General features: G+C 68.3%; 51 protein-coding genes and 1 pseudogene (2 of these 52 running past the window's edge). 36 read left to right on the plus strand and 16 right to left on the minus strand.

Annotation, left to right across the window (positions count from 1 at the left end):
- Window positions 1-717 carry the 5' portion of a cystathionine beta-lyase gene (metC, locus tag CAL29_RS00525; protein WP_094851070.1) on the minus strand. 432 nt of this gene lie to the left of the window's left edge, so only the first 717 of its 1,149 coding nucleotides appear in the window; the start codon lies at window positions 715-717; its stop codon lies off the left edge, out of view.
- Between the two features lie 109 nt (window positions 718-826).
- Here metC and CAL29_RS00530 point away from each other — a divergent pair, with 109 nt between their 5' ends.
- From CAL29_RS00530 to CAL29_RS00565, 8 genes are all read left to right on the plus strand, one after another.
- On the plus strand, window positions 827-1,750 hold the full coding sequence (locus CAL29_RS00530; protein WP_094851071.1) for a LysR substrate-binding domain-containing protein: 924 nt from the start codon (window positions 827-829) through the stop codon (window positions 1,748-1,750).
- Window positions 1,751-1,795: 45 nt separating this feature from the next.
- A complete protein-coding gene (locus tag CAL29_RS31500; RefSeq protein ID WP_094851072.1) occupies window positions 1,796-2,011 on the plus strand; it encodes a hypothetical protein in 216 nt (71 codons plus the stop codon).
- 58 nt (window positions 2,012-2,069) lie between these two features.
- A complete protein-coding gene (locus CAL29_RS31150) occupies window positions 2,070-2,540 on the plus strand; it encodes a BON domain-containing protein (protein ID WP_179283857.1) in 471 nt (156 codons plus the stop codon).
- Between the two features lie 155 nt (window positions 2,541-2,695).
- Window positions 2,696-3,880, plus strand: coding sequence for a TauD/TfdA family dioxygenase (locus CAL29_RS00545; protein WP_094852620.1), 1,185 nt, complete (start codon window positions 2,696-2,698; stop codon window positions 3,878-3,880).
- A gap of 19 nt (window positions 3,881-3,899) precedes the next feature.
- On the plus strand, window positions 3,900-4,820 hold the full coding sequence (locus CAL29_RS00550) for an isocitrate lyase/PEP mutase family protein (protein ID WP_094851074.1): 921 nt from the start codon (window positions 3,900-3,902) through the stop codon (window positions 4,818-4,820).
- Window positions 4,821-5,024: 204 nt separating this feature from the next.
- Window positions 5,025-7,151 carry a hydantoinase/oxoprolinase family protein gene (locus CAL29_RS00555; RefSeq protein ID WP_094851075.1) on the plus strand — a complete coding sequence of 709 codons (2,127 nt, stop codon included), beginning with the start codon at window positions 5,025-5,027 and terminating at the stop codon, window positions 7,149-7,151.
- On the plus strand, window positions 7,148-8,779 hold the full coding sequence (locus CAL29_RS00560; protein WP_094851076.1) for a hydantoinase B/oxoprolinase family protein: 1,632 nt from the start codon (window positions 7,148-7,150) through the stop codon (window positions 8,777-8,779). The genes CAL29_RS00555 and CAL29_RS00560 overlap by 4 nt, the downstream gene beginning before the upstream one ends.
- Before the next feature lie 127 nt (window positions 8,780-8,906).
- Complete coding sequence (locus CAL29_RS00565) at window positions 8,907-9,890, plus strand: Bug family tripartite tricarboxylate transporter substrate binding protein (RefSeq protein ID WP_094851077.1); 984 nt, start codon at window positions 8,907-8,909, stop codon at window positions 9,888-9,890.
- Here CAL29_RS00565 and CAL29_RS00570 read toward each other — a convergent pair.
- Window positions 9,877-10,839 carry a LysR family transcriptional regulator gene (locus CAL29_RS00570; RefSeq protein WP_094851078.1) on the minus strand — a complete coding sequence of 321 codons (963 nt, stop codon included), beginning with the start codon at window positions 10,837-10,839 and terminating at the stop codon, window positions 9,877-9,879. The two genes, CAL29_RS00565 and CAL29_RS00570, sit on opposite strands and share 14 nt — an antisense overlap.
- Before the next feature lie 125 nt (window positions 10,840-10,964).
- Between CAL29_RS00570 and CAL29_RS00575 the strand changes: the two genes are divergently transcribed.
- The 6 genes from CAL29_RS00575 (at window position 10,965) to CAL29_RS00600 (ending at window position 17,692) form a co-directional block, all read left to right on the plus strand.
- Window positions 10,965-12,170, plus strand: a complete 1,206-nt coding sequence (locus CAL29_RS00575; protein WP_094851079.1) for an aminotransferase class I/II-fold pyridoxal phosphate-dependent enzyme — start codon at window positions 10,965-10,967, stop codon at window positions 12,168-12,170.
- A gap of 125 nt (window positions 12,171-12,295) precedes the next feature.
- Window positions 12,296-12,733, plus strand: coding sequence for a MaoC family dehydratase (locus CAL29_RS00580; protein ID WP_094851080.1), 438 nt, complete (start codon window positions 12,296-12,298; stop codon window positions 12,731-12,733).
- Window positions 12,734-12,741: 8 nt separating this feature from the next.
- Complete coding sequence (locus tag CAL29_RS00585; protein ID WP_094851081.1) at window positions 12,742-13,131, plus strand: MaoC/PaaZ C-terminal domain-containing protein; 390 nt, start codon at window positions 12,742-12,744, stop codon at window positions 13,129-13,131.
- Between the two features lie 140 nt (window positions 13,132-13,271).
- Window positions 13,272-14,249, plus strand: coding sequence for a Bug family tripartite tricarboxylate transporter substrate binding protein (locus tag CAL29_RS00590; protein ID WP_179283858.1), 978 nt, complete (start codon window positions 13,272-13,274; stop codon window positions 14,247-14,249).
- Window positions 14,250-14,287: 38 nt separating this feature from the next.
- Window positions 14,288-16,366: a 3-hydroxyacyl-CoA dehydrogenase NAD-binding domain-containing protein gene (locus tag CAL29_RS00595; RefSeq protein ID WP_094851083.1), complete on the plus strand. Its 2,079-nt coding sequence runs from the start codon at window positions 14,288-14,290 to the stop codon at window positions 16,364-16,366.
- Between the two features lie 18 nt (window positions 16,367-16,384).
- Window positions 16,385-17,692: a CaiB/BaiF CoA transferase family protein gene (locus CAL29_RS00600; RefSeq protein ID WP_094851084.1), complete on the plus strand. Its 1,308-nt coding sequence runs from the start codon at window positions 16,385-16,387 to the stop codon at window positions 17,690-17,692.
- Window positions 17,693-17,757: 65 nt separating this feature from the next.
- On the opposite strand, the gene CAL29_RS00605 is transcribed toward CAL29_RS00600, so the two are convergent.
- From CAL29_RS00605 to CAL29_RS00620, 4 genes are all read right to left on the minus strand, one after another.
- Entirely contained in the window at window positions 17,758-18,621 is an 864-nt protein-coding gene (locus CAL29_RS00605) for a LysR family transcriptional regulator (RefSeq protein ID WP_179283859.1), read from the minus strand.
- An 84-nt stretch (window positions 18,622-18,705) separates the two neighbouring features.
- Window positions 18,706-19,836 carry an L-dopachrome tautomerase-related protein gene (locus CAL29_RS00610; protein ID WP_094851086.1) on the minus strand — a complete coding sequence of 377 codons (1,131 nt, stop codon included), beginning with the start codon at window positions 19,834-19,836 and terminating at the stop codon, window positions 18,706-18,708.
- Between the two features lie 177 nt (window positions 19,837-20,013).
- On the minus strand, window positions 20,014-20,775 hold the full coding sequence (locus CAL29_RS00615) for a 3-oxoacyl-ACP reductase (RefSeq protein WP_094851087.1): 762 nt from the start codon (window positions 20,773-20,775) through the stop codon (window positions 20,014-20,016).
- 98 nt (window positions 20,776-20,873) lie between these two features.
- Window positions 20,874-21,590, minus strand: coding sequence for a GntR family transcriptional regulator (locus CAL29_RS00620; RefSeq protein WP_094851088.1), 717 nt, complete (start codon window positions 21,588-21,590; stop codon window positions 20,874-20,876).
- Between the two features lie 172 nt (window positions 21,591-21,762).
- Here CAL29_RS00620 and CAL29_RS00625 point away from each other — a divergent pair, with 172 nt between their 5' ends.
- Together CAL29_RS00625 and CAL29_RS00630 are read left to right on the plus strand one after the other, a co-directional pair.
- Complete coding sequence (locus CAL29_RS00625) at window positions 21,763-23,028, plus strand: glucarate dehydratase family protein (RefSeq protein WP_094851089.1); 1,266 nt, start codon at window positions 21,763-21,765, stop codon at window positions 23,026-23,028.
- Window positions 23,029-23,165: 137 nt separating this feature from the next.
- Entirely contained in the window at window positions 23,166-24,218 is a 1,053-nt protein-coding gene (locus tag CAL29_RS00630) for a Bug family tripartite tricarboxylate transporter substrate binding protein (protein ID WP_179283860.1), read from the plus strand.
- Between the two features lie 79 nt (window positions 24,219-24,297).
- Here the strand turns inward: CAL29_RS00630 and CAL29_RS00635 are convergent, their stop codons facing one another.
- From CAL29_RS00635 to CAL29_RS00650, 4 genes are all read right to left on the minus strand, one after another.
- Complete coding sequence (locus tag CAL29_RS00635; RefSeq protein WP_094851091.1) at window positions 24,298-25,305, minus strand: D-2-hydroxyacid dehydrogenase family protein; 1,008 nt, start codon at window positions 25,303-25,305, stop codon at window positions 24,298-24,300.
- Between the two features lie 70 nt (window positions 25,306-25,375).
- Window positions 25,376-26,755: an MmgE/PrpD family protein gene (locus CAL29_RS00640; protein WP_094851092.1), complete on the minus strand. Its 1,380-nt coding sequence runs from the start codon at window positions 26,753-26,755 to the stop codon at window positions 25,376-25,378.
- 47 nt (window positions 26,756-26,802) lie between these two features.
- Window positions 26,803-27,783, minus strand: a complete 981-nt coding sequence (locus CAL29_RS00645) for a Bug family tripartite tricarboxylate transporter substrate binding protein (RefSeq protein ID WP_094851093.1) — start codon at window positions 27,781-27,783, stop codon at window positions 26,803-26,805.
- Window positions 27,784-27,912: 129 nt separating this feature from the next.
- Entirely contained in the window at window positions 27,913-28,611 is a 699-nt protein-coding gene (locus CAL29_RS00650) for a GntR family transcriptional regulator (RefSeq protein WP_094851094.1), read from the minus strand.
- 316 nt (window positions 28,612-28,927) lie between these two features.
- On the opposite strand from CAL29_RS00650, the gene CAL29_RS00655 reads away from it, so the two are divergent.
- The 10 genes from CAL29_RS00655 (at window position 28,928) to cydX (ending at window position 37,841) form a co-directional block, all read left to right on the plus strand.
- A complete protein-coding gene (locus tag CAL29_RS00655) occupies window positions 28,928-29,848 on the plus strand; it encodes an IclR family transcriptional regulator (RefSeq protein WP_094852621.1) in 921 nt (306 codons plus the stop codon).
- A gap of 76 nt (window positions 29,849-29,924) precedes the next feature.
- Window positions 29,925-30,866, plus strand: coding sequence for a dihydrodipicolinate synthase family protein (locus CAL29_RS00660; RefSeq protein ID WP_094851095.1), 942 nt, complete (start codon window positions 29,925-29,927; stop codon window positions 30,864-30,866).
- A 47-nt stretch (window positions 30,867-30,913) separates the two neighbouring features.
- Window positions 30,914-31,735 (plus strand): ABC transporter ATP-binding protein, encoded by an 822-nt coding sequence (locus tag CAL29_RS00665; RefSeq protein WP_094851096.1) that lies wholly within the window; start codon window positions 30,914-30,916, stop codon window positions 31,733-31,735.
- Window positions 31,732-32,622, plus strand: a complete 891-nt coding sequence (locus tag CAL29_RS00670) for an ABC transporter permease (protein WP_218831788.1) — start codon at window positions 31,732-31,734, stop codon at window positions 32,620-32,622. Before CAL29_RS00665 ends, CAL29_RS00670 begins: the two co-directional genes overlap by 4 nt.
- 17 nt (window positions 32,623-32,639) lie before the next feature.
- Entirely contained in the window at window positions 32,640-33,704 is a 1,065-nt protein-coding gene (locus CAL29_RS00675; RefSeq protein WP_094852623.1) for an ABC transporter substrate-binding protein, read from the plus strand.
- On the plus strand, window positions 33,704-34,477 hold the full coding sequence (locus CAL29_RS00680; RefSeq protein ID WP_094851097.1) for an SDR family NAD(P)-dependent oxidoreductase: 774 nt from the start codon (window positions 33,704-33,706) through the stop codon (window positions 34,475-34,477). The genes CAL29_RS00675 and CAL29_RS00680 overlap by 1 nt, the downstream gene beginning before the upstream one ends.
- Window positions 34,478-34,802: 325 nt before the next feature.
- The gene (gene cydP, locus CAL29_RS00685; RefSeq protein WP_094851098.1) at window positions 34,803-35,036 is read left to right on the plus strand and encodes a cytochrome oxidase putative small subunit CydP; all 234 of its coding nucleotides are present in this window, start codon (window positions 34,803-34,805) and stop codon (window positions 35,034-35,036) included.
- Window positions 35,026-36,603 carry a cytochrome ubiquinol oxidase subunit I gene (locus tag CAL29_RS00690; RefSeq protein WP_094851099.1) on the plus strand — a complete coding sequence of 526 codons (1,578 nt, stop codon included), beginning with the start codon at window positions 35,026-35,028 and terminating at the stop codon, window positions 36,601-36,603. Before cydP ends, CAL29_RS00690 begins: the two co-directional genes overlap by 11 nt.
- 13 nt (window positions 36,604-36,616) lie before the next feature.
- Window positions 36,617-37,720 (plus strand): cytochrome d ubiquinol oxidase subunit II, encoded by a 1,104-nt coding sequence (gene cydB, locus CAL29_RS00695; RefSeq protein WP_094852624.1) that lies wholly within the window; start codon window positions 36,617-36,619, stop codon window positions 37,718-37,720.
- A 22-nt stretch (window positions 37,721-37,742) separates the two neighbouring features.
- A complete protein-coding gene (cydX, locus tag CAL29_RS00700; protein WP_094851100.1) occupies window positions 37,743-37,841 on the plus strand; it encodes a cytochrome bd-I oxidase subunit CydX in 99 nt (32 codons plus the stop codon).
- A 49-nt stretch (window positions 37,842-37,890) separates the two neighbouring features.
- On the opposite strand, the gene CAL29_RS00705 is transcribed toward cydX, so the two are convergent.
- Window positions 37,891-38,823 carry a LysR family transcriptional regulator gene (locus CAL29_RS00705; RefSeq protein ID WP_094852625.1) on the minus strand — a complete coding sequence of 311 codons (933 nt, stop codon included), beginning with the start codon at window positions 38,821-38,823 and terminating at the stop codon, window positions 37,891-37,893.
- A 118-nt stretch (window positions 38,824-38,941) separates the two neighbouring features.
- On the opposite strand from CAL29_RS00705, the gene CAL29_RS00710 reads away from it, so the two are divergent.
- Window positions 38,942-40,132: a serine hydrolase domain-containing protein gene (locus tag CAL29_RS00710; protein ID WP_094851101.1), complete on the plus strand. Its 1,191-nt coding sequence runs from the start codon at window positions 38,942-38,944 to the stop codon at window positions 40,130-40,132.
- Window positions 40,129-41,352 carry an MFS transporter gene (locus tag CAL29_RS00715; RefSeq protein WP_094851102.1) on the plus strand — a complete coding sequence of 408 codons (1,224 nt, stop codon included), beginning with the start codon at window positions 40,129-40,131 and terminating at the stop codon, window positions 41,350-41,352. Before CAL29_RS00710 ends, CAL29_RS00715 begins: the two co-directional genes overlap by 4 nt.
- Here the strand turns inward: CAL29_RS00715 and CAL29_RS00720 are convergent.
- Together CAL29_RS00720 and hemF are read right to left on the minus strand one after the other, a co-directional pair.
- Window positions 41,325-42,830 (minus strand): DASS family sodium-coupled anion symporter, encoded by a 1,506-nt coding sequence (locus CAL29_RS00720; RefSeq protein ID WP_094851103.1) that lies wholly within the window; start codon window positions 42,828-42,830, stop codon window positions 41,325-41,327. The genes CAL29_RS00715 and CAL29_RS00720 overlap by 28 nt on opposite strands.
- 180 nt (window positions 42,831-43,010) lie before the next feature.
- Window positions 43,011-43,922: pseudogene (gene hemF, locus CAL29_RS00725) on the minus strand (oxygen-dependent coproporphyrinogen oxidase); the annotation flags it as partial.
- Window positions 43,923-44,224: 302 nt separating this feature from the next.
- Between hemF and CAL29_RS00730 the strand changes: the two are divergent.
- A complete protein-coding gene (locus CAL29_RS00730; RefSeq protein WP_094852626.1) occupies window positions 44,225-45,862 on the plus strand; it encodes a glucan biosynthesis protein in 1,638 nt (545 codons plus the stop codon).
- Window positions 45,863-45,882: 20 nt separating this feature from the next.
- Here the strand turns inward: CAL29_RS00730 and CAL29_RS00735 are convergent, their stop codons facing one another.
- Both CAL29_RS00735 and CAL29_RS00740 read right to left on the minus strand, forming a co-directional pair.
- On the minus strand, window positions 45,883-47,439 hold the full coding sequence (locus CAL29_RS00735; protein ID WP_094851105.1) for an ATP-binding cassette domain-containing protein: 1,557 nt from the start codon (window positions 47,437-47,439) through the stop codon (window positions 45,883-45,885).
- The gene (locus CAL29_RS00740; RefSeq protein ID WP_094851106.1) at window positions 47,436-49,349 is read right to left on the minus strand and encodes an ABC transporter permease; all 1,914 of its coding nucleotides are present in this window, start codon (window positions 49,347-49,349) and stop codon (window positions 47,436-47,438) included. The genes CAL29_RS00735 and CAL29_RS00740 overlap by 4 nt, the downstream gene beginning before the upstream one ends.
- Window positions 49,350-49,541: 192 nt before the next feature.
- On the opposite strand from CAL29_RS00740, the gene CAL29_RS00745 reads away from it, so the two are divergent.
- The gene (locus CAL29_RS00745) at window positions 49,542-50,018 is read left to right on the plus strand and encodes a hypothetical protein (protein WP_094851107.1); all 477 of its coding nucleotides are present in this window, start codon (window positions 49,542-49,544) and stop codon (window positions 50,016-50,018) included.
- Window positions 50,019-50,131: 113 nt separating this feature from the next.
- A complete protein-coding gene (locus CAL29_RS00750; RefSeq protein WP_094851108.1) occupies window positions 50,132-50,743 on the plus strand; it encodes a superoxide dismutase in 612 nt (203 codons plus the stop codon).
- A 10-nt stretch (window positions 50,744-50,753) separates the two neighbouring features.
- On the opposite strand, the gene CAL29_RS00755 is transcribed toward CAL29_RS00750, so the two are convergent.
- The gene (locus CAL29_RS00755) at window positions 50,754-51,317 is read right to left on the minus strand and encodes a hypothetical protein (RefSeq protein ID WP_094851109.1); all 564 of its coding nucleotides are present in this window, start codon (window positions 51,315-51,317) and stop codon (window positions 50,754-50,756) included.
- Window positions 51,318-51,495: 178 nt separating this feature from the next.
- On the opposite strand from CAL29_RS00755, the gene CAL29_RS00760 reads away from it, so the two are divergent.
- The 5 genes from CAL29_RS00760 to CAL29_RS00780 all read left to right on the plus strand — a co-directional run.
- On the plus strand, window positions 51,496-52,323 hold the full coding sequence (locus tag CAL29_RS00760) for a metallophosphoesterase (RefSeq protein WP_094851110.1): 828 nt from the start codon (window positions 51,496-51,498) through the stop codon (window positions 52,321-52,323).
- A 194-nt stretch (window positions 52,324-52,517) separates the two neighbouring features.
- On the plus strand, window positions 52,518-53,492 hold the full coding sequence (locus CAL29_RS00765; RefSeq protein WP_094851111.1) for a Bug family tripartite tricarboxylate transporter substrate binding protein: 975 nt from the start codon (window positions 52,518-52,520) through the stop codon (window positions 53,490-53,492).
- A gap of 21 nt (window positions 53,493-53,513) precedes the next feature.
- Entirely contained in the window at window positions 53,514-54,770 is a 1,257-nt protein-coding gene (locus tag CAL29_RS00770; protein ID WP_094851112.1) for an alpha-hydroxy acid oxidase, read from the plus strand.
- Window positions 54,771-54,987: 217 nt separating this feature from the next.
- Entirely contained in the window at window positions 54,988-56,610 is a 1,623-nt protein-coding gene (locus CAL29_RS00775) for a methyl-accepting chemotaxis protein (protein WP_094851113.1), read from the plus strand.
- A gap of 125 nt (window positions 56,611-56,735) precedes the next feature.
- A protein-coding gene (locus CAL29_RS00780) for a Bug family tripartite tricarboxylate transporter substrate binding protein (RefSeq protein WP_094851114.1) crosses the window boundary here: on the plus strand, window positions 56,736-56,745 show its 5' end (the start). 986 nt of this gene lie beyond the right edge of the window; 10 of the gene's 996 nt are visible here — the first part of the coding sequence; it begins with the start codon at window positions 56,736-56,738; its stop codon lies beyond the right edge, outside the window.

Consider the following 56,745-nt stretch of genomic DNA (forward strand, 5'->3'; position numbering starts at 1 on the left):
CAGGAATGCGTCGTCGGGGCTGACCTGCAGGCCCATGATGCTCTGGGTCTCGCGCAGCACTTCGTAGTGGCCGCGGTCGTTCATGCTGATCGCCCCGACCAGCAGGTCGGAATGGCCGCCGAGGAACTTCGTGGCCGCTTCCACGCAGAAGTCCACGCCGTGCTCCAGCGGGCGGAAGCCCAGCGGGCTGGCCCAGGTGTTGTCCACCATGGTCAGCACGCCGCGCCGGCGGGCGACGGCGGCGATGGCCGGCACGTCCAGCATTTCCATCGTCACCGTGCCCGGCGATTCCATGCAGATCATGCGGGTGTTGGGCTTGATCAGGGACTCGATGTCCGCGCCGATGTCGGGCTTGTAGAACTCGACCTCCACGCCCATGCGCGCCAGGTAGTTCTGCGCATAGGTCTTCAGGGCACCGTAGCACGCCGCCGAAATCAGCAGATGGTCGCCGCCGCGCACGAAGCCCATCACGCAGCCCATCAGCGCCGCCTGGCCGCTGGGCGTCACCACGCAGTGCTTGCCGTGCTCCAGCGCGGCGATGCGGCGTTCCAGTTCGCGCGCGGTGGGCGTGCCGGTGATGCCGTAGCTGAAGCCGTCCGGCTGGCGGGCCTTGCGGTTGGCGAAGTCCTGGAAGTTGTCGAACACCACCGTGGAGCCGCGCATGACGGGAGGCGACAGGCTACGATAGGGCTCATTGGCTGTAGTTATGGATTTCATGGTTTCTATTGGCGAAGGCTGCGGTTGACGCGACCGGACAAGTTTCAGTCATTTCTCCCTATTCGCTCAATATGGCGGTTCGTTTAGGTCAATAAGCGGGGCTTATAGATTGGATATGCGCGAAATCCAGGTGTTCCGGGCGGTCATGCGCGCCGGCACGACCAGCAAGGCCGCCCACCTGCTGGGCATCTCGCAGCCCGCCGTTAGCCAGGCCATTCGCCGGCTGGAGACGGCCGCCGAGCTGCGCCTGTTCGAACGGGTGCGGGGCCGGCTGGTGCCCACGCAGGAGGCCAGCGCGCTGATCGAGGAGGTGGACCGCTGCTTCTCCGGCTTCGAGATGATCGAACACCGCATCCGCAGCCTGAAGTCGTTCGGCCTGGGCCGGCTGGCCGTGGGCGCGCTCCCGGCGCTGGGCACCGGCTTCATGCCGCGCGCCATCGCGCACTTCGAGCTGGCGACCCGGCGGGTCCAGTTGTCGTTCCAGATCCTAAGTTCGCGCGAGGTCTACCAGCGCGTGCTGGCGGGACAACTGGACTTCGGCTTGATGGCCGACGAACTGGACGTCTCGGGGCTGGAGCACTCGGAATTCCTGCGCGTGCCCGGCGTCGTGGCGATGGCGGCCTCGCATCCGCTGGCGCGCAAGCCCGTGATCGAACCGGCCGATCTCGGCGCCCATCCCTTCATCGCCCTCAATCCGGAGGACGCCAGCCGCCGCCGCCTGGAGGCGATGCTGCACGAGCGGGGGCACGAGATCAATCCCATCCTGGAGACCCCCTATTCCAACACCATCTGCGAGCTGGCGATGCGCGGCCTCGGCGTGGGTCTGGTGCATCCCGTGATGGCATTGGACTACCTGCAACGGGGCGTGGCGCTGCGGCCCTTCGCGCTGGAGGTTTCCTTCTGCACCCTGCTGGTCTTCCGCCCCGGCAATCCGCTGTCGGAAAACGCCAAGGCCTTCCTGCGCAGCATGCGCATCCAGTTGAACGCCGACCTGGCGCAACTGGCGCCCGTGCTGGGGAATGCGCCTTGCTGAAGGGGGGGAGTAGTCGCCCCGACCCCCTTTTGCAAGGAGACCATCATGACCGAAGAGAATCGACCTTCCTCCACGCCCGAGAACCTGCCTGACGCCGGCGCCGGCGCCCATGAGAAGGCGCCCGATGAAAAAATCCGCAGCCGCAGCGCCGACCCCGGACAAAGCAGCTACGGCGGCTTCAGCGGCGAGGATCCGCGCCGGCAGTCGCAGGACCTGCGGAAGACGGATAATGCGGACAAGGGAGGCCAGGGCCGCGAGTGAGGGACGCCTCCCGAACGGCGGCTTGGCTATTGGAGCGACCCAACGGCGAGAGGCAGAGATGAAAGATCTCATCACTTGCGTCAAGGCGATGGCGGTGGGCGCCATCGCGATGTATTACCTGGACCCGGATTCGGGAAGACGGCGGCGGGCCCAGTTGCGCGACAGCATGCGCGCCGCCTGCGATGGCCTCGGCCAGCGCGTGCGCGCCGAAGGCCGGCATGCCGCCCACCAGATGCGCGGCCTGAGAGCGGAAATCGACTCCAGCGTCACGGCCAGCGTGGTGGACGACGTCACGCTGGTGGAGCGGGTCCGCGCGGCGCTGGGGCGGCTCGTCGGCAGCCCGGGGGCGATCGACGTGTCGGTCATCGAAGGCATCGTTTCCCTCGCGGGGCACGTGCTGACCGCCGAGCATGAACCGCTCATCAACGCGGTGAGCGCGATGCCGGGCGTGCGCTCCGTCGCGGACCATCTGGCGGTCTACGACGAGCCGGGCAACATTCCCGAATTGCAGGGCGGATCGCCTTCCTGACGCTGCTCCCCGCATTGCCTTTCCCCGTGGCCGGACCCTCGCCGCGGCTCGGCGGCTGACATCAAATTTCCTGACGTCAGCCGTCAAATAGCGTCGATATACAGCGCGGCGCCGCGTATCTAGACTGCCTCGAAATCTTCACCATGGAGTTCGAGATGGATACGCACGTGCAAGCCCCGCCCGCCACGCCCGCCGCCGCTGGCCGCTACCCCGACCGCGGCCAGCCGCAGGCGTGGACCGCCCGGCAGGCCGATGAGGACCGTTCCTGGGTGCTGCGCCTGGCCCCCGCGCACGTGGAAGCGCTGCACAAGGCGCTGGCCCATGCGAAGACGGTGGGCAAGCCGCTGCTGCAATGGGGGCAGGCCGATTTCCCGCTGGACGAGGCCACGCAGGCCATCCTGCGCGAGGCCATCGCCACCACGCAGGGCCGCTGGGGCATGTGCCTGCTCAAGGGCTTTCCGGTCGACGTCTGGAGCGAGGAGGACACCCGCCTGGCCTATTGGGGGATCGGCCTCTACATGGGCGTGGGCCGGCCGCAGAATCGCGCCAGCGACGTCATGACCGACGTGCGCGACGCCGGCGGTTCCTACAAGACCAAGGGTGGCCGCGGCTACAACACCAACGCCGAACTGGATTTCCACATGGACTCCTGCGACGTGGTGGCGCTGATGTGCCGCCGCACCGCGAAATTGGGCGGCAGCAGCAAGGTCGTCAGCTCCATCGCGCTGCGCGACGAGGTCGCGCGCCTGCGGCCGGACCTGCTGGAGGTGCTGCACCAGCCTTACTACCACAGCTACCAGGGCGCGCAGGATCCCAGCCAGCCGCCCTACTATCCGCTCTCCATTTTCGGCAACCACCCGGCGCAATTCGCGGCGCGCACAAATCGCAAGAACCTGGTGGCGGCGCAACGCGATTTCCCCGAGGTCCCACGCTGGACGCCGGCGCAGGCCGAGGCGCTGGACCTGCTCGACGAATTGATGGCCGGCGAGAAGCTCTGCTACAACATGGAGCTGGAGCGCGGCGACCTGCAATTGCTCAACAGCTACGTGACGCTGCACTCGCGCACCGCCTTCGAGGACTACGAGGAACCCGACCTCAAGCGCCATCTGCTGCGCCTGTGGCTGGCGGTGCCGATTTCCCAGGAACTGCCGGCGGACTGGGACGTGTACTACATCGACGTGCGCGGCGGTTCGGTGCGCGGCGGCATGCGGGGATCGGGCATCTCGCCCGAATTCCTCGAATACGAACAGCGCCACGCGAAGGCGCTGGGCATGCTGTTCGAGCCCTGGGCGCCGAAGGTGCGCAAGGAAGACGGCATCCTGCCGGGCGGCCAGGCTTGAGGCGGAGGACCGGCAGACCATGACCACGAATTCCACCTCCACGCTTTCCACCTCCATCCCTTCCACGGCGCCGTCCGCGCCCGTTTCCCTGAAGGCGCGCCTGCGCGAAAACCGGCCCGTGCTGGCGCCGGGCGTCTACGATCCCTTGAGCGCGTTGCTGGCCGAGCAGGCGGGCTTCGAAGCGCTGTACCTGTCCGGCGGCGCCGTTGCCTATACGCAATTGGGGCGCTCCGACGTGGGCCTGACCACGGCCAAGGAGGCGGTCGACGTCCTGGCGCGCATCGCCGATCGCGTCGCCACGCCCATCATCGTCGATGGCGATACCGGCTTCGGCAACGCGCTGAACACGCAGCGCGCGGTGCGCGATTTCGAGCGCGCCGGCGCGGCCATGATCCAGCTCGAGGACCAGACCTTTCCCAAGCGCTGTGGTCACCTGGAAAACAAAACGCTGGTGTCCACGGCGGAAATGTGCGGCAAGCTGCGCGCGGCCCTGGACGCCCGCAAAAGCGAGAACACGCTGATCATGGCCCGCACCGACGCCGTGGCGGTGGAGGGACTGGACGCGGCCCTGGAGCGCGCGCAGGCCTATCTGGACTGCGGCGTGGACGCGCTTTTCGTCGAGGCCCTGCGCACCGGCGAGGACATGGACCGGGCCTGCGGACGTTTCGCGGACAAGGTGCCGATGCTGGCCAACATGGTCGAGGGCGGCAAGACGCCGGTGCAGGGCGTCGATGCGCTGGCCCGGCGGGGTTACCGCCTGGTCATCTTCCCCGGCGGCACGGTGCGCTTTCTCGCGCGCCAGTTGCAGCAGTATTTCAACAGCCTGAACGCCACCGGCTCGACGGCGGCGTTCAAGGAGCAGATGCTGGATTTCGACGGCCTGAACGCCGTCATCGGCACGCCGGAGCTGCTGGCGCTGGGGCGCCGCTACGAAGGCTGAGTGCGCGGGGAATGACGCTGAAAGCGCCTTTACAGGCGCTTTTTTTATTTGTCGCAGAGGCCGGCGCACCCGTGCAAACCCCCATCGGGTAATCCAGTATTTTTATCGAAACGCGAATAATCCCGCGATAATTTTCGTTGGATTGCCTAAAACCCATTCCCTATCATCTGCGTCATATCCCTTACGGAATCAAGGAGCAGCGCGGTGTCGGCTTGGGCGATCGGTATCGATATCGGGGGCACGTTCACGGACGTGGTGGCCCTGAACTACGAGGGCGGCGGACTGCGCACGCTCAAGGTGTTGACCACGCACGGCGATCCCGCGCAGGGCGTGGCCGACGGCGTGAAGACGTTGGTCGGGCAGTGCGGCATCGCGGCGGCCGACGTGCGCCGCATCGTGCATGCGACGACCCTGTTCACCAACGCGCTGATCGAACGGCGCGGCGAACCGACGGGCCTGCTGACCACGCGCGGCTTCCGCGACGTGCTGGAGATCGGCAACGAGCGCAAATACGATCTGTACGACCTGCACATCGAGGCGGCGCCGGCGCTGGTGCAGCGGCGCTGGCGCGCGGAGATCGGCGCGCGCATGGATGCCGGCGGCCAGGAGCTGGCGCCGGTCGAGGCGGACGACGTATGCGGCGCCGTGCAGCCGCTGGTCGACGAGGGCGTCGGGTCGCTGGCGGTGTGCCTGCTGCACGCCTATGTCGATCCGCGCCATGAGGCCGCGGTGCGCGACATCCTCGCGCGGCATTTCCCGGCGCTGGAGGTCACGCTGTCCAGCGACGTCGCGCCGGTGATCCGCGAATTCGAACGGATGTCCACCACCTGCGCCAATGCCTACATCAAGCCGCTGGCCAACCGCTACCTGACCTCGCTGCAGGACAGGCTGGGCAAGCTGGGCCTGCCGACGGACGTGCTGATGATGCTGTCCAACGGCGGCCTCTGCCACGTCGACGAAGCGCGCCGCACGCCCATCGAATTGCTGGAGTCCGGCCCCGCCGCCGGCGCCATCTCCGCGTCGCACTACAGCCTGCGCGATTCCCTGTCCAACCTGCTCGCGTTCGACATGGGCGGCACCACCGCCAAGCTGTGCCTGGTGGAAAACGGCAATCCGTCGATCGCGTACGGTTTCGAGGCGGCCCGCCAGAAGCGTTTCGCCGAGGGCAGCGGCCTGCCCATCCGCATCACCACGGTCGACCTGATCGAGATCGGCGCGGGCGGCGGCAGCATCGCCCACCGCGACGCGCTGGGCCTGCTGAAGGTCGGCCCGCAGAGCGCCGGTTCCGAACCCGGCCCGGCCTGCTACGGCCGCGGCGGCGAGGATGCCACGGTGACGGACGCCAACCTGGTGCTGGGCTACCTGAATCCGGACTATTTCGCCGGCGGCACCATGGCCATCGACCTGGAACGGGCGCGGCACGAACTGGCGCGGGTGGGCGACTCGGTCGGCCGCGACGTGGTCGGCGCGGCCTGGGGCATCCACGACATCGTCGCCGAGAACATGGCCGGCGCCGCCCGCGTGCACGTGGCCGAGCGCGGCCGCGATCCGCGCGACTTCGTGCTGCTGTGCACGGGCGGCGGCGGCCCCCTGCACGGCTACTACGTCGCCCAGAAGATAGGCGTGCGCACCCTCGTCTGCCCGCCTGCGGCCGGCGTGGCCTCGGCCTACGGCCTGCTGGTGGCGCCCGCGCGCGCTGACCGTTCGCGCACCGTCAGCATGCGGCCGGGCAGCGATTCCCTGCGGGTGCTGGAAAACGCCTATACCGAACTGGAAGGCCAGGTGCTGCAATCGCTGCAGGCCCTGGAGGCGACTTTCGGACCGGTTCGCCTGTCGCGCTATGCCGACGGCCGTTTCGTCGGACAGGGTTTCACCCTGACGGTGCCCTTGCCGCCCGGCCCCTATTGCGAGGGCGGGGACGCTGACGGCAGCGCCGGGGAGGACGATGCGCAGGACACCCGCAAGGCCCTGCTGGCCGCCTTCGAGGACGCCTACCGCGAGAAGTTCGGCCGCACGCCGCCCGATGTGCCCATCGAACTCCTCAACCTGCGCGTCTCCGGCGAGGCGCCGCCGCGCGAGACGCCGCGCGACGAAGGCGTCGCCGCCGGCGCCGTTGCCGCGCCCAAGGCGCGCCGCCTCGTCTACTTCCGTGAACGCGGCGACTACGTCGACACGCCGATCTTCGACCGCGCCAGCCTGCGCGCCGGCTTCCGGGCCGACGGCCCCCTGCTGGTCGAGGACGAAGGCTCCACCCTGGTGGTGGGACCGCGCGGCCGCGTCACCCAATCCGCCACCGGCAACCTGATCGTCGAAATCCTGGAGCAGGCATGAAGCAGCCCACCCGACCGGCCGACTTGGCCGAGGATCCCATCTTCCTGGAAGTGTTCTGGGCGCGCATACGCTCCATCGTCAACGAAGCCGCGAAGATGATCGTGCGCACCTCGTTCTCGACGCTGTCGACCGAGGCCAACGACTTCGCCCTGGTGCTGACGGACTCGCGAGGCCGTTCGCTGTCGGAGAACAGCGGCAGCATCCCGTCCTTCATCGGCACCCTGCCCCGCACCGCGCAGGCCGCCATCGCGCGCTTCGGCACGGAGAACATGCGGCCGGGCGACGTGTTCATCACCAACAATCCGTGGATAGGCACCGGCCACCTGAACGACGTGACGATGATCAAGCCCCTGTTCCACCAGGGCCGCATCGTGGCGTTCGCCGCGTCCACCGCGCACGTGCCCGACATCGGCGGCAAGATACGCTCGGTCGACACGCGCGAACTGTTCGAGGAAGGCTTCCACATGCCCTTGATGCATTTCCTGCGCGAGGGCAAGGACGATCCGACCCTGCTGCAATTGCTGCGCACCAACGTGCGCACGCCGGAGCAGACCGTGGGCGACATCTGGGCCCAGGTCGGCGCGCTCGAATTGATCGGCCGGCGCCTGGAGGCCTTGCTGAGCGAATACGGCATGGACGGCATCGACCCGCTGGCGCACGCCCTGTTCGAGCGCAGCGAGGCCGCGATGCGCGCCGCCATCCAGGCCTTGCCCGACGGCAAGTACCGCTACGAAATGCAGACCGACGGCTTCGAGGAGCCGTTCCGCTACGCCATCGAGCTGCGCATCGAAGGCGACGCCATCACCTGCGACTACGCGGGCACGTCGCCGCAGCAGCCGCGCGGCATCAATTGCGTGCTGGCCTATACGATGGCCATGTCGGCCTACGCCATCAAGGCGCTGCTGCTGCCGGACCTGCCGAACAACGATGGCCTGTTCCGTCCCATCACGGTCATCGCGCCGGAGGGCTCCTTGCTGAATCCGCGCGAGCCCGCGCCGGTCGGCGGCCGTTCCTGCACAGGCCATTACGTGCCCACGGTGGTGTTCGGCGCCATGGCCCAGGTCCTGCCCGAGGCGGTCATCGGCGGCGCCGGTTCGCCCTTGTGGGTCGCCAATTTCAGCGGCACCCGTGAAAACGGCCGGCCCTTCGCCACCGTCCTGTTCTACAACGGCGGCATGGGGGGATCGGCGCGCAAGGACGGCGCCTCGGTGATGGCCTGGCCCAGCAACATCTCGCCCACGCCGGTGGAAGTCGCCGAGCGCGAGGCGCCGCTGCTGTTCAAGTACAAGGCCCTGCGCGGCGACTCGGGCGGCGCCGGCCGGCATCGCGGCGGGTTGGGGCAGGAAGTGTGCTTCGTCAGCCGCCACGCCACGCCGATGTCGGTGATCTTCATGACCGAGCGCACGCGCATTCCGGCGCCCGGCATCGCGGGCGGCGAGGAAGGCGTCTGCGGGGAAGTCCTGATCAACGGCGAGGCCATCGACAACCGCAAGACGCATTGGGTGATGCCGGGCGACGAAATCGTCCTGCGCACGCCCGGCGGCGGTGGCTATGGACCGCCACCTGAACGGGACGACCGCCATGCGGCGCATGACGCCAGGCAGGGATATGCAGGCCCACCGGCATGACCCGGCAATGGCGCGCGGCTTCCGCGCGCCATTGTCGCAATCGGGGGGAGCTCGGGACGAATTCATCGACCAGGCGCGGAAGAACAACCACTCCGCGTCACGCCAACCACAACGCAAGGGGAAATCCATGAAGCAATCCGCAGTCCGGCAGTTTCTCGCCCGCGGCGCCTGCGCGCTATCGGCCCTGTTCTGTGCGGCCGCCGCCAGCGCCGCCTATCCCGACCAGCCCATCCGCATCATCGTGCCTTATCCGGCCGGCGGCTCCACCGATCTCACGGCCCGCCTGCTGGGCCAGAAGGTGGGCGAACAACTGGGGCAGACGGTGATCGTGGAGAACCGGCCCGGCGCCGGCAGCAATATCGGCACCAACTACGTCGCCAAGTCCAAGCCGGACGGCTACACGCTGATCCTGGCGACCTCGACGGCGCTGGCGGTCAATCCCAGTCTTTATTCCAACCTGCCTTTCGATCCGCAGAAAGACCTGACGCCCATCATCATGACCAGCACCATGCCCAATGTGGTGGTGGTCGGCAATGGCAGCAAGGCCCATACGCTGAAGGAGCTCAACGCGATGCTGAAGGGACCCGGCGGGCCTTTCAGCTACGCCTCCGCCGGCAACGGCACGCCCTCGCACCTGGGCGGCGAGCTCTACAAGCGCGCCCTGGGCGCGCCGCTGGTGCACGTGCCCTACAAGGGCGGCGCGCCGGCGCTGACCGACCTGGTCGGCGGCCAGACGACGTTCATGATCGCGGTGATGCCGGAGGCGATGCCCCTGGTCAAGGACGGCAAGCTGCGCGCGCTGGCGGTGACGACGCGGAATCGCCTGCCCGCCTATCCCGACCTGCCCACGGTGGCCGAGGCGGCGATACCCGGCTACGAGCTGGTCGCCTGGTACGGCATCCTCGCGCCGGCCGGCACGCCGCCGGCCATCGTCAGCACCTTGAACAAGGCCTTCGACAAGGCCCTGAAGGAGCCGGACGTGGCGCGCAAGATGCAGGACATGGGCTTCGACATTACCGGCGGCGCGCCGGAGGTCCTGTCCCAACGCATGAAAACCGAGACGCCGGTGTGGAAGGACGTCATCGAGAAGGCGGGCATCAAGATGGATTGACCTTGCCCGATGGCGCCGCGGCCGCGATGCGCGTATGGGGCGGCACCGGTGTATCGCGCAGCACCTGGCGCAGCAGCGCCAGGAAGGCTTCCGCGCCGGGCGACAGCGAGCGCAGGCGGCGCGAGATCAGGCAGATCTCGCGCATCAATTGCGGGGACTTCAGCGGCCGGAAGTGCAGCTTGTGGGCGTAGCCATGCTGCACCGTCAGGGCCGGCACCACGGAGTAGTTGCCCGCGCTCTTGAGCAGCGAGAACAGCGACGTGGTGCTCGACGCCTCGTTGCGATGGCCTTCGCGCTGCCTGAAGCCGCGCGCGTGCTTGCGCAGGAAGGAGTCGATGCCCGTGTCGGCGCTGAAGCCGATATAGCGTTCCGGGCCGAGCTCGCTCCATGCCAGGGGCGCGCTCGACCGCGCCAGCGGATCGCCGGCGGCGACGAGCACGCCGTAGCGGTCCGCCAGCAAGGGCGTGTAGAGCAGGTCCTCCAGGCCGCGATGCCGCGACGCCACGGCGAAATCGATGGCGCCTTCGGCGACGAGTTGCTCGACCTGCTGCGCGCCGGCATCGCGTATCGACACCGTGATCTGCGGGAACTGTTCGCGAAAGAGCTCGATGACCTTGTAGAGGTAATAGTCGATCATCGACGCCGCGGCGGCGATGTGCAGGTGTCCGCGCTGCACGCTGGCGAAGGCCTTGAGGTCGGCGATGGACGCATCGAAGCGCTTGACCATCTGCTCGGCTTCCGCCAGATAGCGTTCCGCCTCTTCCGTCATCGACACGCGGCGCGTGCTGCGGTCGAACAGCTTGACGCCGACGGCTTCCTCGAACTGCTGGATCACGTGCGTCAGCGAGGACTGGGTCATGTACAGCCGGGCCGCCGCGGCGGTGAAGGAACCGCTGCGCGCCACCGCCACGAAACAGCGCAAATGACGCAGGGAAACGTGGTTGGACATGGCCCATCCTTTATTCGGATTTCACGAAAGAAAGACAAAAATTATTCAATGGAAAGGATACAGGCCCGGGCGTAAGCTTCAAAGCCATTCCTTCCCCCGGCCCTCCTGCTTCCTCTTCCTGAACCATGACACTTCACCTGGCGCGGCGCACGCATCGCATCAAGCCTTCTCCCAGTTCCATGGCCGGCCAGCGCGCCCGCGAATTGAAAGCGCAGGGCCGCGACATCATCAGCCTGTCGGCCGGCGAGCCGGACTTCGACACGCCGGAGAACGTGGTGGAGGCGGCGATCCGCGCGATGCGGGAATCGCGGACCAAGTACACCGATATCGGCGGCACGCCCGAATTGAAAGCCGCGATCCGCGAAAAATTCCTGCGCGAGAATTCGCTGCAATACGGGACGCAGGAAGTGATGGCGGGAACGGGCGCCAAGCAGGTCATCTTCAATGCCTTGATGTGCACGGTGGAGGAAGGCTGCGAAGTCATCATTCCCGCGCCGTACTGGGTGTCGTACCCGGACATCGTGCTGCTGGCGGGCGGCAAGCCGGTGTTCGTGCAGGGATCGCCGCGCCACGGCCTGAAGCTGCAGCCCGACGCGCTGGAGCGGGCCATCACGCCGAACACGCGCTGGCTGATCCTCAATGCGCCCGGCAATCCCGGCGGCGGCGTCTATACGGAGGAGGAATTGCGCGACCTGGCGCAGGTGCTGCTGCGTCATCCGCAGGTGTGGATACTCACGGACGACATGTACGAGCACATCCTGTTCGACGGCCGGCGCTTCAAGACCATCGCCCAGGTTGAGCCGCGCCTGTACGACCGCACGCTGACGGTGAACGGCGTTTCCAAGGCGTATGCGATGACGGGATGGCGCATCGGCTATGCGGGCGGCCCGCGCGACCTGATATTCGCGATGACCAAGATGCAGTCCCACAGCACGTCGAATCCGTGCTCGATCAGCCAGGCCGCGGCGGCCGAGGCCTTGACGGGACCGCAGCACTTCATCCCGGAGCGCGCCGCGATTTTCCAGCAGCGCCGCGACCGCGTCGTGGCCCTGCTCAATGCGTGCCCCGGCGTGACCTGCTCCGCGCCGCAAGGCGCTTTCTACGTGTATCCCTCCTGCGCCGGCCTGCTCGGCCGCCGCACTCCCAGCGGCAAGGTCCTCGAATGCGACGAGGACGTCATCCTCTACCTGCTGGACGAGGAGAACCTGGCGGTGCTGCAAGGCGCCGCCTACGGGACGTCGCCCCATTTCCGCATCTCCATCGCGTCGTCCATGGACGTGCTGGAAGAAGGCTGCGCGCGCGTGCGCCGCGCCTGCGAGAAACTGGCGTAGCCGGGAGACCGGCGTCACGTAAACCGCCCACCAGAAAAACTAGCTTTTGAAGCTAGTTTAAATATCCCAAGCCCCAGCCTGCGCGTCTTACGATCCTCCTCACTTTCCAGGAGGCAAGGTAGACGATGGCGAATCAGGCATGGCAATTCGATGATTTCCACATAGGACATCGTTTCCCCCCGTCCCGCTACAGCATCGGCGCGGAGGACAGCGACGCATTCCTGCGCACGTACGCATTGGGGGCCGTTCGCGCCGAGCCGCCCGCCACGCCCCCGGCGGCCGAGGAAAGCCGGCCGGTGCGGCCCGTGCATCCCACGCTGGTCGCCAGCTTCCAGCCGCAACATGCCGCATTCGCCTGGCCCGCCGGCGTGCTCCACGCCCGCGAAAAGGTCCGCCTGTCGGCCCCCGTCTACCCGGGCGAGGCGCTGGAGGCGCGCGTCGGCGTCAAGGACAAATACGAGAAGAACGACCGCAAGTTCGTCGTGCTGGAAATCCTCGTCCGCAAGCTGGAGAACGGCGTCGACGCGTTGACGGTGGAACGCACCCTGGTCTGGCCGACGTGAGGCGCGCCATGAATCTGAAGAAGAACGACCGCTACGTCGCCACCATCGCGGGCGTGGCGCAAGAGGATGTCAACCGCTTCGGCGCCCTGCATGGAACGACGGGCAGGACGCATACCGATCCCGAATACGCCGCCCGGCATTTCGGCGGGATTATCGTGCAGGGCGCGCTGGTCATGGCGCCGGTCATGGAACTGTGCGACAGGCTGCTCGGCGAGGCCTGGTACCAGGACAGCGAGATCGAGACCAAGTTCGTTGCCTTCACGCGGCTCGGCGACGTGGTGACCGTGACGGTGGACGTGCAGGAAAGCAGCCCCGCGCTGTTGCGGCTCGGCTATGCCTGCGCCTTGCCGGACGGCAAGGTGGTGCAGGCGGGGACGATTACCCGCCGCGCCGGCTGAGGCCCAAAGGCCTGGTAAAGGAGGGCGCGCCGCGCGCCGAGAAAAAAGATAGAGGCGCTGCCTCACCGGCCGCCCGCATGACGGCGAGGGACGCCGTGCGCGGAAAGAAAACACCGAAGAAAACCAGCGAGGAGACAACCATGAAGAAGATCCTGACCGGCCTGGCGATCACGGCCCTGGCCGCAGTGGCCTCGGGCGGCGTGATGGCCGCCTATCCCGACAAACCCATACGGTTGATCGTACCGGCCTTGGCCGGCGGCGCCGCCGACACGCTGGCGCGCATGATAGGCAAGCGGCTGACCGAGAAATTCGGTCCCACCGTGATCGTGGAGAACAAGCCGGGCGCGGCGGCCATCATCGGCATGACCGATATCGCCAAGGCCAAGCCGGACGGCTATACGCTGGGCATGACCTTTTCGGGCGCGATGTCCATTAACCCGTCGCTCTACGAGTCGCTGAGCTACGACCCGATCAAGGACTATTCGCCCATCGCCATCGTCGCGGTATCGCCGTTGATCATCACCGCCAGTCCCAAGCTGGGGGTCAAGACCCTGCGCGGTCTGCTGGACCTGGCCAGGAAGGAGCCCGGCAAGCTCACTTTCGCCTCCACGGGCACGGGCTCCACCCAGCATCTGTCGATGGAGCTGTTCAAGTCCACGGTGGGCGTCGACATGCTGCACGTGCCGTACAAGGGCAGCGCGGCGGCTGTCATCGACGTGCAGTCCGGCCTGGTGTCCACGCTGAGCGACAACGCCATCACCGTGATCCCGTTCATCCAGTCGGGCCAACTGGTGCCGCTGGCGGTGGAGACGCCCCAGCGCATTCCAGCCCTGCCCGACGTGCCCACGGTGGCGGAGCTGGGCTATCCCGGCTACCAGGCGGTCGGCTGGTATGGCTTGCTGGCGCCCGCGGGAACGCCCGAGCCCATCGTCGCCAAGCTCAACGGCGCCATCAACGAGATGCTGGAGGACCCGGCCTTCACCCAATGGCTGGCCCAGCAGGGCATGGAGCCGCAGCGCGATACGCCGGAAGGCTTCCGCCGTTACGTGGCGCAGGAAAAGGACAAGTGGGCGCGGGTCATCAAGACGGCCGGCGTCCCGCGCCAGTCGATGCGTTGAGCGCGTCCTGCTTTTCATCCCGTTATCACAGGAACAACATGCCAGTCGTCACTTCCTCCCTCAGCGGCGCGGTGCGCACCGTGCTCATCGACAATCCGCCCGTCAACGCCACGTCGGTGGACGTGCGCCGCGGCCTTTGCGCGGCTTTCGAAGAGGCCGCGGCGGATCCGCGCACGCGCGCCGTCGTGCTGGCCTGCGCGGGCGCCACCTTCGTCGCCGGCGCCGACATACGCGAGTTCGGCAAGCCGCCCCAGGACCCGCACCTGTCCGAGGTTATCGCGCTTGTCGAAGCCTGCGGTAAGCCGGTGGTCGCGGCCATACAGGGCACCGCCTTGGGCGGCGGCCTGGAACTGGCCCTGGGCTGCCATTACCGGGTGGCGGGCGAGGGCGCGCGCATGGGCCTGCCCGAGTCCACGCTGGGCGTCGTGCCGGGCGCCGGCGGCATTCCCCGCCTGGCGCGTCTGGTGGGCGTGCCCAAGGCGCTGGAGCTGGCGACGTCGGGCAAGCCGGTAACGGCTTGCGCCGCGCGCGAGATGGGGCTGGTGGATGCCGTGACGACGGACGATCCGCGGGCGGCCGCGCAACGCTACGCGGAGGATCTGCTCCAGCGCGGGGCGGGACCGCGCCGCACGCGCGACCTGCCGCTGGCGCCGCCGCCGGCAGGCTATTTCGACGACATCCGCGCCCGGCTGGCCGTCAGCCACCGCGGCCAGGAAGCGCCCCTCGTATGCGTCGACATCGCCGAACAGTCCCTGCTCCGCGATTTCGACGGCAGCGTCGCCTATGGACGCGAGCGTTTCCGCGAACGGGTGGCGTCGCCGCAGGCGGCCGCCTTGCGGCATGCGTTCTTCGCCGAGCGCGCGGCAACCCGGCCCGCGGGACTGCCGGAGCCCGACGCGCCGGTGCGCCGCGCCGGCGTGGTGGGCGGGGGCACGATGGGCACGGGCATCGCCATGTGCTTTCTCAATGCCGGCATCCCCGTCACGCTGGTCGAGCAGAATGAACAGGCGCTGGCAGCCTGCCTGCGCAACATCGGCAAGACCTACGAATCGGACGTGGCCAAGGGGCGCCTGGACGACGCCGCGCGCCAGCGCCGCCTGGACGGCCTGCGCGGGACCATGGCCTTCGAGGACCTGCGCGACTGCGACCTGGTGATCGAGGCGGTGTTCGAAGACATGGCCGTCAAGCGGCAGGTGTTCGCCAGCATCGAGGCGCACGCGCGGCCGGACGCCATCATCGCGTCCAACACCTCGTACCTGAATCTCGACGCGCTGGCCGAGGGCATGTTGCATCCGGAGAACGTGGTGGGCATGCACTTCTTCAGCCCCGCCCACATCATGAAGCTGCTGGAGAACGTGCGCGGCGCGCGCAGTTCGCCGCAGGCCCTCGCCCGCATCCAGGCCCTGGGCAAGCGCCTGGGCAAGGTCGCGGTGATGGTGGGCGTGTCCGAAGGCTTCGTCGGCAACCGCATGCTGTCGCGGCGCGCGCGCGAATGCTACTTCCTGCTGGAGGAAGGCGCCCTGCCGGAGCAGGTCGACCGCGTGCTCCACGACTTCGGCTTCCCCATGGGACAGTTCCAGCTCAACGACCTGGCGGGGCTGGACGTGGCCTGGCGCGCGCGCCAGGGCCGGCTCGACCGCCTGAGCGAGCGCGAGCGCGCGTGCGGCATCCTCGACGAACTCGTGGCGCGGCGCAAACGCCTGGGCCAGAAGAGCGGCGCGGGCTTCTATCGCTATGACGCGCAGCGCAAGCGCACGGTCGATCCCGAGGTCTCCGCGCTGATCGAACAGGACGCCCTCCGGCGCGGGTTCTTGCGCCGGACGATAGGCGACGAGGAAATCCTGGAGCGCTGTCTCTACGTCATGATCAACGAAGGGGCGCGCATCCTGGAGGAAGGCGTGGCCACGCGGCCCGAGGAAATCGACGCCATCTGGATGAACGGCTATGGCTTTCCCCGTTATCGCGGCGGCCCCATGTACTACGCCGACCGGATCGGCCTGCCGCGCATCCTGGCGCGCATTCACGCCTATGCGGAGCAGGTCGGCGCGCAGTATTGGACGCCCGCGCCGCTGTTGGCCGAACTGGCCCGCAAGGGCGCCGGTTTCTATTCCTCCTGAAACGAGAGACCCGGGCCCATGCCGAATCGAGACACCGTTTTGAGGGAACCGCCGTTGAGCGGCATCAAGGTGCTGGACATGACCCGCATCATGGCGGGACCGTGGTGCACGCAGAACCTGGCCGACCTGGGCGCCGACGTCTACAAGATCGAACGCCCGGACAGCGGCGACGACACCCGCGGCTGGGGGCCGCCGAACCTGATGGACGCCCGCGGCGAACGCACCCAGGAATCCGCCTACTACCTTGCCGCCAATCGCAACAAGAAGTCCGTCGCCCTGGACATCGCCACGCCGCAAGGCGCGCAAGCCTTGCGCGACCTGGCCCTGCATTGCGACGTCTTCGTGGAGAACTTCAAGGTGGGCGGCCTGGCCAGGTATGGCCTGGACTACGCCATGCTCAAGGAGATCAATCCGCGCCTGATCTATTGCTCCATCACCGGCTTCGGCCAGGACGGGCCCTACGCGGGCAAGCCGGGCTACGACTTCGTGATTCAGGCCATGGGCGGCCTGATGAGCATTACCGGCGAGCGCGACGACCTGCCCGGCGGCGGCCCGCAGAAGGCGGGTAATGCCGCGTCCGACCTGATGGCGGGCATGTACGCCACCACCGCCATTCTGGCTGCCCTGCACGAACGCGCGCGCAGCGGGCAGGGACAGCATATCGACATCTCCATGCTCGACTGCCAGGTGGCCGCGCTGGGGGTGCAGAATTTCAACTATTTCCTGTCGGGCGAGGTCCCGCGCCGGGAAGGCAATGCGCACGTCAACCTGGCGCCCTACCAGGTCTTCGCGGTGGCGGACGGCTTTATCGTGCTGGGCGTGGGCAACGACAGCCAATACCGGAAGTTCTGCCACGCGGCGGGCCGACCCGATCTGGCCGAGGATCCGCGCTACCGGACCAATACCAGCCGCGTCATCCACAAGCCGACGCTGATTCCCGAATTGGAGCGGCTGTTCCTGACGCGCGACCGCGACACGTGGCGGCGCCTGCTCGACGAGGCCGGCGTGCCGGTGGGCATGATCAACGACGTGGCCCAGGTTCACGCGGATCCGCAGGTGATCGCGCGCGGCCTGAAGTTTTCCCTGCCCCATCCCATCGCCGGCAGCGTGCCGCAGGTACGCAATCCCATGCGCCTATCGGGCAGTCCGGTGACCTATCGCAACGCGGCGCCCTTGCTGGGCGCCGACACGCAGGACATCCTGGGACGGCTGTCCGGTTACGACAGCGCGCGCATCGCGGCTTTGATGGCGTCCGCCGAGGCGCGGCAGGATCGCGGCGCGGCGCCCCCTCCGCCATCCATGCCTGATGAAAGAGGGAGAACATAGCCGGCTTGGCGTCGCGTCGCGGGGATCGTGTCCTTCCGGGGCGCGACACGCCACTGGATACGACCCTAGAGACCGCGCACCATATCGTAGATTTCGTGCAGCAGGGCCACCCGCGCGGATTGCCTGTTCCAGAGCAGGCCCACGCTGCGGAAGTGCTCATTGCCGGGCAGCGGGATTTTGCGCAGCTTGATGTCTTCCAGCAGCTCGCCCGCGCCGTCCGGCACCAGCGCGACGCCCAGGCCGCGTGAAACCAGCCGGGCGATGATTTCTATCGACGCGGTCTCGATGCGGATCTTGGGATGGATGTCGTGCTGGCGGAGGTATTGCGCGGCCAGTTGCCCGCCCCATAGCTTGCGGTCATAGCAGATGTGGGGATTGGCGCGCAGCAATTGGTTGGGATCGACTTCGGCCAGGCTGGCCGGCGCCAGCACCACCAGGGGTTCGTCGCGGACGCGCCGCCATTCGAGATTCTTGGGCATCTGGAATTGCGGCTGCAGGATCAGCGCTGCATCCATCTCGCCGTCGCACACCTGCGCGTACAGGTGGACCGAATATGCCTTCACCAGGTTGACCTCCAGGTTGGGATGCCTGGCGATCACGCGCTCCATCAAGGGCGGGATCAGGGTGCTCATGGCCGAGTCGAAGGCGCCCAGCGACAGGCGGCCGACCACGATGGGACCTTGGCCCGCCATCTTGAGATTGCGCACCTCCTCCATCACGCGGCGCGCCTGCGCCAGGATTTGCAGTCCCTCGGCGGTCGCCGTCACGGAGCGGCCGGAGCGGGTGAGCAGGCGATAGCCCAGCTCGTCCTCTACTTTCTTGATGCGCAGATTGACGGCCGCGGGCGTCAGGCCGTTCTGGCGCGCCACCTGCGCGATAGAGCCGGCTTCCACTACCTGGATGAAGTCTTGAAGAAAAGCCGTGTCCATGTCCGGGATCGATGCGCCGGCGGCCATCGGCCGCCGGCGGGTTGCATGTCACCCGAATGGTACAGAGAAAACCGCGCCCGGCGATCAGGAGTGGTCGAGGGGGCTGGGCTGCGCGTTGATCTGCAGCTTGTAGATCCAGACCGGATAACGCACGTCCATCTTGCCGTCGTTGAAGCCGGGCGTCAGGCTCTGCTGCGACGCGGGGATCCACAGGTAGCCCGCGCTGTCTATCCACAGGGCGTCGGCCCAGATCAGGCGGTTGTCCTCGATGACGACGGTCTGCTTGCCTTCCGGCGAGATGCGCAGGATGCGGTGCTTGTCGGTGTCGGTGACGTAGATATTCCCGCGGGCGTCGATGGCGGTGCCGCCGGTGGTGGGCGTGTTCACCCATTTCTGATCGACGTGGCCGTCCACGTCCATGGCCGAGGCCGACGGGTCATCGAGCCAGCGCGTGGCGATGCGCGCCATCGGGCCGGAGGCCGGCTGGATGTAGAGCCACTTGCCGTCAGGCGAGACTTCCAACTGGTCGGCATGGATGGCGATCGGCTGGCCCTTGGCGTCCGTGACCGTGTGGCCGTCGGCGCGCAGGGGACGCGACGCCGTCAGCGCGGGATGGCGGTCGAGCACGCGGCGCGCGGCGCCGCTGCGCAGGTCCAGCACCACCAGTCCGGGCTCGCCGGCGTCGGTCAGGTAGGCGTAGGGGCCGTTGAAACGGACGTCGTCGATGTAGCTGAAGGGCTTCACAACGGACGCGAGGTCGTAGACCCGCAGCAGGGCCCGCGTTTGCGGATCGAACTGGAACAGGCGGGCGCCGCCCTGGACCTTGGGCTTGGCGATGCCGGACGCGCCGGCGTCGACGATCCACAGCTTGCCGTCGGGTCCGATGCGCAGGGCGTTCACGTGCACGAAGCCGTTGCCGATGGGACCCGCGACCGAGGAGAGGACGACGTTCCAGTTGGCGTCGGGAAAGGGAAAGGGCTGGCCCTGGGCGTCGAGTTCCGCGACCTGCAGGCCGGGGTTGTCCGCCTGCGGGTAGCTGACGAAGACGCGGCCTTCGGCCGTGGTGGTGACGCCGTTCCAGACGCGTTGCCCTTGGAAGACGGGCACCAGCGGCGTCTGCGCCTCGGGTTTGCTGGCGCAGCCCTGGATGATGAAAAGCGCCAGGCCGGCCAAGGCGATGCCCGCTGCGCGGGACAGGGTTCTCGCTATCCTCATGCTGTTCTCCTTTACACGAACGGGGCGGCACGCCTCGCCGGACAGGACGTCGCGGCGGGACGTTCCGGATGGAATGCCCCGCTGGATAGCAAATGCCGGACCCGCGGACGGCTCCTTTCGGCGGATACTGGATGGATCTGCGGTCCTTGGCGCCCGGCCCGAGGTGCCGCCAGGCCGTCAGCCCTTGACCAGCCCGCCGTCGACGATGAGGTTCTGGCCGGTGACCGCGCGCGCCCACGGCGAGAGGAAGAAGGCGACGACGTCGGCCAGTTCCTCCGGCGTGGTCACGCTGCGCAGCGGCGTCAGCCCGGCGATGAGGTCGAATACCGCCGCCGGGGTGGCGGCGCTGGCGTCGGTGACGCGCAGCAGGCCGCCCGAGACCATGTTGACGGTGATCCCGTCCGGCCCCAGATCGTTGGCCGCCGTCCGCGTCAGGGCCAGCAGCGCGGCCTTGGCGGCGGTGTAGTCGTGATACGGCACTACCGGATTCTGGAAGAGATTGGTGCCGATGTTGACGATGCGTCCGAAGCGCGCCGCCCGCATCGCGGGGACGGCGGCCTGCAGCGTGTTGACGCAGCCCTTGAGCGCGCCGTCGATCTGCTGCTGGAAGCGGCTCCAGGCGATCTCGTCTATCTTCGGGCGGGCGTCGCCGTCGAAGCGGAAGTCGGCCAGGGCGTTGTTGACGACGGAGACGATGGGACGCCCGAAATGCGCCTGGGACCGTTCGAACAGCGCGCCCACGGCGCTCGCGTCGGTCACGTCGGCTTGCAGGGCGATGGCGCGGGGGCCCAGTTCCGTGGCCAGCGCCTGGGCCGCCGCCTCGCTGCGGTGGTAGTTGATCGCCACGGCGGCGCCTTCGCGCGCCAGCGCGCGGGTAATGGCCGCGCCCAGTCCGCGCGCGCCGCCGGTGACGAGGATGCATTGTTCGTTGAGTTTCATGCTGGAATTCCTTGCTTGGGTCATCGCGTTTGGGTCATCGCGCCGGCGCGGCGCCGGGCCCGCCAGGGGCCTGGGCGGAACCCACTCAGGACACGGCGCTAGGCCGTGCCCGTCTTCGTCCCGGTTTTCATGCCGCCGGACGCGGGCATTTCATCCACCGCCACCTTGCGCACGAACTCGTAGACGCCGTGCAGATGCTCGCGCATACAGGCGGCGGCGCCGTCGGCGTCGCGCGCGGCCAGGGCGTCGCAGATGCGCCGGTGCTGCTCCAGCACCAGCGAGGCCTTGAGCTTCTGCTTCAGCGCCAGCCGCCGCACGCGGTCGACGTGGATCTTCGATTGCTGGATCACGCGCCAGACGCGCGGCTTGCCGGCGATCTCGGCGATGCGGGCATGCATGGCCTCGTCGGCCTGGTAGAAGCGCGCCATGTCGCCGGCCTGCTGGGCGGCTTCCTGTTCGCGCAGGATCGCCGCCAGGGCGTCGACGCCGGCCTGGTCGATCTTGCCGGCCGCCTCGCGGACCAGCGCGCATTCGAGGTTCTCGCGGATGAAGGCGGCCTGCGTCACCTCGTCGATGCGGATGGGCGCGATGAAGGTGCCCACCTGCGGGAAGACGTCCACCAACCCCTGCTCGCCCAGCTTGATCAGCACCTCGCGGATCGGCGTGCGGCTGACCTCGAACATGGCGCCCACTTCCGCCTCGGAAACGCTGGCGCCCGGCGCCAGCTCGCCCGACAGGATGCGTTCCAGCACCTGCTCGTAAAGCAGGTCCGAGAGGGGACGCCGGGAGATGCGCTGGTTGCGGAAGGATTTCATGGGACGCTCGGTTGCCGGGTGGGTATTGTACGGGCAAGCATCCTTACGTATACTAGTATACTAGTATTCAAAGATCCGATTCCGAGATCCGATCCACGGGTTCGATTCACGGCTCACCTCCGGGCGAATCGCATCCGGCCGAATCACATTCGAGACAGGCAGCTTCCCGCATATGAAAATCACGGACGTTCGCGTCACCCCGGTCGCCTTCCGCGATCCTCCCGTCCTCAACGCCTCCGGCGTGCACGTGGCCTACGCCCTGCGCGCCATCATCGAGGTGGAAACCGACACCGGCCACGTCGGCCTGGGCGAGACCTACGGCGACCTGCCCATCCTGCAGAACCTGGAAAAGGTGCGCGCGGCGCTGGTCGGCCTGAGCCCGTTCGACCTCAACGGCCTGAGGCGCGCGGTGCGGACGCACATCAAGACCGACCTGAGCCAGGGCTTCGCCAACCTGAACCCCGGCACCCACGCGGCCAAGGCGGGCACCAATGTGTTCGGCGCGTATGAGGTGGCCTTCCTCGACGCGCAAGCGCAGATCGTCGGCGTGCCCCTGGTCGAGCTGCTGGGCGGCCGCTGCCGCGACGAAGTGGCGTACAGCGCCTACCTGTTCTTCAAGCAGGAAAAGCACCTGGACGATCCGTATCCCGCCGACGACTGGGGGCCCATCCTCACCGCCGAACAACTGGTCGGCAGCGCGCGCCGCATGGTCCGGGACTATGGCTTCAAGAGCATCAAGCTGAAGGCCGGCGCGCTGGATCCGGACTACGAGGCCGAATGCATCCTGGCCCTGCGCGAAGCCTTTCCCGGCTATCCGCTGCGCATCGATCCCAACGCCAACTGGCGCCTGGAAACCGGCCGCCGCATCGCGGCGAGGCTGAAGGGCGTGCTGGAATACTACGAAGACCCGGTGCCGGGCCTGGCGCAGATGGCGCAACTGCACCGGGAAACGGGCGTGAAGATGGCGACCAACATGGTCGTCACCAGCATGGACGAATTCCGCGAGAACGTGCAGTTGAACGGCGCGCAGGTGATCCTGTCCGACCATCATTTCTGGGGAGGCCTGCTGGCCACGCGCCAACTGGCGCAGATGTGCGAGACCTTCGGCTATGAGTTGTCCATGCACTCGAACAGCCATCTGGGCATCAGCCTGATGGCGATGACGCACGTGGCCGCGTCCATCCCCAACCTGCACTTCGCCTGCGACACCCACTATCCCTGGAAGACCGAGGACCTGGTCGAGGGCGGACCCGTGCCCTTCGTCGACGGCTGCGTGCGGCTCACCGACGCGCCCGGCCTGGGCGTGAAGCTGGACCGCGCGAAACTGGTGGAACTGCACCGGCAGTATCTCGATTGCGGGATGCGCGTGACTTCCGAACAGGGCGCCTATATGCGCCGCTACGATCCGTCCTTCCCGCTGGAAAAGCCGCGCTTCTGAGGCGCGGCGCCATGCGCCGTCCCGGGCCGGAGGGCGCATGGCGGTGAATGGTGGCAAATGCCGGCAAATACCGGCATTTGCCGGCCCGAGCACGGCCTGTACGACCATACCTATACCCATTCTTCATGGAGACAATCATGGATCTTGCGTCCAAGCATCCCGCGCACGGCGGCGCCGCCGTCATGGGCCGCCGCCGCGTCCTGGCCGCCCTCGGCGGCATAGGGCTGGCGGCGTTGACGGCATACTCGGCGCTGGGCGCGGCGACGGCGCGCGCCGCCGACGCGGCCGCCGTCGCCAACTGGCCCGAGAAACCCGTGCGCCTGATCGTGCCTTATCCGGCGGGCGGCGCTTCCGACGTGGTCGCGCGCCTGATGGCCAAGGAATTGAACGCGGTCTGGAAGCAGCCGGTGGTGGTGGAAAACCGCGCGGGCGCCAACGGCAATATCGGCGCCGCCATCACGGCCAAGGCGGCGCCGGACGGCTACACGCTGCTGCTCATGGACGTGAGCAGCCTGACGAACTCGCCGGCGCTCTACCCGGACCTGAACTACAGCCCCACCAAGGACCTGGCGGCGATCACCATCGTCGAGTATTCGCCGCACCTGCTGGTGGTGCGCAAGGATTTCCCGGCCAACAACCTGGACGAGATGATCGCCTACGCCAAGGCGCATCCGGGCAAGCTGAACTTCGGCGAGACGCAGGGTTCGATCACGCACCTGGGCGGCATCGTGCTGGCCAAGCAGGCCGGCATCGACATCAATTTCATCGGCTACAAGGGCGGCGCGCAGATCGCCACCGACCTGGTCGGCGGCCAGATCGACATGACGCTGAACAGCTACCTGGCCACGCACGCCCTGGTCGAGGGCGGCAAGGTGAAGATGCTGGCGGTCGCCAGCCCGGGCAAGTTCCCGCCCATCCCCGACACGCCGGTGCTGAAGGATCGCTTCCCGGATTTCGTGACGGGAAGCTGGCAAGGGCTGCTGACCACGGGCGGCACGCCGCCGGCGATCGTCGAGAAGATCTACAAGGACGTGGCCGCCATCGTGGCCAAGCCGGACATGCAGGCGAAGTTCGCGGAACTGGGCGCCGTGCCGGTGCCCGGCACGCCGGCCGACTTCCACAAATTCCTGGTGGAGAAGACCGACTTCTGGACCAAGGTGATCAAGGAGAATCACATCTCGGTCAACTGATCGGCGACGGGTGAGGGAACGGCGGGCGCCCGGTGGACGGGGCGCGGCGGGCCCCGTCCGGCGTCCGTCCGCGATCGAATCAGCTCGCCGCCGCCAGCGTGCCGGGCACGTCCGCGCCGTCGAGCCAGGCTTCGATATTGCGCTGGACGCCGCGCGCGAACTCGGCGTAGACCTGCTTGGCGACGAAGCCGCAGTGCGGCGTCAGCAGCACGTTGGGCAGGCCCAGCAGCGGATGGCCGTCCGGCAGCGGCTCGCTGTCGAAGACGTCGAAGGCGCCGAAGCCGGGCCGGCCCGCGCGCAGGGCCTCGACCAGGGCGTCGGTATCCACGAGTTCCGCGCGCGAGGTGTTCACCAGCAGGCTGTCCGGCTGCATCAGGGCCAGGCGTTCGCGGTCGAGCAGGCGGCGCGTGCCGGCCGCCGGCACCAGGTGCAGGCTGACCACCCGCGAACTGGCCAGGAGTTCGTCCAGGCCCACCGCCCGCGCGTCGTGTTCGCGCGCGCGTTCGGGGGTCATGTTCGGGCTCCAGGCGACCACCTCCATGCCCAGGGCGCGGCCGACCGCGGCGACCCGCTGGCCGATCTGTCCCAGGCCGATCAGGCCCAGGCGCTGTCCGTGGAGCACATCCGGCAGGACGGCCGCCGCCTCGGGATCGCGCCAGACGTTGCGGCCGGGCGTGAGCATGAGCTGCGGCAGGCGCCGCGTGGCGGCCAGGATCAGCGACCAGGTCATCTCGCAGGTGCTGGCCTTGGACGGTCCCCATTCGGTGTGGCTGACCACGATGCCCGCCCGTTGCGCGGCCGCCGTGTCCAGCGTCTTGTTGCGCGTGCCGGTGAACACGATGTGGCGCAGGCGCGGCAGCTTCGCCAGCAGGCCGGCGTCGACCGGCGTGCGGTCGCGCATCAGCACCACGCAATCGGCCCGCGCGAGGGCGGCCTCCAGCGCGGCGCCGCGCAGCGCGACGTTGTGCACGGTCACGTCGGCGGCGCGCCGGATGGCCCGCCAGTCCACGCCGTCGCGCAGGGCGTTTTCCCAATCGTCGAGAACGACGATTGCGCGCGGGCTAACGCGCGAACTATCCCCCGTCATTGGGTGCCCTCCTGTCGCTGCGCGACCCCCTTCCCGTGGGAGGATTCGCGCTTGGGGCGGCCCGGCGCGCTCATTGCCCACCCTTGCGCGCCAGCGCCACCAGCCCGCGCGCGTCCGGGGCCTGGCCCAGCTTCCAGCAGGCGTCCATCAGCTTGCGCACCTGGCCGGCGCCCAGGACGGGATCGGCCTGGCTGCTGAACTTGGCTTCCAGGTCCTGGTCGGACATCGGGCGTTGCAGCGAACCGATGGCGTGCTCGACGAAGACGTGCACCTTGCGGCCGTCCTTCAGCGTGGCGACCGCGTCCACCGAGGCCTCGTCGATGTTGTCGTCGATCGTCGCGACCACCTTGCGGCGCACGCCGACCACGTCCTCCCGCGTGACGATGTCGTCGGCGTATTCGCTTTCGGAGGCGCGCCCGAAGATCAGGCCCGCGGCGCAGCCGTGATAGACGCTGAACTTGCCTTGCAGGCCGTCGGCGGGCTCTTTCTTGCCGGTCAGCTCCAGCACCAGCGAATGCACGCGCAGGTCGATGCGTTCCAGGTTTTCCGCGGTCACGCCTTGCGCGCGCAACTGCACGCAGGCGTCGATGCTGGGATGGATGACGATGCCGCAGGCGAAGGGCTTGTAGGTGTTGAAGGAGATCTCGAAGCGCTTGCCCAGTTCGTCGGTGATCTCGTTCCAGTCGAATTTGGTCGACAGCACCTGGGCGAAGCCGCGCGGCGCCTCGATGGCGCGCTTGCTGGCGGTAAAGCCTTCACGCGCCAGCAGCGCCGACATCAGGCCGGCGGAGGCCGCGCCGCCCGGATGGAAGGGCTTGGTCATGGTGCCGAACTGTTCGCGCAGGCCGACCGGCTGCGAGGCCGCGATGCCCAGCGCCATCTGCGTCTTGTCCGCGTCCAGGCCCAGCAGGCGGGCGCAGGCGGCCGCGGCGCCGAAGCCGCCGGTGGAGCCGGTGATGTGCCAGCCGCGGTCGTAGTGGTGCGGATAGACCATGTTGCCGATGCGGCACGACACGTCGATGCCGATGACGATGGCGTCGATGATCTGGCGGCCGCTGGCGCCGGTCAGCTCGGCCAGCGCCAGCACCGCGGAGCAGACCGGGCCGGCGGGGTGGATGATGGTCTTGAGGTGGGTGTCGTCGAAATCGAAGGTGTGCGAGGTGATGCCGTTGATCAGCGCGGCGCTGGCGATGTCCACCTGTTCGCTGCGGCCCAGGATGCTGGCCTGCGCGGAGGGCTGGAGCACCTGCACGGCGCGCAGCGCGGCCTCGCCCGCTTCATGCCCGGCGGCGCCGACGGCGCAGCCCAGCCAGTTCATGAAGGTGCGGTGCGCCTCGTGCTCGACGGCGTCGTCCCATCCGCGCGAGGGATGGTTGACGATGTATTCGGCCAGGATGCGGGTGACCGGCGGCGCGTTGTGATCGGCATCGATCTTGGTGTTCAGGGCCATGTGTGTCTCTCGGGAAGCAAGGAAAATCGGGGGGCTCGGCGCCTGTGTCAGGCATCGAGATGGATATTCTGCGCCTTCGCCAGCTTGGACCAGCGTTCATAGTCCTTGCTCACGTAGGCGGCGAACTGCGCGGGCGACATCGGCATGGGCACGATGGCTTCGGTGTCCAGCGCCTTGGTCAGGTCGGGATCCTTCAGGACCTTGTTCAAGGCGGTGTTCAAGGTCTGCACCACGCCATTGTCCATGCCCGCCGGACCGGAGACGCCGTACCATTGCAGCACGTCGTCGAAGCCGGGCAGGCCCAGCTCCTTGAAGGTCGGGACGTCGGGGAAGGCCTTGTTGCGCGTGTCGCCGGACAGGGCGATGGCGCGCACGGTGCCGGCGCGCAAGTGCGGCACGGCGGCGGCCAGGCCCGGGAACATGAACTGGGTCTGTTGCGCCAGCAGGTCGGTGAAGGCCGGGGCGATGCCCTTGTAGGCGATGTGGACCATGTGCGTGCCGACCTGCTGTTGCAGCAGCTCCATCAACAGGTGGGTCAGCGAGCCGGCGCCGGCCGAGCCGTAGTTCACGTTGGTCTGCGACTTGGCGTAGGCGACGAATTCCTTCAGGTTGTGCACGGGCAGCTTGGCATTGACCACCAGCACGTTGGGCGTGCCGCCTATCATGCCTACCGCGGTGAAGTCCTTGACGGGATCGTAGGGCACCTTGCGCGTGGCCGGGCTGGTGCCCAGCGTCGCGACGTAGCCTTGCATCAGCGTGTAGCCGTCGGGCTTGGACCGCATGGTCTTCTGGCATGCGATCACGCCGCCGCCCCCGCTCTGGTTCTCGACGATGAAGGTCGTGCCCAGTTCCTTGCCGACGGCGTTGGCCGTGGCGCGGCCGACATAGTCGCTGCCGCCGCCGGGCGCCACCGGCACGATGTAGGTCACGGGCCGGTCCGGGTAGCCGGACGCGGCGAAGGACGGCATGGCATAGGGCAGGCCGATCGCGGTCGCGCCGGCGCTCAGCAGGAAGGAACGTCGATTCATGGGTTGTCTCCTCGTTGAAATTTTTTTAGGTATGGACGTGACGCCGCCCCGGCTTTGCGCGGGCGTGCGCGCCGGGTCCGGGCGGCGCCCTCGATGTCCTCGATGCCGTGGCGTGGCGGACGGCGCGCATCACATCACCGACAGGCGGTCGTGGGCGTTGATGACGTGCCTGGACAGCAATTCGGCGTATTCGGCGGCTTGCGCGGGCGAAGTCACCGCGCGCAAGGCGTCGACGATCTGGCGGTGCTCGGCGTTGGAGCGGATGCGGTGCGCTTCGTTGGACAGGTTCTTCAGGCGCGCCAGGTGCAGTTTCTGGATGACGTCGCGATAGGCCTTGGCGATCTCGCGGTTGCCGGCGTATTCGATGAACAGCCAGTGGAATTCCAGGTTGAGGCTGTAGTAGGCCTGGGCGTTGCCTTCGCGGATGGCCGCGTCCATCGCGTCGACGCAGTTGTCCAACTCGCGCACGAGTTCCTCGCGCTCGTCGTCGGGCAGTTGCGCCGCCATGCGGCCGGCGTGGCCGTCCAGCAGGGAACGGAATTGATAGAGGTCCTTGACCTCTTCGTCGCTGAGTTCGCGCACGTAGACGCCGGAATGCTTGCGCGAGACCACCAGGCCGGCGCTTTCGAGTTCGCGCAGGGCTTCGCGCACCGGCACGCGCGAGACCTTCAACTGCTCGACCAGCTCCGATTCGCGCAAGGCCTGGCCGGGCGCGTAGGTCCCGGAAAGAATGCCGTTGAGCAATTGGTCGCGCACCAGCTTGCCGAGGGAAGTGTTCTTGATGTCCTCGAACGTCACATGGCCGGTAGTGGAAGCGAGCCACTTCATGGAAAGTCTCCTGCTTGATACTTTGTAGAATCGTATACGATTAGACAACTTCGACGCGAAGCCTGTCAATCGCCCTAAGGGAAAACCTGGAGTGTATTTTTGGAGCGCCCCTGTTGCGGGCGTTTCTTCATCGCGTTAGCCTATAAAAAAACAGCGAATTAAAGTTCGCATTCCGAATTCAGCGGAAATGCGCCGCGGCTCGAGGGTCCGGCGATGGAGACAGACATGAAGCGCCTCGCGCTTTTTTTTACCGGCCTTTGTCGAATTAAAATTCGCATTCCGAACTAAAAGGAAAGCGATGATGAAAGACGCCACGATGAAAGCCCCCGTCCGCGCACAGGCTCGCCGCTCGAAGGCCGACGCCGCCAATGCCGATGCCGCCGCCGATACCGGCGCCGTGGACGCCGCCGGCGACAAGGCCGGGGCAAAGGCGGCGGACCGGGCCGGCAAGAACACCGTGCAGTCTCTCGCCAAGGGTTTCCGCGTGCTCGAAGCCTTCACCGCGCGCGAACCGGAACTGACCATGGCCGACGTCGCCCGCCGCTGCGGCATGGACAACGCCACCGCCTTCCGTTTCCTCAACACGCTGGTCGACATCGGCTACGTGCAGCGCGTGCCGGACAGCCGCCTCTTCCGCCTGTCGTTCAAGGTGCTGGACCTGGGCTTCAACGCCATCGCGCGCTCGGACCTGCGCGCGCGGGCCCGCCCCATCCTGCGCCAACTGGTGGGCGAAGTGAACGAGGCCGCCTCCGTCGGCGTGCTGGAAGGCGCCGACGTCATCTACGCCGAACGCATCCAGGCCGGCCTGACGCGCCTGGGCGTCGACATCCGCATCGGCAGCCGCGTGCCCGCGTATTCGACCGCGGTGGGCCACGCCATCCTGGCCTGGCTGCCGCGCGAAACGCAGCTCCAGGTGCTGGAGGCGCGGCCGCGCGAGCGCCTGACCGACACCACCGTCACCGAATTGCCGGCCATCCTGGAACGCCTGGCCGCCGTGCGCGAGTACGGCTATGCGCTGTCGAACCAGGAAACCGTATCGGGCCTGTTCGTCATCGCCGCCCCGGTGCTGGACCCCGACGGCGTGCCCCTGGCCGCCCTGAGCGTGGCGGCGCCGGCCTTGAATACCTCGCTGTCCGCGTTCGAAGCATCCACCGCCGCGCCGCTGGTCGCCGCGGCGGCCGAATTGTCCAAGGCCTTGCAGACCACCGGCGGCTTCACGTCGCCTCGTATCACCTAGTCGTTCCCGTTCCAGGCCCCCACGTCCGCATACAGGCGCCACGCCCGGGACAGGGCCACGCATCCAGGAGACCGCAGTGTCCAGTATCGATTTCAACGGCATCATCCCGGCCATCGCCGTGCCTTTCAACCAGGACTACAGCATCGACGAGCCCGAGCTGAAGCGCTTTTCGCGCTGGCTGGCGGGCCAGCCGGGCATCCATGCCCTGATGACCAACGGCCACACCGGCGAGGTGTTTTCGCTGACGCCGCGCGAGCGCGCGCACGTCACGCGGCTGACGGTCGAGGCGGCGGGCGACATCTGCCCCGTGATTTCCTCCATCGTCTGCGAAGGCATCAACGACGCCGTCGAGCAGGCGGGCATGGCCAAGGAAGCGGGCGCGCGCGGCCTGGACATCATGCCGCCGCATCACTGGCTGCGCTTCGGCTTCAAGCCCGAGCATTGCATCGACTATTTCACCGCCATCGGCAAGGCCAGCGGCCTGCCGCTGGTGGTGCACGTATACCCGGCCTGGACCCGCGCGTCCTTCTCGTGCGAACTGCTGGCCGAACTGGCGCGCTCGCCCCACGTCGCCGCTTTCAAGATCGGCACGCGCGAAATGAACAAGTATGCGCGCGACCTGCAGGCCATCCGCGAGGCCGATCCCACCAAGGCCTTGCTGACCTGCCACGACGAGTACCTGCTCGCTTCCATGGTCCAGGGCATCGACGGCGCGCTGGTGGGATTCGCTTCCCTGGTGCCGGGCCTGATCCACGAACTGCTGCAAGCCGTGCGGGCCGGCGACCTGAAACAGGCGATGGCGGTGCAGGCCCGCATCACGCCGCTGAAGGACGCGGTGTACGGCGCGGGCGAGCCCACCGGCGAGGCCCATGGCCGCATGAAGGCCGCCATGGCGCGCGCCGGCATCATCCGCAGCGCCACGGTGCGCCCGCCCACGCACGCCCCCAGCGAGAAGGAGCTGCGCGCCATCGACGCGGCCCTGCTGGCGGCCGGGTTGACGGTGCAGGCGGCCGCCTGAGCCGCCGTCGATACGGGGTCGCCCCCGTCGGACGAGGAGACAGAACCATGTGGAGCAATACCCAGCCCCGGCTGCACAGCGTGGACGCGCCGGCGCCGCGGCCGCCGCTGATCGGCATGCGCGCGGCGGCCAAGACCTACGAGACGCAGACGGGCGCGGTGCGCGCGCTGGACGGCGTCGACCTGGACATCGCCGACGGCGAATTCGTCAGCATCGTCGGCCCCTCCGGCTGCGGCAAGAGCACGCTGCTGCGCATGCTGGCGGGCCTCGACCCTTGCGAGGAAGGCGAGCTGACGCTGGAGGGCCGGCGCATCGACGGTCCCTCGCGCGACGTCGGCGTGGTCTTCCAGGCGGCGAACCTGCTGCCCTGGCTGACGGTGCGCCAGAACATCGAGCTGCCTACGCGGGTCGGCGGGCGCCAGGGGAAAAGCGAGGTCCGCGTCGACGATCTGCTGGAGATGACCGGCCTGGCCGATTTCGGCGCCCGCTATCCCTACGAGTTGTCCGGCGGCATGCAGCAGCGCGCGGGAATCTGCCGCGCGCTGGTCCGCAACCCGCGCACCCTGCTGATGGACGAGCCCTTCGGCGCGCTCGACGCGTTGACGCGCGAACGCATGAACCTGGAGCTGCAGCGCATCTGGCAGGCCAACGGCAAGACCGTGATCCTGATCACGCACAGCATCTCCGAGGCCATTTTCCTCGCCGACCGCGTGGTGGTCATGTCGGCGCGGCCGGGCCGGGTGCTGTGCGACCTGAAGGTCGACATCCCGCGCCCGCGGGGCTTCGACACCATCATCGGCCATCCGGAATACGCCCGCCTGGCGCGCGAGATCCGCGGCCTGCTCAATGCCCAGGGAGATATCGAGTGAGCACGACCCTGCAACCCGCGGCCGCGCAGACGGCCGCCCAGCGCGACGGCCATGCCGCCGCCGCCGCGCCCCGCGAGGGCGCGCGCAAGACGCGTCCGCGCGCCCGCCGGGGCGAGGTCAGGACGTCCTGGATCACGCTGGCGGGCCTGGCGGTGCTGATCGCCGCCTGGTGGCTCAGCGTCCGGCTGCTGCACGTGCCGTCCTACATCCTGCCCGATCCGCTGGCGGTGGTGCGCGCGCTGTGGTCCGGCCTGGCGGTCTCGCCGGCCAGCGCCACCGGCTATTACCTGCCGCTGTGGAGCACCTTCTGCAACGCGGCCATCGGCTTCGCCATCGGCACCGGCGCCGGCCTGGTGCTGGGGTCGCTGATGGCGGAGAGCCGCACCGTGGAGCGGCTGCTGATGCCCTACGCCTTCGCCCTGCAGAGCCTGCCGAAAGTGGCCATCGCGCCGCTCATCGTCATCTGGCTGGGCTTCGGCGACGGCTCCAAGATCGCCATCGCCGCCCTGCTGTCCTTCTTTCCCATCCTGATCAACAGCTTCACCGGCCTGCGCGCGGTCGAGCCCGAGCGCATCGACCTGATGCGCTCGCTGTCGGCCAGCCGCCTGGAGACCTACCGCATCGTCAAGCTGCCCAACGCCGCGCCCTATATCTTCGCCGGCCTGGACATGGCGGTGGTGTACGCGCTGCTGGGAACGATCGTCGCCGAATTCCTGGGCGCGCAGCAGGGCATGGGCGTGGTCATCACCCAGGCGCAGGCCGTGACCGACGTGGCGGGCGTGTTCGCCGCGCTGGTCATCCTGGGCGCCATGGGCATCCTGCTGCACGCGGTGGTGCGCAGGCTGGAGAAACGGGTAGTGCATTGGGCGGACCGCAACAAGCGATAAAGGAGAACAAGATGCGGATGGAACGGAGACATTTTCTTTTCACGGCCGGCGCCATCGGCGCGGCCCTGGCGGCGCGGCCGCGCGGCGCCTTCGCGGCGGACCTGCGCACCGTCAAGCTGGGCGTGGGCCTGAAGGCCATGAGCCCCATCGTCATCAACCTGGCCATCGGCGAGGTGCTGGGCTACGCCAAGGAGGAAGGGCTGGCGCTGAACGTGCTGGCGCTGGGCACCAACGGCAACGTGCAGGTGGCGGTGGACCGGGGGGACGTCGACGTGGGCGTCGGCGTGCCCTCCTTCGGCCTGCCGCTGCTGGCCAAGGGCGAGTGGAAGACGTCGAAGAATTTCTATCAGTACACCTATCCCTACAAATGGGACATCGCCGTGTCGCCGGATTCCACGGTGGCCAGCTACGAACAGCTCAAGGGCAAGCGCATCGGGGTGTCGGACTTCGGCGCCACCGACTATCCGGTGACGCGCAACGTGATGCGCACGCTGGGCCTGGACCCGGACAAGGATTTCAAGTGGATCGCGGTGGGCAACGGCGTGCCGGCGGGCGTGGCCCTGCAGCGCGGCGCCATCGACGCGCTGGCCTACTACGACACCGGATTCGGGCAGATCGAGGCGGCCGGCATCCCGTTCAAGCTGGTGCCGCGGCCGGCCAAGCTGCCGCTGGTCGGCGGGCAGTTCCTGGAGACGCGGGTGCAGACGCTGGAAAGCCAGCGCGCCGTGATGGTCGGCGTCGGCCGCACCGTGTGCAAGGCCTCGCAGTTCATCCTGGCCAATCCCAAGGCCGGCGCGCAGGCCTTCCTGCGCATGTATCCCGAGACCGCGCCGCGCGGCAGCACCCAGGAAGCCGCCGTGGCCGCGGTGCTGCAGGCCATCAGCCGCCGCATCAAGCTGTACGAGCCGCCCTACGCAGGGGCCAAGATGGGCAGCATCAACGTCCAGGAGCTGAAGACGGAAGCGGAGATGAACGATTTCAAGATCAGCGACTACAGCCCTTTCTACACCAATGCGCTGATCGACGACATCAACAATTTCGACCTGGCCAAGGTGCGCCAGCAGGCCAGGGACTACAAGTGATGGCGGGGGCCGAGGCGCGCCCGCCGGCGCGAGTCCTCGTGACCGGCGCGGCGTCGGGCATAGGCGCCGCCATTGCTGCGGCCTTGCGGGCCGCCGGCTGGTCGGTGGTGGGGCTGGACCGCACTCCCTTGCCAGCCGGCGCCGCCGATCATGGCCCCGGCGGCGGGAAGGTGGCGGCCGGCGCGATCCACGGCGCCGCGGACCATGGCGCCGCGCCCGGCGCGCAGGCGCACTTCCAGGTCGACCTGACCGACGATGCGGCCCTACGCGACGCGCTGCGCGCCATCGGCCCCGTCGACGCCGTGGTGCACGCGGCCGGCTTCATGCGCACCGCGCCGCTGGGCCGTCTGGATCCGGTCGACGGCGAGGCCATGTGGCGCATCCACGTGCGCGCGGCCGAGGTCCTGGTCGACGCGCTGGCCCCCGGCCTGCCCGACGGCGGCCGCGTGGTCCTGGTGGGCAGCCGCACCGCCAACGGCGCGGCCGGGCGCAGCCAGTACGCCGCCACCAAGGCGGCCCTGGTCGGCATGGCGCGCTCATGGGCCGCCGAACTGGCCCCGCGCGGGATCACGGTCAACGTCATCGCGCCGGGCGCCACCGACACCCCCATGCTGCGCGATCCCGCGCGCGGCGGCACCCCGCCCCGCCTGCCGCCCCTGGGCCGCTTCGTGCGCCCCGACGAAATCGGCGCCGTGGCGGCCTTCCTGCTCGGCCCCGGCGCGGGGGCGATCACCGGCCAGCAGATCGTGGTCTGCGGCGGCGCTTCCCTGTAGCCCGCCGCGGCGCTTGTCCAGGCAAGGGTGGCGCGGGCGCCACACTTGAGGGTGGCGGAAATACCGCTCCGGCCCCGGTTCCCTTAGACTCCTTGACATAGATCATGGTGCGCCGGGGCGGGGACGCCAACAATCTCTCCGAGTTCATACGGAGATCGTCCCCATGTTCGCAGTCTTGCCGGCCAGTCCTTGCCGCATGGCCCGGTGCTGTCCACGCTCGCGCTCGCCGGGGCGCAGTTTCGCTTCCTTCCTTCCCTTCGTATCGCCTGTTGTATCCGCTGTACGCCCGTCCCCCTGGCGATACACGTTTTCGATGAGGTGAGCCGTGAGCAGGAAACGATGTCCGTCCATTCTCGCGCGCGCCGGCGCATTCGGCCGCGCCCATCCCACCGCCCGTGAAGTCGCGCTGGTGGTGATCGTCAAATTGACGCTGCTGGTGGTCCTGCAGCTTCTTTTCTTCTCGAATCCGCAGAAGAACGCCTCCTTCGGCGCCAATCAAGTTTCCGCCGCCCTGGTCGGATCCCCCACGCAACCCTCGGAGACCGGCCATGATCGATAGTCATGTCGTCGACCTTTCCCGCCTGCAGTTCGCGGTGACCGCGCTATACCACTTTCTCTTCGTGCCCCTGACCCTGGGCCTGTCCTGGATCCTGGTGATCATGGAGTCCGTCTACGTGATGACGGGCAAGCAGGTCTACAAGGACATGACCCGCTTCTGGGGCAAGCTGTTCGGCATCAACTTCGCCATGGGCGTGGCCACCGGCCTGACCATGGAATTCCAGTTCGGCACCAACTGGTCGTACTACTCGCATTACGTGGGCGACATCTTCGGCGTGCCGCTGGCCATCGAGGGCCTGATGGCCTTCTTCCTGGAATCGACCTTCGTCGGCCTGTTCTTCTTCGGCTGGGACCGCCTGACGCGGGTGCAGCACCTGATCGTCACCTCCCTGGTGGCGCTGGGCTCGAACCTGTCGGCCCTGTGGATCCTGGTCGCCAACGGCTGGATGAATTTCCCCGCCGGCGCGCATTTCAACTACGAAACGATGCGCATGGAGCTGACCAACCTGTCGGACGTGCTGTTCAACCCGATCGCGCAGGTCAAGTTCGTGCACACCGTGTCGGCGGGCTATGTCACCGCCGCCATGTTCGTGCTGGGCGTGTCGGCGTGGTACCTGCTGCGCGGGCGCCACGTCGCCTTCGCCAAGCGCTCCTTCGCCATCGCTGCCGGCTTCGGCCTGGCCTCGACGCTGTCGGTCATCGTGCTGGGCGACGAGTCGGGCTACACCACCGGCGAAGTGCAACAGATGAAGCTGGCGGCCATCGAGTCCGAATGGGAAACCCAGCCGGCGCCGGCCTCCTTCACCCTGTTCGGCGTGCCGAACCAGGCCGAACAGCGCACCGACTACGCCGTGCGCGTGCCGTGGGCCCTGGGCCTGATCGCCACCCGCTCGGTGACCGAGCCGGTGGTGGGCATCAAGGACCTGGTGAAGGAAAACCGCGTGCGCGTGGAGAACGGCATGCTGGCCTACAGCGCGCTGCGCGACCTGCGCTCGGGCGATACGTCCGAGCTGACGCGCGAACGCTTCGCGGCGCATCAGAAGGACCTGGGCTATGGCCTGCTGTTGAAGCACTACACCGACAAGGTGGTGGACGCCACGCCGGCGCAGATCGATCGCGCGGCGGCCGATACCGTGCCGCCCGTCGCGCCGGTGTTCTGGTCCTTCCGCATCATGGTCGGCCTGGGCATCCTGTTCCTGGTCACCTTCGTGCTGGCCTTCTGGTTCAGCGCCCGGCGCCTGGTGGACCTGCCCCGATACCGCTGGTTCCTGCGCTGGGCGGTGTGGGCGATTCCCTTGCCCTGGCTGGCCGCCGAGTTCGGCTGGATCGTCGCCGAGGTGGGCCGCCAGCCGTGGACCATCGCCGGCATCCTGCCCACCCGCCTGTCGGCCTCCACGCTGCAGCCCGGCGACCTGTATTTCAGCCTGGCCGGCTTCATCCTGTTCTATACCGGACTGCTCGTCGTGGAAATGTTCCTGATGGTGCGCTACGCCCGCCGCGGCCCGGACTACCACCCGGAGCCGGTGCGCGGACAGACCCTGCCGCCCCTGGCCGGCAAGTCGGCTTGAGGAGCCCGCCATGATTGACTACACCGTTTTGCAAGTGATCTGGTGGGTGCTTATCGGCGCCCTGCTGATCGGCTTCGCCCTGACCGATGGTTTCGACATGGGGGCCTGCGTGCTGCTGCCCTTCGTCGCGCGCAACGACACGGAGCGGCGCGTCGTCGTCAACGCCGTGGGCGCCACGTGGGAGGGCAACCAGGTCTGGTTCGTGACCGCGGGCGGCGCCACCTTCGCGGCCTGGCCGCGCGTGTACGCCACGGCGTTCTCGGGTTTCTACATCGCGCTGCTGCTGGTGCTGTTCGCGCTGTTCTTCCGCCCGGTCGGCTTCGACTACCGCGGCAAGGTCTCGGATCCGCGCTGGCGCGGCTTCTGGGACTGGGCGCTGTTCGGCGGCAGCCTGGTGCCGGCGCTGGTGTTCGGCGTGGCCTTCGGCAACCTGCTGCAGGGCGTGCCGTTCGAGTTCGACGCCGACCTGCGTTCGACCTATACCGGCAGCTTCTTCGCCCTGCTGAATCCCTTCGCCCTCCTGTGCGGGCTGGTCAGCCTGAGCATGCTGGTGACCCATGGCGCCGCCCTGCTGCAGTTGAAGACCGACGGCGCGGTGCGGGCGCGCGCCGCGCGGGCCCAGCGCTGGGCCGGCCTGATCGGCCTGGTGCTGTTCGCGCTGGCGGGCGTCTGGGTGGCGACGGCGCTGGCGGGCTTCCGCGTGCAGGCCAACGGCACGGCGGTGAGCGCTGCGGGCGCCTGGCTCGACAACTATGCGCGCTGGCCGGCGATGATGATCGCGCCGGCGCTGGGCCTGCTGGGCCTGGCCGGCGCGGCGGCGCTGTCCGGCCGCCGTTCGGGAACGGCGGGCTTCCTCAGCTCCAGCGTGGGCATCGTCGGCATCATCCTGACGGCGGGTTTCTCCATGTTCCCCTTCGTCATGCCGTCGTCCACCGATACGGCGCACAGCCTGACGGTGTGGAATTCCACCTCCAGTCCGCTGACGCTGGAAATCATGCTGTTCGCCGTGATCGTGTTCCTGCCCATCGTCCTGCTGTACACGAGCTGGGTCTACAAGGTCATGTTCGGCCGCGTGACCAGCCATGCCATCGAATCCGACCAGCACACGCTGTATTGAACTGAATCAACGGGAGAGTGCAATGTGGTACTTCACATGGATACTGGGCCTCGCCGCGGCGGTGTTCTTCGGCATCATGAACGCGATGTGGCTGGAACCGCGCCTGAACGACGAGCAATAGGAAAGTAGGAAAGCCCCGGCGGTAGGAAAGCCCCGGCATCAGGCCGGTGCTACCGGTTGGCCGGGCGCCGGGGCCCTGCCTTGGGTTTGCCCGGAGGCGGGGGGAATACCCGGGCGCACAGGAAATCGACAAAGGCCCGGACCTTGGGCGAGGGGTGCTTGCTGGCGGGCCAGAGCACGTGGAAAACGCCCGTGCCGGCGGTGTGATCGGCCAGGACGACACGCAGCCGGCCATCCGCCAGCAGATCCCTGACCGAGAACTCCGGCAGATAGGCGATGCCCAGGCCCTGCAAGGCAAAGCACACCCGCGTTTCGATGTTGTTGCAGATCATCGAGGTCGGCAGCGCCAGTTCGGGCGCGCCGGCGGCGCGGCGCAAGGCCCATGTCTCCAGCTTGCCGCTGTTGGGAAAGCGATAGTGCATGCAGGCGTGCCGCAGCAGATCGGCGGGCGCCGCGGGCGTGCCTCGCCGCGCCAGATAGTCGGGCGACGCCACCAGCATCGAACGGAAGGCGCCCAGCCGCCGGGCCGACAGGCGCGAATCGGTGGGCTCGCCGGTCCTGACGACCGCATCGAAGCCTTCCTCGATCACGTCGACCAGCCGGTCGGTGAAATCCAGATCCAGCTCGATCTCCGGGTACTCGCGCATGAACTCGCCGAGCACCGGCAGCACCAGCGAGCTGACCAGGGGCAGGCTGACGCGCAGCCGGCCGCGCGGCGCCGCGGTCGCTTGCGACAACTCCAGTTCCGCCGCTTCGATTTCGGCGATGATGCGGCGGCTGCGCTCCAGGAACAGCGTCCCTTCGGCGGTCAGCGTGATGCTGCGCGTGCTGCGGTGGAACAGGCGCGCGCCGAGCTTTTCCTCCAGCCGCGCCACGCTCTTGCCGATGGCGGATGCCGATACGCCCAGCAGCCGCCCGGCCGCGACGAAGCTGCGCGTCTCGGCGACTTGCACGAAAACCATGAAGCCGTTCAGGCTGTCCAGCACACCCACCTCGATTGCGGACAAACAGGTCCGCTCAGACAGGAACTGTAGCCTACTTTTTCTTTAATCCCCCGCTTTCTATCGTGACGGGCATGTCCATCGACGTAAGGATCTCCCCGTGACGAGTCCCGTGTTTTCCCTTCGCACCGGCGTCCCGCCCGCCCACCTTCCCGCCCGCGTCCAGGCCGCTGTCCAGCAAGCGCTTGACGAGCGCCGCCTGGTCGGCGCCGTGATACTCATTGCCCGCGACGGCGAACTGATCCACCGCCAGGCCGCCGGCTGGGCCGATCGCGAAAGCGGCCGGCCGATGTCCGTGGATGCGGTCTTCCGCCTGGCGTCGGTGAGCAAGCCCATCGTTTCGGCCGCGGCGCTGGCGCTCGTGGCGCAAGGCCGGCTGGGCCTCGATGACGGTATCGACCGCTGCCTGCCCGGGTTTCGGCCACGGCTGGCTGATGGCCGGCCCGCGCGGATCACGGTCCGGCAATTGCTCAGTCACACCGCCGGATTGGGTTACCGCTTCTTCGAGGCCGTTGCGGATGGCCCCTATGCAAGGGCCGGCGTGTCGGACGGCATGGATGCGTCCGGCATCGGCCTGGAAGAGAACCTGCGTCGTATTGCCAGCGTCCCGCTGCTGTACGAACCGGGCACGGCCTGGGGTTATTCGCTGGCGACCGACGTGCTGGGCGCCGTGATCGAGCGCGTGCATGGCGCGCCGCTGGATGCGGCGGTGCGCGAGCTCGTGACCGGCCCGCTGGGCATGGAGGACACCGGTTTCGTCGCGCCCGATGCGCGGCGCGTGGCCACCGCCTATGTGAATGACGCGCCGGCGCCGCATCGGCTGGCGGAGGGCGAAACCGTTTCGTCCGTCGAGGGGGCGGTCGGCATTTCCTATAGCCCCGCGCGCATCTTCGACCCGCGGGCGTTCCCTTCGGGGGGCGCGGGCATGGCGGGAACGGCCGAGGATTTCCTGCGGCTGCTGGAAGCCTTGCGGCAGGGGCGCGGCGCGTTCCTGCCCGACGAACTGATCGCGGAGATGGCGCGGGACCAGACGGACGGCCGGGAACTGCCGGACCTGCCGGGCTTCGGCTTCGGACTGGGTTTTTCGGTGTTGCGCGACCGGACGCTGGCCGATTCGCCCGAATCGGCGGGCACATGGCGTTGGGGCGGCGCCTACGGCCATTCCTGGTTCGTGGACCGGACGCAGGGACTCAGCGTCGTCGCTTTCACGAATACGCTGTACGAAGGCATGTCGGGGCGCTTCGTCATGGATCTGCGCGATGCGGTCTATGGCGCATTGGAGCTGCGATGACGGCCCATCATCGAGACCGCCTTCCCCTCGCCTCGCTGCTGGCCCTGGCGCTGGCTGGCTTCGTCACGATCCTGACCGAGGCCTTGCCGGCGGGGCTGCTGCCGCAGATCGGCGACGGCCTGGGCATCTCCGAGGCGCTGGCGGGGCAGCTCGTTACCGTCTATGCCCTCGGTTCGCTGGCGGCGGCGATCCCGCTGACCGTCGCCACGCAGGGCGCGCGGCGCCGTCCGCTGCTGCTGGCGGCCATCGCGGGCTTCGCCGTCGCCAATACCGTCACGGCGTTTTCCGGCAGCTACCTCCTGACGATGGTGGCGCGCTTCCTGGCGGGCGTGTCGGCCGGGCTGCTTTGGGCGCTGCTGGCGGGCTATGCCGCGCGCATGGCGCCCGAGCACCTGAAGGGCCGGGCCATCGCCGTGGCGATGGTGGGCACGCCGTTGGCGCTGTCGCTGGGCGTGCCGGCCGGGACGTTTCTCGGCAAGCTGGTGGGTTGGCGGATGTGCTTCGGCATCATGAGCGGGCTGGCGCTGCTGCTCATGGCGTGGGTGCGCGCCAAGGTGCCGGACTTCGCCGGACAGGCGGCGGGCAAGCGGCTGCCGCTGCGGCATGTGTTCACCGTGGCCGGCGTGCGGCCGGTGCTGTTCGTGGTGCTGGCCTTCGTGCTGGCGCACAACATCCTCTATACCTACATCGCGCCGTTCCTGGCGGCGGCGGGCATGGCCGGCCGGACAGACCTGGTGCTGCTGGCGTTCGGCCTCGCGTCCCTGCTGGGCATCTGGATCGTCGGCGCGCTGGTCGACCGCCATCTGCGCGCGCTGACGCTCGCCAGCACGGCCTTGTTCGGCCTGTCCGCGCTGGCGCTCGGCGTGGCGGGCAATGCGCCCGCCGTGGTGTACGCGGCGGTGGCCGCCTGGGGCCTGGCCTTCGGCGGCGCGGCGACGCTGTTCCAGACGGCCCTCGCCAAGGCGGCCGGGAACGCGGCCGACGTGGCGCAGTCGATGCTGGTCACGGCCTGGAACATGGCGATCGCCGGCGGCGGCATCATCGGCGGCGTGCTGCTGGACCGCCTTGGCGTCGCCGCGTTTTCACCGGCATTGCTGGCGCTGCTGGCGGCGACGCTGGCCGTGGCGTGGGCCGCCAGGCGGCACGGTTTTCGCCCCTCGTCCGGGGGCGGCAACCCGCAACGGCCTGCTTCTCAGATCCAGCCCAGCCAGCGCCAATAGGTCGCGGCGAACAGCAGCATCAGCGCGTAGCCCACGAGGGTGAGCACGATGCCTATCTTGGCGAATTGCCGCGCGTTGAAGGTGTCCGTGCCCAGGCACACCATGTTCTGCGGGGCGTTGATGGGCAGGAGGAAGCCGTAGCTGACGGTGAAGCCCAGCAGCATGGTCATGCCGGGCCGGCTGAATTCGCCGGGCAGCGTGGTCAGCACGGAAATCAGGATGGGCAGCATGGCCGAGGTCAGCGCGGTGGCGCTGGCGAAACCCAGGTGCACCAGGATGAGGAAGGCCGACAATATCGCGAAGATGGCGACCGCGCCCAGGGAGTCCAGGCCGGTGTGCAGCACCACCTGTTCTCCCAGCCACTTGCCGGCCTGGGTGGTCAGCAGGGTCGTGCCCAGGCTGATACCCACGCCGAACACGATGACGGTGCCCCAGGGGATGCGCGACTGCACGTCCTTCCACGTCATCACGCCGATGCGCGGCAGCATCAGCAGGACCAGGCCCACGTAGGTGGTGGCCGTGGTGTCGTAGCGATGCAGGCGTCCTTCGGTGGCCCACGCCAGCAGCAGCAGGACGGACACGCACATCAGGCGCTTCTGCGGGCCGGTCATCGGCCCCAGCTCGGCCAGCAGGCGGTCTATGGTTTCGCGCCCGCCCGCGATCTCGTTGGCTTCCGGCGGCATCAGCTTGAGGATGGCGGCGATCAGCACCACGGACATGACGATGGCCCACGGCGCGCCGGCGACCAGCCAGTCCGCCCAGGTGACGCGCTGGCCCAGCATCTTGTCCATGAAGCCGATGGTCAGCAGGTTCTGCGCGGCGGCCGTCTGGATGCCGACGTTCCAGATGCTGACGGCCTGGGCCACGACGATCATGATGCCGGCGGCGACGTTGGAGCGCTTGTCCACCGCGAAGGCGGTGATGATCCCCATCATGATGGGCACCACCGCGGCGCTGCGGGCCGTGGCGCTGGGCACCACCAGGCTGAGGACGATGGTGACGGCGACGCAGCCGATCAGGACGCGGCGCGTGCTGGTGCCGATGCGGGACAGCGTCAGCAGGGCGATGCGGCGGTCCAGCCCGGTGTGGGTCATGGCGGCCGCGATGAACAGCGCGCCGGCGACCAGGGCCAGCGCCGGATTGGCGAAGCCGGTCAGCGCCATGCCGATCGCGGCGGAAGTGCCGTATTCGACGGCCGGGTTCTGGATGTTGGGCGCGGTGCCGACGAGGAAGGCGATGAGCGCCGTGATGATGATGGCGCTGGCCTCGTAGGACACCGCCTCGGTGATCCACACGACGACGGCGAAGGCGAGAATCGCCAGCATCCGGTGGCCCGCCACCGGCAGGCCCGCGGGCAGGGGGATCAGCAGGACCGCGACCAGGGCGACGACGCCGGCCGCCAGTCCCAGCGGGATGGCGGCCTTGCCGGGCTTCTCGGGTTTGCTTGCGGGGAGCGCCGAGGGGGCGGACGAGGGCATGACAACCTCCAGTTTCGGTCGTCGCCCCGGGTCGTTGTCGATCTCGTCGTCGATCAGGGCGAAAGCCCCGCTGTCGCGGGGCGGGGGATGGCCGCGCGCGGCATGCTACTTTCCGGCGAGCGCCGGCGCCGGAACGGACTGGGATTGCGGCGTGGAGGCGCCCGCCGGCGCGTCGGCGAGCCAGTCCCGCCGCACCAGGAAGTGCTCGGTCAGCCGCGCTTCGTCGGTATTCGCCTCCGGCCGCCAATCATATCGCCACTTGGCGACGGGCGGCATGGACATCAGGATCGATTCGGTGCGGCCGCGGCTTTGCAGGCCGAACAGCGTGCCGCGGTCGATGATGAGATTGAACTCCACGTAGCGGCCGCGCCGGAATTGCTGGAAGTCCCGCTGGCGCTCGCCGTAAGGCATGTGGCGCCGGGCCGTGACGATGGGCAGGTAGGCGGCCAGGAAGGCGTCGCCGACGGCGCGGGTCAGGGCGAAGTCGCCATGGAAGCCGAATTCGTTGAAGTCGTCGAAGAAGATGCCGCCGATGCCGCGCGCCTCGTTGCGATGCGGGAGATAGAAATAGTCGTCGCACCAGGTCTTGAAGCTGGGGTAGAGATCCTCGCCGAACGGCTGCAGCGCGTCGCGGCAGGTGGCGTGGAAGTGGCGGGCGTCTTCCTCGTTGCCGTAGACGGGCGTGAGGTCCATGCCGCCGCCGAACCAGTAGACGGGCGTCGCGCCGCCGGTGGCGACGAACAGGCGCACGTTCATGTGGACCGTGGGGCAGTAGGGGTTGCGCGGATGCAGGACCAGGGAGACGCCCATGGCCTCGAAGCCGCAGCCCTTCAGGGCCGGACGCTGGTCGACGATGGCGCGCGGCAGGGTCTCGCCCTGCACGTGCGAGAAATTGACGCCGCCGCGCTCGAAGAAGTCGCCTTCCTCGATGACGCAACTGCGGCCGTGGCCGCACAGGGCGTCGGTGGGCGGCCGGTGCCAGGGATCGACCATGAAGGCCTTGCCGTCGAAGGCCTCCAGCGTCGAGACGATGCGGTGCTGCAGTTCCAGGAAATAGGCTTTGACGGTATCGGTATCGATGGACTGGCTCATGGCGGTTCTCACGGCGCGGCCCTCGCCGGCATCTGCGGGCGCCGGACCGGGCGCTGGCGGGGCAGGATTGCCCCTGCATGCAGTCTAGGGAGCCCGCGGCGCCGTGCATTGATGGAGGTCAAGGCGCGGCCGATTCGGCCGGCGGCGGTCCGTTGACGGGATGTCAATGTATGTTCGCAAATGAAAATCGCCGAATGTCGTATGCTTGAGCGTACGCAAGGATGCCGGCGGCCGCCACGAACAATGACGACGCCGGCATCCGTTTTCATGAATCCGCTTTTCCCGGCTCGCTTCGTTTTTCCATGCATCGTAGAAAACTGCTGAAGGCCTCCCTGGCCTTGACCGCCGCTACCGGCCTGCCCGCCAGCGCGTTTTTCGCCGCCTCCGCCTACGCCGCCGACCCGACCAAGCGAGGGACCGGCGCGAAGTTCGACTTCAAGCAACTGCAGACGCGCGCCCGCGACCTGGCCGGCGAAACCTTCATCGATGGCCGCCAGAAGCTGCCCGAGACGTTGTCGAAGATGACGCCGCAGCAGTTCAACGCCATCCAGTACGATCCCGCGCATTCGCTGTGGCACGACCAGCACGGCAAGCTGGACGTGCAGTTCTTCCACGTCGGCATGGATTTCCGCCAGCCCGTGCGGATGCATACCATCGACCCGAAGACGCGCGAGGTGCGCGAGATTCCCTTCCGGCCGGCCCTGTTCAATTACGCCGACAGCGGCGTGGACGTGAACCAGCTCAAGGGCGACCTCGGCTTTTCGGGCCTGAAGGTGTTCAAGGCGCCCAACATCGCCAAGTACGACATCGTCTCCTTCCTGGGGGCCAGCTATTTCCGCGCGGTGGACAACACCGGTCAGTACGGCCTGTCGGCGCGCGGCCTGGCGATCAACACCTACGCCGGCGTGCCCGAGGAATTCCCCCACTTCACCGAATTCTGGTTCGAGACCCCGGCCGCCGGCGCGACCCGCTTCGTGCTCTACGCGCTGCTCGATTCGCTGAGCGCCACCGGCGCCTATCGTTTCGACATCGATTGCCTGGCCGACCGCGTGGTGATGGACATCGACGCCTATCTCTACGCGCGCCGCGATATCAAGCAACTGGGCATCACGCCGATGACCAGCATGTTCAGTTGCGGCGGCTACGAACGCCGCATGTGCGACACCATCCATCCCAACATCCACGATTCCGACCGGCTGTCGATGTGGCGCGGCGAGGGCGAGTGGGTGTGCCGGCCGCTGAACAACCCGGAGCGCATCGCCTTCAGCACCTTCCAGGACGAGAATCCGCGCGGTTTCGGGCTGGTGCAGAGCAATCACGATTTCGCCACGTACCAGGACACCGTGGACTGGTACAGCCGCCGTCCCAGCCTGTGGGTGGAGCCGACCACGCCCTGGGGCAAGGGCACGGTGGACCTGATGGAGCTGCCGACCACCGGCGAGACGCTGGACAACGTCGTGGCCTTCTGGAATCCCCAGGAGCCGGTCAAGGCGGGCGCGGAATTGCGCTTCGGCTACAAGCTGCACTGGGCCGCGCTGCCGCCCGTCAAGCCGACGCTGGCGCAGGTGCTGGCGACCCGTTCCGGCATGGGCGGCTTCACGGAAGGATGGGCGCCCGGCGAGCATTATCCGGACAAGTGGGCGCGCCGCTTCGCCATCGATTTCGTCGGCGGCCCGCTGCGCGGCATGGACAAGAACGAACGCCTGGAGTCCGTGGTGACGGTCAGCCACGGCGAGGCGCGCGACCAGCAGATCTTCGCGCTGCATCCCGCGGTCGAGGGTTTCCGCGCGATGTTCGACTGGTATCCGACCGGCGACAGCGTGGACCCGGTGGAGATGCGCCTGTTCATCCGCCGCATCAAGGACAAGAAGGTCCTGAGCGAAACCTGGCTGTACCAATACTTCCCGCCGGCGCCGGACAAGCGTAAGTATCCGGCGTAGGGGGCTTCGGCCTGGCCGGTTCAGACCCCCAGCCAGGCCATGCGGGCGGCCGTGTCGGCGTTCAGGTCCGCCATGGCGCCCGCGTAGCGGATGCGGCCCTGGTCCAGCACATAGGCGCGGTCCGCGACCAGCGCCGCGAAGTGCAGATTCTGTTCCGATAGCAGGATGCTGGCGCCCTGGCGCTTGAGCGCCAGGATCATGGCGGCCATCTGTTCGACGACGACGGGGGCCACGCCTTCGGAAGGTTCGTCCAGCAATACGAGATAGGGATTGCCCATGAGCGTGCGCGCCACGGCCAGCATCTGCTGCTCGCCGCCGCTCATCTGGCCGCCCGCGCGATCGCGCAGGGTGGCCAGGTGGGGGAATTGGGCATAGAGCCGCGCGGCGTCCCAATCGGGGCCGGCCGCGCCGTCGGGCCAGCGGCGCGGCGCCTGGCGCGCCAGGGCCAGGTTCTGGTCGACGGTGAGATCGGTGAAGATGCGGCGTTCTTCCGGCACGTAGCCCAGGCCCAGGCGGGCGATGCGGTGCGCCGGCCAGCCGGCGATGTCGCGGCCCATGAACGCGACGCGGCCCTGGCTGGCGGGCAGCAGCCCCATCAGCGTCTTGATGGTGGTGGACTTGCCGGCGCCGTTGCGGCCCATCAGCGCGACGACCTCGCCGCGCCGCACTTCCAGGTCGATGCCGAAGAGAATGCGCGCGGCGCCATAGCCGCCATGCAGGTCCTGGACCCGCAGCAGCGTTTCTCCCACGGGCGGCGCGGCGGGCGCAGGACGCGGCGCCGGGTCGGCCGGCGCGGCGCCCTGGCCATCCTCGCCGGCGACCCTGTCCGTGAACGTCGCGCCGCTGCCGAAATACACCGCCTGGACCCGCGCATCGTCGCGCACCTGCGCCGGCGTGCCTTGCGCGATGAGCTTGCCGCGGGCCAGCACCAGCAGGCGGTCGGCGTGGGCGAAGACGACGTCCATGCTGTGCTCGGTGAACAGCACCGCCATGCCGCGTTCGCGCACCAGCCGCTGGGTCAGGGCCATCAGCGCATGGCGTTCGGCCGGCGCCATGCCGGCGGTGGGCTCGTCCATCAGCAGCAGGCGCGGCGCGCCGGCCAGGGCCACGGCCAGTTCGACGCGCTTGACGTCCCCGTAGGCCAGTTCGCCGCAGGGCCGCTCCGCCTGGGCCTGCATGCCGACCTGGTCCAGCAAGGCCAGGGCGGCCTCGCGCCGCGCGGCGCGCGCCGGCCGCCAGGCACGGAAGATCTTGCGGTCTTGCGCGAGCAAGGCCGTCTGCACGTTTTCCAGCACGGTCATGCCGGCGAAGGTGGCGGCCACCTGGAAGGTGCGGCCCACGCCCAGGCGCGCGATCGCGCGCGGCGGCAGGCCGGTGATGTCGCGGCCGTCCAGCCGCACCTGGCCGGCCGAGGGGCGAAGCTGGCCGCCGATCATGTTGAAGGTGGTCGACTTGCCCGCGCCGTTCGGACCGATGAGGGCCAGCATCTCGCCCGCTTCCAGGTCGAAGCCGATATCGTCGACGGCCCGCACGCCGCCGAAGGCGCGCGACAGGTGCCTGACTTGCAGCAAGGTCATGGCGCGGCCCTCCGGGCCTCGCCGTTGCGCCACGCCCGCGCCCGCTGCGCGAGGCGCAGGGCATAGCCGGCGATGCCTTGCGGAAAGGCCAGCACCAGCAGCAGGATGGACAAGCCCAGCAAGGCGCGCCAATAGTCCGTCGCGCGGATCGCCATGTCCTGCAACACGGTGTAGACGGCGGCGCCCGCCAACGGGCCGGCCAAGGTCTGCACGCCGCCCAGCAGCACCATCACCAGGGCGTCGACCGATTTGCCCATGCCTATCATGTCCGGCCCGATGCTGCCCTTGGAAAAGGCGGCGAGCGCGCCCGCCAGCCCGGCGAAGACGCCCGCCGCCGTGAAGGCCGCCCATTGCACGCGCTTGACCGGGATGCCGGCGGCCTCGGCGCGCAGCGGCGAGTCGCGGCCCGCCCGCATGGCCAGGCCGAAGGGCGAGAACAGGATGCGCCGCAGCAGCACGGTGCTGGCGGCCACCAGCGCCAGCGTCAGGTAGTAATAGGCGTCGCCGGACAGGTAATCGGCGGGCCAGACGCCGATGATGCCGTTGGAGCCGCCGGTAAAACCGTCCCACTGGAACACCACGGACCAGACGATCTGGGCGAAGGCCAGCGTCAGCATCGCCAGGTAGACGCCGGACAGGCGCACGCAGAACCATCCGAACAGCAGCGCGCCCAGGCCGGCGGCCAGCGGCGCCAGGGCCAATGCCAGCGGCATGGGCAGGGCGGCCGACTTCAGCAGCAGCGCCGCGCCGTACGCGCCCAGGCCGAAGCAGGCGGCGTGGCCGAAGGAATGCATGCCCGCGGGCCCCATGATGAAATGCAGGCTCAGCGCGTAGAGGGCCGCGATCAGCACATCCAGCGCGAGCACCGGCGCATAGGGAAACCAGGGCGCGAGTCGCGGCAGCACGGCCAGCGCCAGCAGCACGGCCAGGCCCAGCGCCTTGAGCGCCGGCGTGGCGGGCCGCAAGGGCGGCTCGGGCGGCGCCGGATTGCGCGCGGCGGCCTGGGGCCGGCCCAGCAGGCCCCAGGGACGCAGGACCAGCACCAGCGCCATCACCACGAATTCCGCCACCAGCGTCATCTTGGGAAAGGCCAACTCCACGCCCGCCACCGTGACCACGCCCAGGCCGATGCACAAGGCCTTGGTTTCCGCGATCAGCAGCGCGGCCGCGTAGGCGCCCGGTATCGAGCCCATGCCGCCGACCACCACGATGACGAAGGCTTCGCCGATCGCGCGCAGGTCCAGTCCCAGGCTGGCGGCCTCGCGCGGCAACTGGACGGCGCCGCCCAGTCCCGCCAGCATCGCGCCCAGCGCGAAGACGCCCGTGAAGAGCCAGGCCTGGTTGACGCCGAGCGCGCCGAGCATTTCGCGGTCCTGGGTGGCGGCGCGCACCAGCGTGCCCCAGCGCGTGCGGGTCAGCAGCAGCCACAGCAGCAGCAGGACCAGGGGGCCCAGCGCGATCAGCACCAGGTTGTAGACGGGGTAGAGACGGTCCAGCAGCTTGACGGCGCCCGTCAGGCCCGGCGCGCGCCGGCCCAGCAGGTCTTCCGGTCCCCACAGCCACAGCGTGGCGTCGTTGATGATCAGCACCAGCGCGAAGGTCGCCAGCAACTGGAACAGCTCGGGCGCGCGGTAGATCCGCCGCAGCAGGACGATCTCCAGCAACGCGCCCAGCGCGCCCACGGCCAGCGCGGCCAGCAGTATCCCCGCCCAGAAGCCCAGCGGCGTGGCGCCGATGCGTTCGACGATGGAATAGGCCGCGTACAGGCCCAGCATGTACAGCGAACCGTGCGCGAAGTTGACGATGCGCGTGACGCCGAAGATCAGCGAGAGGCCGGCGGCGACGAGAAAGAGCGATGAAGCTTCGGCCAGGCCGTTGAGCAACTGCGCCAGGAATCCCGTCAGATCCATGGCCGGGCGATGAACATGATTTCCCCTTGATTCTTGTCGGCGGCGCGGCGGCTTGTGATGTGCGCATCGCGCGTCGATGGCGCGAGTATACGGCCCGGTCCGTGACAACCCTGCCGCTAGCCGGGTTTGTAAAAGGATTAATTCTCGTTTGTATTAATATTAACTGGCGATCCATCACACCCGGGAGGTTCCATGCAGGCCCTCACCTCGCATCTTTCCTTGGCCAGCGCCGCTGGCGGCGGCCTCGCGCGGTGGCGCGGCGCCATCGCCCGCGGCAATCGGGCATTCGAGCAGGCCGACTATCGGCAGGCCCTGGCGCGCTATCGGACGGCGCTGGCGCAGGCCGAGGCCTTGCTGGGCGCCTGCGACGACATCGACGGCGCGCTCGCCGCTTTCGTCGTGGCGCATCACAACCTGGCCGATACCTGGCTGCGCCTGGGCCGCGACGACGAACGGGGCGAGCATCTGGCCGCCGCGCATGAAGCTCTGCACCGCATGATGGCCGACGACGCCATGCCCCCGGCCTGGCGCGAGGCGGCATTGCGCCACAGCCGCGTGAGCCATGCCGAACTGGTCCGTTTCCTGGCCGCCTGCCCCGGGCACGCGCGCGCCCGCGCCGCGCATGCCCTGAATGCCGCGGCGGCTTTCCAGGAGCAGGGCCCGCATTGAGCAGCCACCCGGCGCCCTCGCCGTTATGCCGCGGCGCGCCCCGTCATCGCGGCATGCCGCTTCTCTTCTTATTCCAACGATTCATTCACGCGAACCCGCACTGGAGATTTGCCATGTCCTACACCCTGCCCAAGCTGCCCTATGCCTACGATGCGCTGGAGCCGAACATCGACGCGCAGACCATGGAGATCCACTACACCAAGCACCACCAGACCTACATCAACAACGTGAACGCCGCGCTGGAGGGCGCGGGCCTGCCCTTTCCGCCGGTCGAGGAACTGGTGGCCGGCATCGACAAGCTGCCTGAAGCCGTGCGCGGCGCGGTCCGCAACAACGGCGGCGGCCACGCCAACCACAGCCTGTTCTGGACGGTGATGTCGCCCAAGGGCGGCGGCAAGCCCGCCGGCAAGCTGGCGGCCGCCATCGATGCGGAGCTGGGTGGTTTCGATGCGTTCAAGGAAGCCTTCACCAAGGCCGCCATTTCGCGCTTCGGCAGCGGCTGGGCCTGGCTCAGCGTGACGCCGGCGAAGAAGCTGGTGGTCGAAAGCACCGGCAACCAGGACAGCCCCTTGATGACGGGCAATACGCCCATCCTGGGCCTGGACGTGTGGGAGCACGCCTACTACCTGAAGTACCAGAACCGCCGTCCCGAGTACATCGCCGCGTTCTACAACGTGGTGGACTGGAACGAGGTGGCGCGCCGCTACGAAGCGGCCCTCGCCTGATCAGCGCTGATCAGAGCAAGCTGCGCAAGGCGCCCAGCGCGTCGGTGAGCTGGGCGCTGGCGGCCGACGCCTGCACGGGCGCCGCCGCCGCGGTCTGTCCCAGGCCCGCCGCGCCGGCCAACTGGCCGGTGGAGGCGGCCTGCTTGAGGCGTTCCTGCAGTTGCTGCGTGATCTGCGCCTGCTGTTGCGGCGTCATCGCTTCGAACTGCTCCTTGGTGATGCCCATGCCGGACAGCATGGTGTAGAACATCTGCTGGGGCAGCGAGGACGAGGTGTACTGGCGCAGCGCATCTTCGGCGGAACCGGTCGCCAGGCTGGACGCGCCGATTGAGGACGCGCTGGACGCCGCGTCGGCGCTGGCGATCGACGTCGACACGGTAATGCCCGTGTCGTTGCTTGCCGTGGCATCGGCGTCGCCGGCGGCCGTCGACTGGGTTTGCGCGCTCACGCCCAACGCCTGGGACAACTGCTGCTGGAAGCTGTCGCTGTTCTGCGCATCGTCGGCTGCCGTGATGCCGTGCTTGTGGTTCGAGAACAGGTTGGTCTTGGGAATGATCAGGCCGAGATCGCTCATGGTGCCGCCTTGCGTGTCGCGTCCGCCGCGGGACGCTGGAGCGGGAATTATAGGGAGCGGCGCGGCAAAAGTAGATGAGATTCGACGGCGCGTAACGTTGCGCTCGATCACATTTCTGTAACGGCGCGGGCCTGGACTATTCTTGCAAAGGTCCACTCATCGATCCCGCCATCCGCCCATGCGCCTGCAACTGTTGTCCGACCTGCATCTCGAACACAATCACGACTTCGTCGCCACGCCCGCGCCCGGCGCGGACCTGCTGGTGCTGGCGGGCGACATCGGCTCCTGTCGCGGCGACGGGCCCGCCGACCCGGGCGAGCACGATTTCGCCCTGCGCCAGTTTTCGCCGCGGCACGGCTGGCCCACGCCCGTCCTCTACATTCCCGGCAACCATGAATACGACCGCGTCGATTTCGATGCGGCGCATGCCCGCCTGCGCGAGCTCTGCGACGCGCTGGACATCCGCTGGCTGGAGCGCGAAAGCCTCGTGGTGGACGGCGTGCGTTTCATCGGCACCACCTTGTGGGCCGATTTCGATGCCCTGGCCACCCCGCGCGACGGCATGAAGCAGGTGCTGGACAAGCGCGGCAAGGCCTATCGCGCGGCGGACTTCTACCTGGCCAAGGCCGGCACCGTGCGGGACGGCCAGCCCTTCATGGCCGAGCAGATGCGCGAGCAGGCGCTGGCCTGCCAGGAATGGCTGCGCGCCGCGCTGGCCCGGCCGCACGACGGGCCCACCGTGGCCGTGACGCACTTCGCCCCCACGCTGGCCAGCGCGGACCCGCGCTACGGCGTGACGCCCGGCACCGCGGGCTTCTGCAACAACCTGGATGACTTGCTGCCGATGGCCGACCTCTGGCTGCACGGCCATCTGCATTGCGCCTTCGACTACGTGAAGGACGGCTGCCGCGTCGTCGCCAATCCGCTGGGCTACGAGGACAAGGGCGAGCAGGTGGACTTCCAGCCCCATCGCCTGGTCGAGGTCGCTCCGCGCGCGGCGTCCTAGCTCTCCGCGAATTTCCCGGTCCTGGCTCCCCGCAGCCCGGCAGGGCCGGCCGGAAGGCCTCCGGGGCCAGAAATCCGCAAGCAGTGCCCAAAGCCTGATGAGTTTTCCTGATGATGTAGTCAGAAGAACTCGTCGCGCTCCACGCGCGCTGCCATTACGATATGCGGATTATTCGACCTATCAGGAGACAGAGCATGCGATCGTTCCTGCTCAACGGCGGCCGCGCCCTGCTGGCCGCCGTGGCGTTGACCACGGCCCATTCCGCGTTGGCGGAGTTCCCCGACAAGCCCATCACGCTGGTCGTCGGCAGCGCGCCGGGCGGCTCGAACGATGTGTTCGCGCGCATACTGGCCAAGCGCCTGGGGGAATCGATGAAGGCCACCATCGTGGTCGAGAACAAGCCTTCGGCCGGCGGCATCCTGGCCAACGTCCTGGTGGCGAAGGCGCCGGCCGACGGCTACACGCTGGCGGTCGTCTCCTCGACCTTCACCACCGGCGCGGCGGTGCGCGACAACCTCAGCTACGACCCGGTCAAGAGCTTCACCCACGTCGCCATGCTGGCCAAGGGCCCGCTGCTGGTGACCGTGGGCAAGGACTCGCAGTTCAAGGACATCCAGTCGCTGGTCGCCTATGCCAAGCAGCACCCGGACAAGCTGAACTATGGCTCGTCGGGCACCGGCAGCATCAACCAGTTCGCGTCGGAAATCTTCTGCGAATCGGCCGGCATCAAGATGACGCACGTGCCCTACAAGGGCATGGGGCCCGCCACCAATGACCTGATGGGCGGCCAGATCCAGATGCTGATCGCCAGCGCGCCTTCCATCCTGGGCCAGGTCAAAGGCGGCGCGGTGCGCGCGCTGGGCGTGACGGCCGCCGAGAAGTCGCCCATCGCGCCGGACCTGCCCGCCCTGGAGCAGGTCGGCTACAAGGGCAGCGCCGTGGACCTGTGGTGGGGCGTGATCGGCCCGGCCAACATGCCCAAGCCGGTGACCGACAAGCTCAATGGCGCCATCAACGACGCGCTCAAGTCGGCCGAGATGAAGGACTTCTTCCTGAAGGAGGGCGCCGAGCCCGCGCCCGAATCGCCCGCGCAGTTCAGCGCCTTCGTCACCGAGGAACTGGCGCGCTGGAAACATGTCGCCCAGGCCAAGCACATCAAGGCCGATTGATCCGCGCCGCGGAAGACCGCCATGGACACCTCTTCGTCACCCGCCGCCGCCGTCGCCGTCACGCCCAAGCCGGCCTCGCCGGCGGCGGCGCCGCGCCGCCTGCGCCGCATCCTCTCGCTGGATGACCTGGAGCACGCGGCGCGCCGCCATCTGCCGCCGCCCATCTTCGCCTACGTATCGGGCGGCTGCGAGACCAATATCGCGCGCTACGACAACCGCGCGGTGTTCGACGAATACCGCTTCGTGAGCCGCGTCCTCACCAGCACCTCCAAGCGCAGCCTGCGCACGCGGATACTGGGGCAGGACTGGGCCATGCCGTTCGGCATCGCGCCCATGGGGATGAGCGCGCTGTCGGCCTACCAGGGCGACCTGGTCCAGGCGCGCGCGGCGGCGCAGGCCGGCATTCCGATGATCATGAGCGGATCGTCGCTGATTCCGCTGGAGCAGATCGTCCAGGCGTATCCGCAGGCCTGGTTCCAGGCCTACGTGCCGGGCGAGCCGGCGCGCATCCTGGCGCTGATCGACCGGGTGGAGCGCGCCGGCTACGGCACGCTGGTGGTGACGGTCGACACGCCCGTCAGCGGCAACCGCGAAAACAATACCCGGGCCGGCTTCTCCTCGCCACTGCGGCCCAGCCTGCGCCTGGCGTGGGACGGCGTGACCCATCCGCGCTGGCTGTTCGGCACGGCCCTGAAGACGCTGTGGCGCCACGGCATGCCGCATTTCGAGAATTCGCAGGCCACGCGCGGCGCGCCCATCCTGTCGCGCAACGTCCTGCGCGACTTCGGCGCGCGCGATCACCTGGATTGGAGCCACTTCGACCTGATCCGCGACCGCTGGCGCGGCCGCCTGGTGCTCAAGGGCGTCCTGCATCCGCGCGACGCGGTGCTGGCGCGCGAGCATGGCGCCGACGCCGTCATCGTGTCGAATCACGGCGGGCGCCAGCTCGATGGCGCGGCCTCGCCCATGCGCGTGCTGCCGGCCATCGTCCAGGCGCTGGGCCCCGATTATCCGGTCATGCTGGACAGCGGCATCCGCCGCGGCACCGACGTGCTGAAGGCCCTGGCCCTGGGCGCGCATTTCGTCTTCGTCGGGCGGCCCTTCAACTACGCGGGCGCCATCGCCGGACAGGCCGGCGTGGCGCATGCCATCGACATCCTGCGGCAGGAAGTGCATCGCAATATGGCGCTACTGGGCTTGAACGGGCCGCGCGACCTGGGCGCCGATGAATTGCTGCACGTGGCGCCGGCCGCGCTGTCGCCGGCGGTTCCTGCCTAGCGTTGGGCTCCGGGTTCCGTCATGGGCCCGGACTTTGGGACATGAGGCTAACGAGCCAGGGCATTCCTGAACGGCCCCGCCTTCCTCGAAATAAACTGCCCCCTAAATAATTACGATTCGTATTTTCAAAAACAATCTGCATTGATCTGCATCATTTCAATTTAATTTTTTCCTTTCCGATGTCGTAATCGAACCGCGACTCTATCGGAAATGCGAAATGTTCAAAAAACTCAGCGTCCGGGCCATCCTGACTTCGGCCCTGGCCATTTTTTTCGTCCTGTTCGTGGTGCTCGGCCTGGCCGCCTACCAACAGCTCAATGACAACCGGCAAGCCATCCGCATGCTGCTCGACACCAACGTGACGCGGGCGGACGCCGCGCGCCAGATCGCCGCGGAACTGTTGCGCGGGCGCCTGGCGGTGACCATCGCCATGACGCAGTTGAAGGACGGCGACAAGGCGACCGCGCAGCAGACGGCGGGACGCAGCCTGGCCTATTCCAAGAACGCCGACAGGTTGTCGGCGACCTTGCAGGAGCGGCCGGACACCTCGGAGCAGGGCGGCCCGCTGTTCCAGCGGATGATGTCGACCTACCTGGCGTATCGCAGCCAGGCCTACGAACCGCTGGTGGCCGCGGCCATGGCGGGCGACCTGGAGACCGCGCTGCGCCTGACCGACCAGAAGGTCACGCCCATGGGCGCCACCTACACGCAGGCCATCAATGCCTATGCCGAGTATGCCGCGCAGGTCGGGGCGTCGGTCGCCAACGGGGCCGCCAGCAACATCGCCATCGCGCTGGAAGTGGCCATCGGCGCCGGCGTTTTCGTCGTCCTGCTGATCGCGGGCCTGTTCATCATCTTCACCCGCACCGTGTTCCAGCCGCTGCGCGAAGCCGGCCAGTTGTGCCACCGCATCGCCGACGGCGATCTGACCAACCGCATCGACGTCGGCGCCGACACCGAGATCGGCGCCCTGCGGCGCGCGCTCAAGCACATGCAGGACAGCCTGTCGCGCACGGTGGCGACGGTGCGCCAGAGCGTCAATGAAATCCACGGCGGCGCGCGGGAAATCTCCGCGGGCAACCAGGACCTGTCCTCGCGCACGGAAGAGCAGGCGGCGTCCCTGGAGGAAACCGCGGCCAGCATGGAGGAACTGTCGTCCACCGTGCGGCAGAACGCCGACAACGCGCGCCAGGCCAACCAGATGGCGGTCGAGGCCTCGGACGTGGCGCGGCGCGGCGGCGACGCCGTCGGCCAGGTGGTGGACACCATGCGCGATATTTCCGACAGCTCGCGCCGCATCGCCGAGATCGTCAGCGTGATCGACGGCATCGCCTTCCAGACCAACATCCTGGCGCTGAACGCGGCGGTGGAAGCGGCCCGCGCCGGCGAGCAGGGCAAGGGCTTCGCCGTGGTGGCCAGCGAGGTGCGTTCGCTGGCGCAGCGCAGCGGCCAGGCCGCCAAGGAGATCAAGTCCCTGATCGACGACTCCAGCCACAAGGTGTCGATGGGATCGAGCCAGGTCGAGCACGCCGGCGCCACCATGCAGGAAATCGTCGGTTCCGTGCGGCGCGTCAGCGACATCGTCGGGGAAATCTCGGCGGCGTCGGAAGAGCAGTCGCGCGGCATCCAGCAGGTCAACCAGGCCGTGACGCAGATGGACAGCACCACGCAGCAGAACGCGGCCCTGGTCGAGCAGGCCGCCGCCGCCGCCGGTTCGCTGGAAGACCAGGCGCGCCGCCTGCAGGACGCGGTGGCCGTGTTCAAGCTTGCCACGCACGAGGTGATCGAGGTCTCGGCCGGCGCCTTGCCGGCCGCCCGCGCCATGGCCTTGCCGGCTTGATTGCCGCGCGCGCTTTTCGTCCCTGTTCCCCGGCGCCCGGCGCGGTAGCGGATATGATGCGCGGTATGCGATCCGCCGCTCGCCGCGGGTCTCCACGCCACGGATAAACAGACGAGGAGCCACTCATGAAAAAAA

This window comes from Bordetella genomosp. 10, from assembly GCF_002261225.1.
Classification (GTDB): domain Bacteria; phylum Pseudomonadota; class Gammaproteobacteria; order Burkholderiales; family Burkholderiaceae_B; genus Bordetella_C.

Excerpts from the sequence above, each read along its gene's own strand:
- CAL29_RS31500 (WP_094851072.1), top strand. The coding sequence starts at position 1,796 with ATGACCGAAGAGAATCGACCTTCCTCCACGCCCGAGAACCTGCCTGAC.
- CAL29_RS31150 (WP_179283857.1), top strand. The coding sequence starts at position 2,070 with ATGAAAGATCTCATCACTTGCGTCAAGGCGATGGCGGTGGGCGCCATC.
- CAL29_RS00545 (WP_094852620.1), top strand. The coding sequence starts at position 2,696 with ATGGATACGCACGTGCAAGCCCCGCCCGCCACGCCCGCCGCCGCTGGC.
- CAL29_RS00550 (WP_094851074.1), top strand. The coding sequence starts at position 3,900 with ATGACCACGAATTCCACCTCCACGCTTTCCACCTCCATCCCTTCCACG.
- CAL29_RS00560 (WP_094851076.1), top strand. The coding sequence starts at position 7,148 with ATGAAGCAGCCCACCCGACCGGCCGACTTGGCCGAGGATCCCATCTTC.
- CAL29_RS00565 (WP_094851077.1), top strand. The coding sequence starts at position 8,907 with ATGAAGCAATCCGCAGTCCGGCAGTTTCTCGCCCGCGGCGCCTGCGCG.
- CAL29_RS00570 (WP_094851078.1), bottom strand. The coding sequence starts at position 10,839 with ATGTCCAACCACGTTTCCCTGCGTCATTTGCGCTGTTTCGTGGCGGTG.
- CAL29_RS00575 (WP_094851079.1), top strand. The coding sequence starts at position 10,965 with ATGACACTTCACCTGGCGCGGCGCACGCATCGCATCAAGCCTTCTCCC.
- CAL29_RS00580 (WP_094851080.1), top strand. The coding sequence starts at position 12,296 with ATGGCGAATCAGGCATGGCAATTCGATGATTTCCACATAGGACATCGT.
- CAL29_RS00585 (WP_094851081.1), top strand. The coding sequence starts at position 12,742 with ATGAATCTGAAGAAGAACGACCGCTACGTCGCCACCATCGCGGGCGTG.
- CAL29_RS00590 (WP_179283858.1), top strand. The coding sequence starts at position 13,272 with ATGAAGAAGATCCTGACCGGCCTGGCGATCACGGCCCTGGCCGCAGTG.
- CAL29_RS00595 (WP_094851083.1), top strand. The coding sequence starts at position 14,288 with ATGCCAGTCGTCACTTCCTCCCTCAGCGGCGCGGTGCGCACCGTGCTC.
- CAL29_RS00600 (WP_094851084.1), top strand. The coding sequence starts at position 16,385 with ATGCCGAATCGAGACACCGTTTTGAGGGAACCGCCGTTGAGCGGCATC.
- CAL29_RS00605 (WP_179283859.1), bottom strand. The coding sequence starts at position 18,621 with ATGGACACGGCTTTTCTTCAAGACTTCATCCAGGTAGTGGAAGCCGGC.
- CAL29_RS00610 (WP_094851086.1), bottom strand. The coding sequence starts at position 19,836 with ATGAGGATAGCGAGAACCCTGTCCCGCGCAGCGGGCATCGCCTTGGCC.
- CAL29_RS00615 (WP_094851087.1), bottom strand. The coding sequence starts at position 20,775 with ATGAAACTCAACGAACAATGCATCCTCGTCACCGGCGGCGCGCGCGGA.
- CAL29_RS00620 (WP_094851088.1), bottom strand. The coding sequence starts at position 21,590 with ATGAAATCCTTCCGCAACCAGCGCATCTCCCGGCGTCCCCTCTCGGAC.
- CAL29_RS00625 (WP_094851089.1), top strand. The coding sequence starts at position 21,763 with ATGAAAATCACGGACGTTCGCGTCACCCCGGTCGCCTTCCGCGATCCT.
- CAL29_RS00630 (WP_179283860.1), top strand. The coding sequence starts at position 23,166 with ATGGATCTTGCGTCCAAGCATCCCGCGCACGGCGGCGCCGCCGTCATG.
- CAL29_RS00635 (WP_094851091.1), bottom strand. The coding sequence starts at position 25,305 with ATGACGGGGGATAGTTCGCGCGTTAGCCCGCGCGCAATCGTCGTTCTC.
- CAL29_RS00640 (WP_094851092.1), bottom strand. The coding sequence starts at position 26,755 with ATGGCCCTGAACACCAAGATCGATGCCGATCACAACGCGCCGCCGGTC.
- CAL29_RS00645 (WP_094851093.1), bottom strand. The coding sequence starts at position 27,783 with ATGAATCGACGTTCCTTCCTGCTGAGCGCCGGCGCGACCGCGATCGGC.
- CAL29_RS00650 (WP_094851094.1), bottom strand. The coding sequence starts at position 28,611 with ATGAAGTGGCTCGCTTCCACTACCGGCCATGTGACGTTCGAGGACATC.
- CAL29_RS00655 (WP_094852621.1), top strand. The coding sequence starts at position 28,928 with ATGAAAGCCCCCGTCCGCGCACAGGCTCGCCGCTCGAAGGCCGACGCC.
- CAL29_RS00665 (WP_094851096.1), top strand. The coding sequence starts at position 30,914 with ATGTGGAGCAATACCCAGCCCCGGCTGCACAGCGTGGACGCGCCGGCG.
- CAL29_RS00675 (WP_094852623.1), top strand. The coding sequence starts at position 32,640 with ATGGAACGGAGACATTTTCTTTTCACGGCCGGCGCCATCGGCGCGGCC.
- CAL29_RS00680 (WP_094851097.1), top strand. The coding sequence starts at position 33,704 with ATGGCGGGGGCCGAGGCGCGCCCGCCGGCGCGAGTCCTCGTGACCGGC.
- CAL29_RS00690 (WP_094851099.1), top strand. The coding sequence starts at position 35,026 with ATGATCGATAGTCATGTCGTCGACCTTTCCCGCCTGCAGTTCGCGGTG.
- cydX (WP_094851100.1), top strand. The coding sequence starts at position 37,743 with ATGTGGTACTTCACATGGATACTGGGCCTCGCCGCGGCGGTGTTCTTC.
- CAL29_RS00715 (WP_094851102.1), top strand. The coding sequence starts at position 40,129 with ATGACGGCCCATCATCGAGACCGCCTTCCCCTCGCCTCGCTGCTGGCC.
- CAL29_RS00720 (WP_094851103.1), bottom strand. The coding sequence starts at position 42,830 with ATGCCCTCGTCCGCCCCCTCGGCGCTCCCCGCAAGCAAACCCGAGAAG.
- CAL29_RS00730 (WP_094852626.1), top strand. The coding sequence starts at position 44,225 with ATGCATCGTAGAAAACTGCTGAAGGCCTCCCTGGCCTTGACCGCCGCT.
- CAL29_RS00735 (WP_094851105.1), bottom strand. The coding sequence starts at position 47,439 with ATGACCTTGCTGCAAGTCAGGCACCTGTCGCGCGCCTTCGGCGGCGTG.
- CAL29_RS00740 (WP_094851106.1), bottom strand. The coding sequence starts at position 49,349 with ATGGATCTGACGGGATTCCTGGCGCAGTTGCTCAACGGCCTGGCCGAA.
- CAL29_RS00745 (WP_094851107.1), top strand. The coding sequence starts at position 49,542 with ATGCAGGCCCTCACCTCGCATCTTTCCTTGGCCAGCGCCGCTGGCGGC.
- CAL29_RS00750 (WP_094851108.1), top strand. The coding sequence starts at position 50,132 with ATGTCCTACACCCTGCCCAAGCTGCCCTATGCCTACGATGCGCTGGAG.
- CAL29_RS00755 (WP_094851109.1), bottom strand. The coding sequence starts at position 51,317 with ATGAGCGATCTCGGCCTGATCATTCCCAAGACCAACCTGTTCTCGAAC.
- CAL29_RS00760 (WP_094851110.1), top strand. The coding sequence starts at position 51,496 with ATGCGCCTGCAACTGTTGTCCGACCTGCATCTCGAACACAATCACGAC.
- CAL29_RS00765 (WP_094851111.1), top strand. The coding sequence starts at position 52,518 with ATGCGATCGTTCCTGCTCAACGGCGGCCGCGCCCTGCTGGCCGCCGTG.
- CAL29_RS00770 (WP_094851112.1), top strand. The coding sequence starts at position 53,514 with ATGGACACCTCTTCGTCACCCGCCGCCGCCGTCGCCGTCACGCCCAAG.
- CAL29_RS00775 (WP_094851113.1), top strand. The coding sequence starts at position 54,988 with ATGTTCAAAAAACTCAGCGTCCGGGCCATCCTGACTTCGGCCCTGGCC.